49 protein-coding genes and 2 pseudogenes (1 of these 51 only partly in view) are annotated in these 56643 nt (G+C 70.8%); 17 read left to right on the top strand and 34 right to left on the bottom strand.

Annotated elements, in window-relative coordinates; translation table 11 throughout:
• The 3 genes in view from CF165_RS33110 to CF165_RS33100 are tightly spaced (each overlapping or abutting the next) and all read left to right on the top strand, a layout consistent with a single transcriptional unit that may run on beyond the window.
• On the top strand, nt 1-501 hold the final stretch of the coding sequence (locus tag CF165_RS33110) for an acetyl-CoA acetyltransferase (RefSeq protein WP_093951524.1). The gene continues 693 nt to the left of window position 1, outside the view; only the last 501 of its 1194 coding nucleotides appear in the window; the start codon falls outside the window, past its left edge; the stop codon is at nt 499-501.
• Nucleotides 498-1487 carry an LLM class F420-dependent oxidoreductase gene (locus tag CF165_RS33105; RefSeq protein ID WP_093951523.1) on the top strand — a complete coding sequence of 330 codons (990 nt, stop codon included), beginning with the start codon at nt 498-500 and terminating at the stop codon, nt 1485-1487. The genes CF165_RS33110 and CF165_RS33105 overlap by 4 nt, the downstream gene beginning before the upstream one ends.
• Nucleotides 1484-2002 (top strand): pyridoxamine 5'-phosphate oxidase family protein, encoded by a 519-nt coding sequence (locus CF165_RS33100; protein ID WP_093951698.1) that lies wholly within the window; start codon nt 1484-1486, stop codon nt 2000-2002. Before CF165_RS33105 ends, CF165_RS33100 begins: the two co-directional genes overlap by 4 nt.
• Here CF165_RS33100 and CF165_RS33095 read toward each other — a convergent pair.
• The gene (locus CF165_RS33095; RefSeq protein WP_093951522.1) at nt 1992-2837 is read right to left on the bottom strand and encodes an SGNH/GDSL hydrolase family protein; all 846 of its coding nucleotides are present in this window, start codon (nt 2835-2837) and stop codon (nt 1992-1994) included. The two genes, CF165_RS33100 and CF165_RS33095, sit on opposite strands and share 11 nt — an antisense overlap.
• Nucleotides 2838-2948: 111 nt before the next feature.
• On the opposite strand from CF165_RS33095, the gene CF165_RS33090 reads away from it, so the two are divergent.
• Complete coding sequence (locus tag CF165_RS33090) at nt 2949-4190, top strand: PucR family transcriptional regulator (protein WP_093951521.1); 1242 nt, start codon at nt 2949-2951, stop codon at nt 4188-4190.
• Here the strand turns inward: CF165_RS33090 and CF165_RS33085 are convergent.
• Together CF165_RS33085 and CF165_RS33080 are read right to left on the bottom strand one after the other, a co-directional pair.
• On the bottom strand, nt 4176-4577 hold the full coding sequence (locus tag CF165_RS33085) for a hypothetical protein (protein ID WP_093951520.1): 402 nt from the start codon (nt 4575-4577) through the stop codon (nt 4176-4178). The genes CF165_RS33090 and CF165_RS33085 overlap by 15 nt on opposite strands.
• A gap of 81 nt (nt 4578-4658) precedes the next feature.
• Nucleotides 4659-5531, bottom strand: coding sequence for an alpha/beta fold hydrolase (locus CF165_RS33080; RefSeq protein ID WP_093951519.1), 873 nt, complete (start codon nt 5529-5531; stop codon nt 4659-4661).
• 67 nt (nt 5532-5598) lie between these two features.
• Here CF165_RS33080 and CF165_RS33075 point away from each other — a divergent pair, with 67 nt between their 5' ends.
• The gene (locus CF165_RS33075) at nt 5599-6330 is read left to right on the top strand and encodes a TetR family transcriptional regulator (RefSeq protein WP_093951518.1); all 732 of its coding nucleotides are present in this window, start codon (nt 5599-5601) and stop codon (nt 6328-6330) included.
• Between the two features lie 118 nt (nt 6331-6448).
• On the opposite strand, the gene CF165_RS33070 is transcribed toward CF165_RS33075, so the two are convergent.
• From CF165_RS33070 to CF165_RS33025, 10 genes are all read right to left on the bottom strand, one after another.
• Nucleotides 6449-7114, bottom strand: a complete 666-nt coding sequence (locus tag CF165_RS33070; protein WP_093951517.1) for a TetR/AcrR family transcriptional regulator — start codon at nt 7112-7114, stop codon at nt 6449-6451.
• Between the two features lie 80 nt (nt 7115-7194).
• Nucleotides 7195-8886, bottom strand: coding sequence for a flavin monoamine oxidase family protein (locus tag CF165_RS33065; protein ID WP_093951516.1), 1692 nt, complete (start codon nt 8884-8886; stop codon nt 7195-7197).
• Nucleotides 8883-9638, bottom strand: coding sequence for a carbon-nitrogen hydrolase family protein (locus CF165_RS33060; protein ID WP_093951515.1), 756 nt, complete (start codon nt 9636-9638; stop codon nt 8883-8885). Before CF165_RS33060 ends, CF165_RS33065 begins: the two co-directional genes overlap by 4 nt.
• Nucleotides 9635-11026, bottom strand: coding sequence for an amino acid permease (locus CF165_RS33055; RefSeq protein ID WP_093951514.1), 1392 nt, complete (start codon nt 11024-11026; stop codon nt 9635-9637). Before CF165_RS33055 ends, CF165_RS33060 begins: the two co-directional genes overlap by 4 nt.
• A gap of 182 nt (nt 11027-11208) precedes the next feature.
• Nucleotides 11209-12498: a sensor histidine kinase gene (locus CF165_RS33050; protein ID WP_093951513.1), complete on the bottom strand. Its 1290-nt coding sequence runs from the start codon at nt 12496-12498 to the stop codon at nt 11209-11211.
• Nucleotides 12499-12500: 2 nt separating this feature from the next.
• Complete coding sequence (locus CF165_RS33045; RefSeq protein WP_093951512.1) at nt 12501-13211, bottom strand: response regulator transcription factor; 711 nt, start codon at nt 13209-13211, stop codon at nt 12501-12503.
• A gap of 47 nt (nt 13212-13258) precedes the next feature.
• Nucleotides 13259-13924: an IclR family transcriptional regulator gene (locus CF165_RS33040; protein ID WP_093951511.1), complete on the bottom strand. Its 666-nt coding sequence runs from the start codon at nt 13922-13924 to the stop codon at nt 13259-13261.
• A 51-nt stretch (nt 13925-13975) separates the two neighbouring features.
• Entirely contained in the window at nt 13976-14788 is an 813-nt protein-coding gene (locus tag CF165_RS33035) for a sugar phosphate isomerase/epimerase family protein (RefSeq protein ID WP_093951510.1), read from the bottom strand.
• The gene (locus CF165_RS33030; protein ID WP_093951509.1) at nt 14788-15921 is read right to left on the bottom strand and encodes a DUF993 family protein; all 1134 of its coding nucleotides are present in this window, start codon (nt 15919-15921) and stop codon (nt 14788-14790) included. The genes CF165_RS33035 and CF165_RS33030 overlap by 1 nt, the downstream gene beginning before the upstream one ends.
• Nucleotides 15922-16000: 79 nt before the next feature.
• Nucleotides 16001-17041 (bottom strand): LacI family DNA-binding transcriptional regulator, encoded by a 1041-nt coding sequence (locus CF165_RS33025; RefSeq protein WP_093951508.1) that lies wholly within the window; start codon nt 17039-17041, stop codon nt 16001-16003.
• Between the two features lie 214 nt (nt 17042-17255).
• Between CF165_RS33025 and CF165_RS33020 the strand changes: the two genes are divergently transcribed.
• From CF165_RS33020 to lpdA, 3 genes are all read left to right on the top strand, one after another.
• Nucleotides 17256-17660, top strand: a complete 405-nt coding sequence (locus tag CF165_RS33020) for a nitroreductase family deazaflavin-dependent oxidoreductase (protein WP_093951507.1) — start codon at nt 17256-17258, stop codon at nt 17658-17660.
• Nucleotides 17661-17751: 91 nt separating this feature from the next.
• A complete protein-coding gene (locus CF165_RS33015) occupies nt 17752-18516 on the top strand; it encodes a lysophospholipid acyltransferase family protein (protein WP_093951506.1) in 765 nt (254 codons plus the stop codon).
• 390 nt (nt 18517-18906) lie between these two features.
• Nucleotides 18907-20298, top strand: coding sequence for a dihydrolipoyl dehydrogenase (gene lpdA, locus CF165_RS33010; RefSeq protein ID WP_093951505.1), 1392 nt, complete (start codon nt 18907-18909; stop codon nt 20296-20298).
• Here lpdA and CF165_RS33005 read toward each other — a convergent pair.
• On the bottom strand, nt 20288-20740 hold the full coding sequence (locus CF165_RS33005) for a GNAT family N-acetyltransferase (RefSeq protein WP_093951504.1): 453 nt from the start codon (nt 20738-20740) through the stop codon (nt 20288-20290). The genes lpdA and CF165_RS33005 overlap by 11 nt on opposite strands.
• A gap of 101 nt (nt 20741-20841) precedes the next feature.
• Complete coding sequence (locus CF165_RS33000; RefSeq protein WP_093951503.1) at nt 20842-22152, bottom strand: HNH endonuclease signature motif containing protein; 1311 nt, start codon at nt 22150-22152, stop codon at nt 20842-20844.
• A 95-nt stretch (nt 22153-22247) separates the two neighbouring features.
• On the opposite strand from CF165_RS33000, the gene CF165_RS32995 reads away from it, so the two are divergent.
• From CF165_RS32995 to CF165_RS32985, 3 genes are all read left to right on the top strand, one after another.
• Nucleotides 22248-22820 (top strand): nucleotidyltransferase family protein, encoded by a 573-nt coding sequence (locus tag CF165_RS32995; protein ID WP_093951502.1) that lies wholly within the window; start codon nt 22248-22250, stop codon nt 22818-22820.
• Nucleotides 22821-22881: 61 nt separating this feature from the next.
• Nucleotides 22882-23784, top strand: coding sequence for an NADP-dependent oxidoreductase (locus CF165_RS32990; RefSeq protein ID WP_093951501.1), 903 nt, complete (start codon nt 22882-22884; stop codon nt 23782-23784).
• 136 nt (nt 23785-23920) lie between these two features.
• On the top strand, nt 23921-25825 hold the full coding sequence (locus CF165_RS32985; protein WP_093951500.1) for a S8 family peptidase: 1905 nt from the start codon (nt 23921-23923) through the stop codon (nt 25823-25825).
• 46 nt (nt 25826-25871) lie between these two features.
• On the opposite strand, the gene CF165_RS32980 is transcribed toward CF165_RS32985, so the two are convergent.
• The gene (locus tag CF165_RS32980; RefSeq protein ID WP_240521912.1) at nt 25872-26504 is read right to left on the bottom strand and encodes a class I SAM-dependent methyltransferase; all 633 of its coding nucleotides are present in this window, start codon (nt 26502-26504) and stop codon (nt 25872-25874) included.
• On the opposite strand from CF165_RS32980, the gene CF165_RS32975 reads away from it, so the two are divergent.
• Nucleotides 26503-27267: an SDR family oxidoreductase gene (locus CF165_RS32975; protein ID WP_205661037.1), complete on the top strand. Its 765-nt coding sequence runs from the start codon at nt 26503-26505 to the stop codon at nt 27265-27267. The genes CF165_RS32980 and CF165_RS32975 overlap by 2 nt on opposite strands.
• Here the strand turns inward: CF165_RS32975 and CF165_RS32970 are convergent.
• A pseudogene (locus CF165_RS32970) lies at nt 27264-28282 on the bottom strand (SDR family oxidoreductase). The gene CF165_RS32975 and the pseudogene CF165_RS32970 overlap by 4 nt on opposite strands.
• A 71-nt stretch (nt 28283-28353) precedes the next feature.
• Here CF165_RS32970 and CF165_RS32965 point away from each other — a divergent pair.
• On the top strand, nt 28354-29232 hold the full coding sequence (locus CF165_RS32965; protein WP_093951497.1) for a LysR family transcriptional regulator: 879 nt from the start codon (nt 28354-28356) through the stop codon (nt 29230-29232).
• On the opposite strand, the gene CF165_RS32960 is transcribed toward CF165_RS32965, so the two are convergent.
• Together CF165_RS32960 and CF165_RS32955 are read right to left on the bottom strand one after the other, a co-directional pair.
• Entirely contained in the window at nt 29229-29810 is a 582-nt protein-coding gene (locus CF165_RS32960; RefSeq protein ID WP_093951496.1) for a nucleotidyltransferase domain-containing protein, read from the bottom strand. The genes CF165_RS32965 and CF165_RS32960 overlap by 4 nt on opposite strands.
• Nucleotides 29807-31251, bottom strand: a pseudogene (locus CF165_RS32955) (peptide ABC transporter substrate-binding protein). Before CF165_RS32955 ends, CF165_RS32960 begins: the two are co-directional and overlap by 4 nt.
• Nucleotides 31252-31354: 103 nt before the next feature.
• Between CF165_RS32955 and CF165_RS32950 the strand changes: the two are divergent.
• On the top strand, nt 31355-32689 hold the full coding sequence (locus tag CF165_RS32950) for an LVIVD repeat-containing protein (RefSeq protein WP_093951495.1): 1335 nt from the start codon (nt 31355-31357) through the stop codon (nt 32687-32689).
• A 60-nt stretch (nt 32690-32749) separates the two neighbouring features.
• Here CF165_RS32950 and CF165_RS32945 read toward each other — a convergent pair whose 3' ends face one another.
• The 8 genes from CF165_RS32945 to CF165_RS32905 all read right to left on the bottom strand — a co-directional run bounded on the left by CF165_RS32945 (nt 32750) and on the right by CF165_RS32905 (nt 44526).
• Entirely contained in the window at nt 32750-34327 is a 1578-nt protein-coding gene (locus tag CF165_RS32945; protein WP_093951494.1) for a glycoside hydrolase family 13 protein, read from the bottom strand.
• 31 nt (nt 34328-34358) lie between these two features.
• Nucleotides 34359-35228, bottom strand: coding sequence for a carbohydrate ABC transporter permease (locus CF165_RS32940; RefSeq protein ID WP_093951493.1), 870 nt, complete (start codon nt 35226-35228; stop codon nt 34359-34361).
• Nucleotides 35225-36199 carry a carbohydrate ABC transporter permease gene (locus CF165_RS32935; RefSeq protein WP_093951492.1) on the bottom strand — a complete coding sequence of 325 codons (975 nt, stop codon included), beginning with the start codon at nt 36197-36199 and terminating at the stop codon, nt 35225-35227. Before CF165_RS32935 ends, CF165_RS32940 begins: the two co-directional genes overlap by 4 nt.
• Nucleotides 36177-37553, bottom strand: a complete 1377-nt coding sequence (locus CF165_RS32930) for an ABC transporter substrate-binding protein (protein WP_093951491.1) — start codon at nt 37551-37553, stop codon at nt 36177-36179. The genes CF165_RS32935 and CF165_RS32930 overlap by 23 nt, the downstream gene beginning before the upstream one ends.
• A 339-nt stretch (nt 37554-37892) precedes the next feature.
• Nucleotides 37893-38900: a LacI family DNA-binding transcriptional regulator gene (locus tag CF165_RS32925; RefSeq protein ID WP_093951490.1), complete on the bottom strand. Its 1008-nt coding sequence runs from the start codon at nt 38898-38900 to the stop codon at nt 37893-37895.
• 1188 nt (nt 38901-40088) lie between these two features.
• Nucleotides 40089-41555, bottom strand: a complete 1467-nt coding sequence (locus CF165_RS32915; RefSeq protein ID WP_093951488.1) for a sensor histidine kinase — start codon at nt 41553-41555, stop codon at nt 40089-40091.
• On the bottom strand, nt 41552-42226 hold the full coding sequence (locus CF165_RS32910; protein WP_093951487.1) for a winged helix-turn-helix domain-containing protein: 675 nt from the start codon (nt 42224-42226) through the stop codon (nt 41552-41554). Before CF165_RS32910 ends, CF165_RS32915 begins: the two co-directional genes overlap by 4 nt.
• Before the next feature lie 101 nt (nt 42227-42327).
• The gene (locus CF165_RS32905) at nt 42328-44526 is read right to left on the bottom strand and encodes a discoidin domain-containing protein (RefSeq protein ID WP_093951486.1); all 2199 of its coding nucleotides are present in this window, start codon (nt 44524-44526) and stop codon (nt 42328-42330) included.
• A gap of 172 nt (nt 44527-44698) precedes the next feature.
• Here CF165_RS32905 and CF165_RS32900 point away from each other — a divergent pair, with 172 nt between their 5' ends.
• Together CF165_RS32900 and CF165_RS32895 are read left to right on the top strand one after the other, a co-directional pair.
• Nucleotides 44699-45481 carry a class I SAM-dependent methyltransferase gene (locus CF165_RS32900; protein ID WP_093951485.1) on the top strand — a complete coding sequence of 261 codons (783 nt, stop codon included), beginning with the start codon at nt 44699-44701 and terminating at the stop codon, nt 45479-45481.
• Nucleotides 45478-46398 (top strand): alpha/beta hydrolase, encoded by a 921-nt coding sequence (locus CF165_RS32895; protein ID WP_093951484.1) that lies wholly within the window; start codon nt 45478-45480, stop codon nt 46396-46398. Before CF165_RS32900 ends, CF165_RS32895 begins: the two co-directional genes overlap by 4 nt.
• Here CF165_RS32895 and CF165_RS32890 read toward each other — a convergent pair.
• The 5 genes from CF165_RS32890 to CF165_RS32870 form a co-directional block, all read right to left on the bottom strand.
• Nucleotides 46387-48126: a choline/carnitine O-acyltransferase gene (locus tag CF165_RS32890; protein ID WP_167441629.1), complete on the bottom strand. Its 1740-nt coding sequence runs from the start codon at nt 48124-48126 to the stop codon at nt 46387-46389. The genes CF165_RS32895 and CF165_RS32890 overlap by 12 nt on opposite strands.
• Nucleotides 48123-48947 carry a class I SAM-dependent methyltransferase gene (locus tag CF165_RS32885; RefSeq protein WP_093951482.1) on the bottom strand — a complete coding sequence of 275 codons (825 nt, stop codon included), beginning with the start codon at nt 48945-48947 and terminating at the stop codon, nt 48123-48125. Before CF165_RS32885 ends, CF165_RS32890 begins: the two co-directional genes overlap by 4 nt.
• A gap of 16 nt (nt 48948-48963) precedes the next feature.
• Nucleotides 48964-49818 carry a HalD/BesD family halogenase gene (locus CF165_RS32880; RefSeq protein ID WP_093951481.1) on the bottom strand — a complete coding sequence of 285 codons (855 nt, stop codon included), beginning with the start codon at nt 49816-49818 and terminating at the stop codon, nt 48964-48966.
• A gap of 90 nt (nt 49819-49908) precedes the next feature.
• Nucleotides 49909-50439, bottom strand: coding sequence for a DUF4232 domain-containing protein (locus CF165_RS32875; RefSeq protein WP_205661036.1), 531 nt, complete (start codon nt 50437-50439; stop codon nt 49909-49911).
• 44 nt (nt 50440-50483) lie between these two features.
• Nucleotides 50484-53081: a bifunctional FO biosynthesis protein CofGH gene (locus CF165_RS32870; RefSeq protein WP_167441628.1), complete on the bottom strand. Its 2598-nt coding sequence runs from the start codon at nt 53079-53081 to the stop codon at nt 50484-50486.
• Nucleotides 53082-53234: 153 nt separating this feature from the next.
• Between CF165_RS32870 and CF165_RS32865 the strand changes: the two genes are divergently transcribed.
• Nucleotides 53235-54800, top strand: coding sequence for an IS1634 family transposase (locus CF165_RS32865; RefSeq protein ID WP_093951479.1), 1566 nt, complete (start codon nt 53235-53237; stop codon nt 54798-54800).
• On the opposite strand, the gene CF165_RS32860 is transcribed toward CF165_RS32865, so the two are convergent.
• Nucleotides 54785-55546, bottom strand: a complete 762-nt coding sequence (locus CF165_RS32860) for an SDR family oxidoreductase (RefSeq protein WP_093951478.1) — start codon at nt 55544-55546, stop codon at nt 54785-54787. The genes CF165_RS32865 and CF165_RS32860 overlap by 16 nt on opposite strands.
• The gene (locus CF165_RS32855) at nt 55543-56340 is read right to left on the bottom strand and encodes an alpha/beta fold hydrolase (RefSeq protein WP_093951477.1); all 798 of its coding nucleotides are present in this window, start codon (nt 56338-56340) and stop codon (nt 55543-55545) included. The genes CF165_RS32860 and CF165_RS32855 overlap by 4 nt, the downstream gene beginning before the upstream one ends.
• Between the last annotated feature and the right edge of the window lie 303 nt (nt 56341-56643).

Here is a 56643-nt window from a genome sequence, read left to right as displayed (position 1 = left end):
CCCGCGTTCGCCGAACGGCTCGGCGGCGGGTTCCCGCGCATCGCGGGCTTCGGGCACCGCACCGCGCACATCGGCCTCGCGCCGAAGATCGCTTCCGGCGGCGAGTACCTGTTCCCGCACCTGCGCGGCGCCGTCGTCGACGCCTACCGGCGAGCCGGCGTGCCCGGCCCCGACGCGCTCGACGTCGTCGAACTGCACGACTGCTTCACCATCACCGGCCTGGTCGCGCTGGAGCACCTCGGCGCGGCACCACCCGGCGACGGCGGCCGGTTCATCGACGGCGGCGGCCTCGACGCGGCCGGGATCAACCCGGGCGGCGGCCTGATCGGCCTCGGTCACCCGGTCGGCGCGACCGGTGTCCGCATGCTGCGCGACGCGGCCCGGCAGGTCTCGGGCACGGCCGGCGAAACGCAGGTCGGCGGCGCGCGGACGGCGTTGACGTTGAACGTCGGCGGCTCGTTCACCACAGTGGTCACCATGATCGTGCAGGCCGCCGCATGAAGCTTTCGGTGTCGCTGGGCCTCTGGCAGGACCGCCCGCCGGAGGAGGCGCTGGAAACCGCCCGCGCCGCCGAGGCCGCCGGGTACCCGGAGCTGTGGATCGGCGAGATGGCGACGTGGGACGCCTTCGCGCTCGGCACGGCGATCGGCGCGGCGACCTCGCGGATTTCCCTCACCTTCGGCCCGCTGGCGGTGACCGTGCGGGACCCGGCGACGATCGCCATGGGCGTCGCGTCGGTGGCGGCGCTGACGGGCCGGTCGACCGGGGTCGCTTTGGGGACGTCCAGCGACATCGTGGTGCGGGCCTGGCACGGCCGTTCGCGGGACCGGGCGGTCACGGCGCTGGCGGAGTCCGCGATCGCGGTCCGGCAGCTTCTCGGCGGCGAGAAGTCCACTGTGGACGGCAAGGTCGCCGGCTCGACCGGTTACCGGTTGCGGCTGGCCGCCCCGAAGTCGCCTTTGACGATCGCCGCCTTCGGCCCGCGCGCCCTCGACGTCGCCGCGCGGCACGCCGACCGGATGGTCGTCAACCTGGTCAGTCCGGCGGCCGCGGCGACGCTGGTCCGTGGACTGCGCGAAGCCGCTTCGCGCATTGACAGCACGCCGCCGCCGGTCGCTGCCTGGGTGGTCGGTGCGGCCGATCCGGGCCCCGCCGAGGTCGAACAGCTTCGCCGCGGCGTCGTCGGCTACCTCGCAGCGCCCGGCTACGCCGACATGTTCCGCGCCGAAGGCTTCGGCGCCCTCGTCGACTTCGCGCGCACCCGCCCGCACCCGCGCGAACTCCTGGCCGCGGTGCCGGTCGAGGCCATCGCCGCGGTCGGGTTGCTCGGGTCCCGCGCCGAGATCGCCGTGAAGGCCGCCGAGTACGCCGCGGCGGGCATCGACGAGCTGGCGATCGTCCCGGCCACGAGCGACGACGACCCCGGCGGCGCGAAAACTCTCGCGGCGTGTCGATCCGCCGCCGTCCCGTTCGACGCGTGGGCATGACTGAAGCCACCGAAACCAAGAACCTCGACCGGTCCGGCCTCGCGACGATGCCGTGGAGCAGGGCGCGCGACCTCCTCGCCACCCAGACGCCGCACGAGAACCTGACGTTCTTCGTCGGGACCGTCCGTCCCGACGGGCGGCCGCACGCCGCGGGCGTCGGAGCCATCTGGGTGGACGACACCCTGTATTTCGTGAGCGGGCCGGGCACGCGCCGGGCCCGCAACCTGGCGGCGAACCCGGCGTGCACCGTGTCGGTGCGGCTGCGCGGCCTCGACGTCACGATGGAAGGCGAGGCCCGCCGCGTCACCGATGCCGCGACCCTGGAGCGAGTCGCGGCCGTCTACGGCGAGGGCGGCTGGCCCGCGACGGTGATGGACGAGGGGTTCACCGCCCCGTTCATGGCACCGACCGCCGGGCCGGCGCCCTGGCACCTGTACCGGCTCGCGCTGCACCACGCCATCGGCGTCGCCACCGCCGAACCCTACGGCGCCAGCCGCTGGGACTTCACCCGCTGACCGAAGAGGCGACCAAGCCGCCGATGGCGGCCATGCCGTCGGCGTTCGGGTGCAGCGGCGCCGCGACCGACGTCGGGATCAGGCTCTCGAACCACTTCACACCGGGCGCCTTGCAGACGTCGTGCCCGATCGAAGCCGTCCGCACGTCGACGTAGTGAGCGTTGTGCGCGGCGGCCTGACGGGCCAGTGCCGCGTTCGTCTTGTCGATGCTGCCCTGGATGTAGTTCGCGTCGCGCGGGGTGAGCGGCGCGATCGGCCAGCACCCGTTGTGCCGCAGGTACGTCCCGTACCCGGCGACGTGGACGTCGGCGTTCGGCGCGTGCGCGTGGATCGCGTCCAGCAGCGCGCCCCACACCGGCTCGAACGCGGCGATCTTCTCGGCCAGCTGGTCGTGGCCGCCGGCGGTGAACCGGTCGACGCAGTCCGGAACGATCCCGGGAAGCAGGTTGATGCAGCTCGTCGCCGCACCGACCAGGCCGACGTCGTTGCCGCCGATCGTCAACGTCACGATCCGGGTCTGCGCGCTCAGCGCGTCCAGCTGCGGCGGCACCGGGCCGGCCGACGTCTGCTGCGGCGCGGTCATGTCCGCGGTCGTCGCGCCGGAGCACGTGACGTCTTCGAGCGGCACGCCGAGCTCCTTCGCGGCGACGTGCGGGTAGTCGAGCAGCGACCGGAGGCAGCCGGGAGAGGAGAGGTCCGGTGGCGGGATCAGCGGCCCGGCCGCCGCCGAATCGCCCAGCGCCACGTACTCCCCGCCCGTCCCCGCCGTCGCCGTGCCCGCCGTCGCGCTCGCCAGCGCGGTGACCATGATCGCGATGACCGCCGTCGTTCTCACTCGCACGCCGTCCTCCTTGACGTTGTGCCGATGATTGGCTTCCGTGACACCATCGGCACGCAGCGTGGCCGGATTGACTGGGAATCCGTGCAGAGAACGGGGGGATCGGTTGTGACGGAGCACAAGCGTGGCGGGGACCTCGCCCTCGGCGGACAGCGCGTGCACGAGCGGCTCACCCGGGAGGAGCCCGAACTCGTCTCCCGGGTTCTCACGCGCATCCAGGCCGAGGTCGCCGATTACCGGCGACTGCCGGTGGAGGAGCTGGCCGGCGACATCGCGGGCATCGCCCGGCAGGTGGTTCGGGCGTTCGCGCGGAGCCTGCGCGAGGACCGCGAGCTCAACGCCGCCGAGCTGCGGCAGATCGGCGCGTCCGCGGTCCGCCGCGCCGAGGAGGGCTTCCCGCTGGAGGCCGTGCTGACCGCGTACCACGTCGGCGCGCGGGAGATCTTCGCCGTCGGCTCTGCTTCGGCGAGCAGCGCGGACGTCGCCGATCTTCTCGAAGTCGCGGACCGGGTGCTCGCGTTCGCCGGCACCGTCACCGGCGCGGTCACCCGCGGCTACCTCGAGGAGCTGCGCACGAAGGTCGGCCAGGAGCACACTGCGCGCCGGACGCTGCTGTCGGTGCTCGTCGACGGCGGCCCGGTCGACGTCGTCGCCCGCAGCGCCGGGATCGCCCTGCCGGCGCGGTACCTCGTCCTGAGCGTCGAGCTCGGGCCGCACGCCGACGAGGAGTCCCCGGACGTGGACACCGGAATCGCCGTCCGCCGCAAGCTCCGCCGCTTCCTCGCGGCGTTCGAACGGTGCTGCGGCGACGGTGTGCTCGCGTCGCTCGACGGCCCCGGCGGGCTCGTCCTGCTGCCCTTGGCCGGGCGATGGGCCGACGTCGCCGAATGGCGGCAACTGCTGCACACGGCCGGCCAGGCGGCCGGCGTGGCCGTGCTCGCCGCGGCGGACACCGCGGCGCCGGAGGAGGTCCGCGAGGTGGCCGCGCAGACCGCGGACGTCCTGGACGTGCTCCGCTGGTTCGGCCGCGAACCGGGCCTCTACCGCCTCGACGACGTCCTGGTCGAGTACCAGCTGACCCGCCCGGGCGCGGCCCGTGACCGGCTCGCGGCATTGCTCGCTCCGCTCGACGCGCACCCCGAACTCGTCGAGACCCTGGCGACCTACCTGGTCCTCGACACGAATCGCCGCCGAACGGCAACGCGGCTGCACGTCCACCCGAACACGGTCGACTACCGCCTCCGCCGGGTCCGCGACCTGACCGGCGTCGACCCGCTCCACCCGGCGGGCCTGCCCCGCGTCATCGCGGCCCTCGCGGCCCGGCGGGCTTCGGGGTCACGCCGGGCTTGACTGGTGGGACCGCGAGAGGTCTCGGGCTCGCACTTCCGCGGGTCGGCGAGGCGCGGGCACCCGAACCGGCCACGGCGTCCGGGCGATCAGCCCGGCGAGTGTCCCCGCCGCCAGCGCGGCCGTCAGGACCACCGCAGCGAGCGCCGAAGCCGCGTCGAATGCCAGCTCGCCGAAGCGGCCGAGCACGAACCCGGTGTGCAGCCCCCAGGCGACCACGGTGATCCCGGCCGCGGCGGCGAACGAGGTTTCGAAGGCGGCCGCCAGCACGACCGCGCCCAGCGTGACCAGCGCGTACCACGGATGACCCGTCGCGCCGGCCAGGTCCGCCACGATCACCGCCGCGATCGCGGCCACACACCCGTACGGGAACCCGAACCCAGCTGTCATGTCCTCAGTGCAGTTTCGACGGCGTCGAAGGCCATGATCCAGGACACTTTCCCTACGCGGGGACTGCCGGATCTTTACGTCTTATTTACTCCGGGCGGTCACGCGGCTGATCGCGTCGGCGAGCTCCGGCCAGACCGCGCGGGGCAGGTTGTGCCCCATGCCCGGGATGACGACCAGCTCCGCGTCCGGGATCGCCTCCGCCGTCGCCTTGCCGCCGCTGACGTCGATCAGCGGATCGGCGTCGCCGTGCACGACCAGCGCCGGCAGCCGCACCGAACGCAGCCCCGCGGTGCGGTCGCCGGAGGCCACCACCGCCGCGGCGTGGCGCAGCGTGCCCACCGGGTGGCGTGCGCGGTCGTAGTGCAGAGCCGCCTTGGCCAGCAGGAAGGCTTCGTCGTCGGGGTAGCCGGGGGAGCCGAGCCGCCGGTAACCCTCGACGCTGTCGGCGATGGCCTGTTCACGGGTGTTCGCCGGCGGCCGCGACAGCAGCGCCAGCGCCCACGGCTCGGCCCGGCCGACCGCCGGGTCGCCGGTGGTCGACATGATCGACGTGAGGCTCAGCAGCCGGTCGGGGTGGTCGATGGCCAGCTGCTGCACGATCATCCCGCCCATCGACGCGCCCACGACGTGCGCGCGCCCGATGCCGAGCGCGTCGAACAGCCCGACCGCGTCGTCGGCCATGTCCGAAAGCCGGTACGGCGCGGTCGTCAGGTCGCCGCCGGCGATCGCCGCCAGGTCCGGCGCGGGCAGGTGGTCGAGCCAGCTGGAGAGCCCGACGTCCCGGTTGTCGTAGCGCACGACGAAGAACCCGCGGCCGGCGAGCAGCTCGCAGAAGCCGTCCTCCCAGGTGATCATCTGGGCGCCGAGGCCCATCACCATGACCAGCGCCGGGTTCGCCGGGTCGCCGAAGGTGTCGTACTCGAACTCGAGACCGTTGGCCTGTGCACGTGCCATACCCCGATCCTGCCGTACTCGCGCGGTGCTGGCACCGGTACGGCCGGTGCGGTTACCGTTACGCCCCATGCCGACCTCATCCTCGGGCACGGGACAGCGCCCCCGGTCGCGCGCCGCGGCGGGACTGCCTGCCCTCACGGCCGACTGCATCATCGGCGCGGCCACGGAGCTGACCGGCCAGCGCGGCCTCGACAACTGGACGCTGCGGGAGCTCGCCCGCGCGGTCGAGGCGTACCCGGCGGTGATCTACCACCACGTCGGCGACCGGGACGCGGTGGTGAACGCCGTCGTCGACCGGGTGGTCGGCCTCCTGGAGCTGCCCGACGAACGGCTGCCGTGGCAGGAGTGGTTCACCGAGCTGCTGGCCGGGCTGCGGGCGCTGCTGCGCGCCTACCCGGGCTGTGCGCGCCGGCTCGCGCTGTTCGGCCCGTCCGTCCAAGCAGCCACCCGCAGCATCGACGCGGGCATCGGCGTCCTGCTGAAGGCGGGGTTCGGCCGCGAAAGCGTGCTGGCGTACAACCTGCTGCTGATGACCGCTTGCCAGTTCGTGGCGATGGAGGACGACCGCGACGGCGCGCTCGCCCTGCGCATCGACAACACCGAGGCGTACGCGACCTACCGGGAGCGCGACGACCTGCCGGGAATGGCGGAGCTGGGTGAGGCGATGCACGACCTGATGGGTGACCCCGAACTCGCGTCGGGCTATTACGCGCAGCTCTACGACTACGCTGTCCGGCGGTGTCTCGACGGCCTCGCGCACCGGCTGGACGAACTTCGCGAATCGGACGAGGCGAGCTGACAGTGACTTGACAGTGCTACCGCGTACGGTGGGGGTAGGTCGGTGGTTCGTCCATCGACCCGGAGCTCCCGGCGCCCTCCTCCCCCTCGTGGCGCCGGGGGCTTCGGTCTTTCTGGGGCTATTCGAGGCCGCCGTGCCGCGGCGCCGGCGGTGCGGTCCGCGGCGGCTGCGCCTGGATGGCCGGGAAGATTTCGCCGACCAGTGTCACCAGCGACTTCGACAGCAGCAGGTGCACCTGGGCGCGCGTCAGTGACCGGCGCACGAGCCATTCCCGGCCCGCCGACTTCACCATTCCGCCGAACGCGCGCACGAGCGCGTTGAGCTCGGGCCCGTGGTCGCTCTCCCGGGACAGCCCGACGGCTTCCAGCACGCGGTCGGCGGATTCGCGGTCGGCTTCTTCGAGGATGCGCTCCACCTCGAGGTCCCGGCCGATCCCCTCGGGCGCGATCGCGGCCAGCCACATCCGCTCCTGGCTGGTGACCATGTCCAGGAACCACTCGATGGCGACGTCGGCCCGCAGGTCCAGCGGCCCGTCCGGGAGGATTTCGACGGCCAGCCGCGGCACGGTCAGCGCCCGGCGGATGATTTCGAGGTACAGCTCGCGTTTCGTGCCGAAGTAGTGGTTGATCAGCCCGCGCGCGACGCCCGCCGCCGCGGCGATGTCCGAAGTGGACACTTCGGAGTAGGGACGTTCACCGAACAGCCGCGCCGCACAAGCGTAGATCTGTTCCTTTCGCTCGTCCGGTTCCAGTCTTCGCCATCTCGGCGCCGGCTCGGTGTTCATCGCCCCATCGTCGCATGGCCGGTTGGCCCGGGCAGCTCAATCAGCACGATGTCGGAAGCGGTACCACGATCGGGGCACGGTCAGTCCGGGAGAGTGATCGGCGCGATGTCCGCGAAGCCGTCACCGGGCCCCGGATTCGCCGGATCGGTCTCACCGCCGAAATGGCGCAGCACGCCCCAAACGGCGTTGAGCGCGGTCTGGACCGCGCCCTCGGCCCAGCCCGCCGTCCACGAGATGTCGTCACCCGCCAGGAAGAGACCGCGGTAGCGCGCCGGGAGCTCGTCCTGGACGAAGTGCGTGAACAGCCGGTGCTGGTAGCGGTAGTGTCCCGGCAGGTTGGCCTTGAACGCGCCCATGAAGTGCGGTTCCGCCTCCCACGACACGGTCACCGGGTCGCCGATGATGTGCCGCCGGACGTCGACGCCGGGGTAGATCTCCCGCAGCGACTGCAGCATCACCTCGACGCGCTCGCTCACCGGCAGCGGCAGCCACTTCAGCGAGTCGTCGGCCCACGTGTAGGACAGGCAGATCACCGCGGGCTTCGCGGGGTCGTCGCCGAGCAGGTAGGTGCCGCGCGGCATCCGGTCGGTGAGCGTCATGCTCATCGTGTCGCGGCCGGTCGCCGGGTCGCGGTCCAGCCAGAACGGCCGGTCGACCGGCACGAACACCTTCGACGACGCCATGTAGTGCGTGCGCTCGATCGCCGTCCAGTGGTCGATCGGGAACAGCGCTTCGTCGCATTCGATCTGCGAGAGCAGCATCCAGCTCTGCGCGGTGAACACGGCGGCGGGGAACGTCTTGATGTGGCCGTCGACGTCGGTCACGGTGATGTTGCCGGGCGCGGTCCGGTGCAGTCGCGCGACGCCGGGGTGCGGCCGGCCGCCGTGCAGCGTGCTCAGGCTCGTCCCCGCCGGCCAAAAAGCGATTTCGTCCGGAGCGTGTTCCCACAGCCGCCGTGGCAGCTGCCCGCTGCCGCCGACGATGCTGCGGTGCTCGTCGTCGGCGCCCGTGTAGACCACGCGCAGGATCTCGAGGATGGAGTTCGGGAAGTCGGTGTCCCAGCCGCCCGTGCCGAAGCCGACCTGGCCGAAGATCTCGCGGTGGCGGAAGGAGGCGAACGCGGGGGAGCCGCAGAGGAAGCCGTAGAACGTCTGGTTGTCCAGCCGCGGGACGAGCTCGTTCCACAGCCGCTTGATCGTCTTCGCGTCACGGTCGCGGATCGCCGTCTGCATCTCGGCGAAACAGGCCTGCTCGGCGAGCGTCCGGTCCCAGGCCGCGGCCACCTCGCCGAAGACAGCGGGCAGCTCTTCCGGCGTCCGCGCGTAGTGGCTTTGCCCCTTCAGGTCCACGACGGTGCTCGGCGTCCCGGGCGCCAACGGGTTCGGAAACGGCGTGGTCTCGAGCCCGGCCTTGTCGATGTAGTGGTACAGCGCGGTCGACGCGGGCGGGAAGCGCATGGCGCCCATTTCGGCGACGACGTCGTCCGGGCAGCCGGGGAACCGCACCGTGCGCAGCCTGCCGCCGATCTCGGCGATCTCGTACACCACCGGCCGCAGGCCCAGCTTCATCAGCTCGTACGCGGCGACGATGCCGGAGAGGCCGCCGCCGATCACGGCGACCTCGGTGCCGTGCCGGCCGGCGGGCACCGAGCCCAGCCCGGCGGGGTGGGCGAGGTAGTCGTCGTAGGCGAACGGGAAGTCGGGGCCGAACATCGTGATCGGGCGGCCCGCCGGTTCGTCGTGGTGGATCGCGGTCGGGACGGCGGCGGTCATGCGGTGATTCCTCGGTACAGGTTGGGCCGTCGATCGGCCAGGTGGGTGTTTTCCGCCCGCGACGCGACGAGCGCGTCACGGGTGACGTCGGCGGCGATCACCCCGGGGCCGGCCCCGGCGCGGGCGAGCACCTCGCCGGTGGGCGCCACGACGCAGGACCGCCCGCAGTAGGTGAGTTCCCGCTCGGTGTCGCAGCGGTTGGCGTAGGCGACGAACAGCTGGCTTTCGTAGGCCCGCGCGGGCACGAGCGTGTCGGCGACCAGCTCGTACGGGCTCATCAGCGCGGTCGGCACGACCAGCAGCTCAGTGCCGGCGAGCGCGTGCGCGCGGACCAGCTCCGGGAATTCGACGTCGTAGCAGATCAGCAGGCCGATCCGGACGCCGCCGACGTCGGCCTGCACCACCGCCTCGTCGCCAGGGGTGAACCAGGCTTTGTCGAGGTCGCCGAACAGGTGCGTCTTGCGGTAGTTCGCCTGCCGCCGCCCGGCCGCGTCGACGAGCTGGACGCTGTTGTAGACGTGCCCGCCGTCGCTCTCCGGGTAGCCGTACGCCAGCGCGACGCCGGTTTCCTTCGCCAGCGCGGACAGCCGGGCGGCGGCGGCGCCGCCGGCCGGTTCGGCGAGTTCGTGCGTGCGTTCCCCGATGTGGTAGCCGGTGGTGATCATCTCGGCGGTGACGACCAGGTCGGCGCCGGACTCCCGGACCACGTCCGGGAGGTCCGCGAACGGCCCCTGGTGGACTGCGACCCTCATGCCAGCCTCGACTTCCGGACGCCGTAGCCGAAGTAGATCAGCAGGCCCACCGTCATCCAGGCGCCGAAGACCACCCAGGTGGCGCCGTCGAGGCTGAGCATCATGTACGCGCAGCACAGCACGCCCAGGATCGGCGTGACCGGCGAGAGCGGCACGCGGAACGAGCGCGGCCGGTCGGGCTGGCGCCGCCGCAGCAGCAGGACGGCGACGTTGACCAGCCCGAACGCGAACAGCGTCCCGATGCTGGTGGCGTCCGCGAGCTTCCCCAGGGAGATGAACGCGGCCAGAATGGCGACGAAGCCCGAGACCACGAGGGTGTTGATCCGCGGCGAGCCCGACTTGGCATCCACTTTGGACAGAGACGCCGGCACCAGGCCGTCGCGGGACATCGCGAACAGGATGCGGGTCTGTCCGTACAAAACGGTCAGCACGACGCTGGAGATCGCGACGATCGCGCCGACGGCGAGCAGCCCGGCCCAAAACGGGTTGTCCGACACGACGGCCAGCACGTGCGACAACGCCGCCTCCTGGCCGTCGAACTCCTGCCACGGCAGCGCGCCGACGGCGGCCACGGCGACCAGGCAGTACAGCACGGTGACGATGCCGAGGGAGAGCAGGATCGCGCGTGGCAGGTCGCGCTGCGGGTTCTTCGCCTCCTCGCCGGCGGTCGACGCCGCGTCGAACCCGATGTAGGAGAAGAACAGCTTGGCCCCGCCCGCGCTCATCCCGGCCAGCCCGAGCGGCAGGAACGGCGTGAAGTTGCGGGCCTTGACCGCGCTGAACGCGATCGCGCAGAACAACACCAGCGTGCCGATCTTGACCACGACCATGACCGCGTTGGCCCGCGCGCTCTCCTTCGCGCCGGAGAGCAGCAGGAGCATCGCGAGAACGACGACGAGGATGGCGGGCACGTTGACGACACCGCCCGAGCCCGGCGGCTGGCTCAGCGCGTCCGGGATCGCGAACCCGAAGGCCAGCCGCAGCAGCTCGTTGAGGTACTGGCCCCAGCCGACGGCCACCGACGCCACCGAGACGCCGTATTCGAGGACCAGGCACCAGCCACACACCCAGGCGACCAGCTCACCGAGCGTGGCGTAGGCGTAGGAGTACGAGGAGCCGGACAACGGGATCATGCCGGCGAGCTCGGCGTAGGACAGTGCCGAGAACAACGCGGTGATCCCGGCGAGCACGAACGAGAGCACGACCGCCGGGCCGGCCACCGGGACGGCTTCGCCGAGCACGACGAAGATCCCGCTGCCCAGCGTCGCGCCGATGCTCAGCATGGTGAGCTGCCCGAGACCGAGCGACCGCCTCAACGTGCCATGATCACCTTCGGCGACCAGATCGGCGACCGGTTTCCGCCGCACCGTCGCGGCTCGCAGATTCATGCCGACGACGGTATCGGCCGTCCTGGGCGCGCAAAACAGGAGAACGTTGCGCGCACAGATGAATCACAGGTGGTTCATTGCACAAGGGGATCGAATCGTGGCGAATCGTTCCACTCGTATCACCCGTGATGCCCCTCCAATCACGGGTGAGGCCTCCTCGATCACCGTTGATGCCCGGTTCGTCACACCGGACTGTCGGCGGGCAGCAGCAGCGTGAACGTCGGCGGGTCCGGCCGGCTCAGCCGCAGCCGCCCGCCTTCGGCTTCGGCGAGGCTGCGGGCCAGCGGCAGGCCGATCCCGTGGCCGGTGGGCGCGGTCGCGAACGGGTCGGTCTCGCCGAGGTCGGGGCCCTCGTCGGCGACGTCGATGGCGAGCGCGTCGCCGGCGTCCCGGGCCACCACCGTGACGGTGCCCTGCCCGTGCGTCGCCGCGTTGTCCAGCAGCACTCCGAGCACCTGCCGGACCGCCGCGGCCGCCGCATGCGCCGGCGGCGGGTCCTGCCGGATGATCCGGATCGCCCGCCCACGCGGTTCGAGCAGGGCATTGCCGGCCTGCCGTACCTCGTCGAGCAGGGCTTCGAGGTCGAGTGCGGCGCGCGGTGCCCGGCGTTCCCGTCCGAGCGTCAGGAGGTCCTCGATGGTGCGTTCCAGCCGGTCGGCGGACGCGATGCCGGCGCGGATCGCCGCGTACGGGTCCGCCGCCGGTGTCTCCAGAGCGGCTTCGAGCTGCAGGCGCAGCCCGGTCAGCGGCGTGCGCAGCTGGTGCGACGCCTCCGCCGAAAACGCGCGCTCCCGCTCCAGCGTCTCGCCGATCCGGGCGGCGGTGGCGTCCAGTGTCTCGCCGACCTGGTCGATCTCGGGAATGCCCGCACGCGGCGACCGGGCGGTGAAGTCGCCGTCGCCGAGCCGTTCGGCCGCGGCGGCGAGCTCCTCCAATGGCCGGACGAGCCGGGTGGTGAACCGGCGGGCCAGCAGCCAGCTCGCCCCGGTCGTCACGATCGCGAGCCCGGCCATGCCGAGCCAGGTCAGTATGATCCGCTGCCGCAGCTGAGACAGCGGCAGCGCGGCGCGGACTACGCCAGTCACCCGAGGGCCGTTGACCACCGGCACCGCCAGCGCTATTTCGTCGCCTTCGCGGCCGATGACGACGTCCACCGTGGCCTTTGCCGCCTGCCGCTCGACCGCGCCGCCGACGGCGGGCCCGCGCCCGGCGAGCAGGCGCCCGTCCGGGGCGTAGATCCCGACCTCGCCCTCGGCTTCGTCGTCGTCCTCGTCGAGCGCGGGCACGGTCGGCCGCCGCCCGGCAGTCAGGTCTTCCGACACGGCGAGGGCGGCGGCGTCCGCGGCTCGCTCCAGGTCGCCTTTCGCGTCGTCGTGGTAGTACTGCCACACCGCGATGCCCAGCGGCAGCGCGAACAGTACGGTGGCGACGAGTGCGGCCAGCACCGTCAGCGACGTGATCCGGCGGCGCACGGCTACCCTTCGGCCACGGACCGGGCCGGGTCCTCCAGCCGGTAGCCGTGCCCGCGCAGGGTGGCGATCCGCGGCACCTCGGCGTCGGGCCCGGCCGCCGACGCGAGCTTGCGGCGCACCGCCGCGATGTGCACGTCCAGCGTCTTCGTCGAGCCGTACCAGTGCGCGTCCCAGACCTCGGACATCAGCGTCTCGCGGCTGACGGCGACCCCGGGCTGTTCGGCGAGCCGGGCCAGCAGGTCGAACTCCTTGGCGCGCAGCACCACCTCGCGCCCGTGCAAGGTGGCGCGCCGGCCGGCGATGTCGACGATCAGCCCCCCGACGGTCACCGGCGGCCGGGCCCCGGCCGGTGCGCCGCGGCGCAGGTGCGCCCGCACCCGCGCCAGCAGCTCGCCCAGCCGGATCGGCTTGGTGAGGTAGTCGTCGGCCCCGGCGTCGAGGCCGACGACGACGTCCATCTCCTCCTGCCGCGCGGTGAGGATGACCAGCACCGCGGAGGGCGACGCGGCCCGCAGGCGGCGGCAGACCTCGACGCCGTCCAAGTCGGGCAGGCCGAGATCGAGCAGGATGAGGTCGAACTCGCCCGCTTCGGCAGCCTGCAGGGCGGTCCGCCCGTCGCGTCGCCAGCACACCTGGTAACCGTGCAGTCGCAGGGTCGATTCGAGCACGCTGCCGATAGCCGCGTCGTCTTCCACCACCAGCAGGTTCGGCATGCCGGGCAGCCTAACCAACGATGCGGCGGAAGCCGTGGCGTTGTGGTCTATTCCGCCCGGGTACCGAGGCCGATCCGCGATATCCGCCGCGAAGCGTGGACGACGGCCGCGCTTAACGCAGCGACTTCGGCGCTGCCGAACCGGCTGCTGGGACCCGTGATCGCCAGCGCCGCCAGCACCCGGCCGTCGCCGTCGCGCACCGGCGCGGCGACACTCGACGCGCCCGCCTCCGGCTCACCGTGGCAGACCGCGGCATCTTCGGCCTCGCCGGCCAGGACCTGCCCGGCGGCCCCGCACTCGAGCGGCAGCTCGTCACCCACGTGGCCCACGTGCCGGATGGCCTGCGGACCTTCCTCCTGGGCCACGCAGACCAGCACGCTGGTGCTGCGCACGTAGAGGTTCGCCGTCTCCCGGCACTCCCGCGCCAGGTCGCGCAGCACTTGCCGGACCGGCTCGGGCAGCTGCCACGCCGTGTTCGCCAGCTGCGCCCAGCGGAGCATCCCGGGCCCGACGGTGATCCGCCCGTCCGGGCGCGTCCAGAGCAGGCCGCGTTGTTCACAAGTGGCGACGAGCCGCAACAGCGTCGTCTTCGCCAGGCCGCTCGCCGCGGTGAGGTCCTTCACCGCCCAGGTCCGGGAGCGTTCCGTGAAGAGAGCGAGCAGGTCGAAGGTGCGCAGCACGCTGCGGACCGCTCCCTCGTCGTCCGCGTGCATCGAGCGACCCCCGTCCGCGTGATGGATCCAGCGTATCGGCGGACGGACGGCTCAGGCCACGTGTCGCTCGAACGCCGCAACGGTCTCGGCGAGCACTTCCGCGCCCGGCCGCGCCCACAGCCCGGCGTTGAACACCTCGACCTCGATCGGGCCCGTGTAGCCCGCGGCCTCGACGCAGGCACGCAGGTGGCGGTGGTCGATCGGGCCGTCGCCCGGCAGCGCGCGGCCCAGCAGCGGGTCGGGCAGCGGCACCAGCACGTCGCACACGTGGAACCCGGCGATCCGGCCGGCGGCCGCGGCGATCGACTCCTCGATCCGCGGGTCCCACCAGACGTGGAACTCGTCCACGATCACGCCGACCTGCTCGGCGGGGTGCTCCCGGGCGACCGCCAGTGCTTGATCCACAGTGGACAGCACCGAGCGGTCCGCGCACTGCATCGGGTGCAGCGGCTCCAGGCCGAGCCGTACCCCGCGCTCCCCGGCGTACGGCGCGAGCTCACCCACGGCGTCCGCGACCCGCTGCCGGGACGCGGCCAGGTCGTTGCCCGCGATCCCCCCGACGACCAGCACGAGGACGTCGGCGCCGAGCGCGGCGGCCTCGTCGATCGCCTCCCGGGTCTGGGCCACACCGTCCACAGGAGACCCCTCCGGCGTCACGCCGGTGAAGAACCCACCGCGGCACAACGACGAAACCCGCACACCGTGCTCCTTCAGCACCCGCGCGGCTTCGTCGACGCCGGTTTCGGCCACCTTGTCACGCCACAGCCCGATCCAGCCGACGCCCGCCGCCGCGCAGCCGGCCACCGCTTCGGGCAGCGACCAGGCCTTGGTGGTGATCTGGTTGAGGCTCAGCCTGGGGTCCATCACGCCACCCCCGCGGCCTGCAGCAGCGGCCGCATCCGGGCCACGGCCAGATCGGGGTCGGCGAGCACACCGGCCTCGTCGGCGAGCCGCAGCAGCGTCGCGAGGTGGGTGATCGTGCGCGCGGACTCCTGGCCGGCGATCATCCGGAAGTGCTCCTGGTGGCCGTTGAGGTAAGCGAGGAAGACGACGCCGGTCTTGTAGTGCCGGGTCGGCGCGCGGAAGATCTCGCGGGAGAGCGGCACGGTGGGGTCGAGCAGTGCGCCGAACCCGGCGCGGTCGCCTTCGTCGAGGCGAGCGAGCGCGGCCGCGGCGACCGGCGCGATGGGGTCGAAGATCCCGAGCAAGGCCTCACTGTGGCCTTCGCCGTCCCCGGCGATGAGTTCGGGATAGTTGAAGTCGTCGCCGGTGTAGCAGGCGACGCCGTCGGGAAGCGCCCGCCGGAATTCGGTCTCGATCTCGGCGTCCAGCACTGAGACCTTCACCCCGGCGATCGTGCCGGCGTGCTCGGCGCAGAGCGCGGCCAGTTCGCGAGCCGCGGCCCGCACGTCGCCGTGGCCCCAATAGCCGGCCAGCGCCGGGTCGAACTGCTCGCCCAGCCAGTGCAGCAGGACCGGCCCGCTCGCCTCGGAGAGCAGCTTCCCGTACGCCGCGTGGTAGTCGTCGGGGCCGGTCGCCGCCGCGGCCAGCGCCCGGCTGGCCATGACGACCGGGATCGCGCCCGCACGCGACACCAGGTCCAGCTGCTCGCGCCAGGCGTCCACAATGGAGGTGACAGTCGCCGGGCCGGCGGGCAGCTGGTCGGTGCCGACCCCGGCGCACCAGCGCCGCCCGGCGGCGACGGCACCGGTGCGCGTCACCAGCTCCTGCGTCGTCGCCCAGTCGAGGCCCATGCCGCGTTGCGCGGTGTCCATCGCCTCCGCGACGCCCAGCCCGCACGACCAGAGGTGCTCGCGGAAGGCCAGCGTCGTGTTCCAGTCCACGGCGTAGGGCTCGTCGGCCAGCGCGTCCGCGACGACGTGCGCGGCGGCGTAGACGATCCGCGACGCCGGTGGCGTCTTCGGTGGCTCCGGGAGCGGCGGCCCGGACGGCGACCAGTTCAGGAGCCCCCCGCCGGGAACCGGGAGCACGAGCATCGGGACCTCCGAGACGTCAGAAAGCGCTTTCTCAATCCACGGTAGGGCCTGTGCCGGAGCACGACAAGGCCCGTCCGGGTCAGCGCTTGGGGCGTGCGGTGCTTTCGCGCAGGACGACCTCGCCGGACAGCCGGACCGTCCGCGGCCGGGTGCCCGTGGACCCCTTGATCGCCATGTCCATCGCCCGTTCGCCCAGTTCCTCCAGCGGCAGCCGCACGGTGGTCAGGGCCGGGGCCAGGTCGCGGACCACCGGGATATCGTCGAAGCCGGCCACGGAGATGTCGCCGGGCACGGACACGCCTTCCTCCCGCAACGCCGTCAGCGCGCCGATCGCCATCACGTCGGTGACGGCGAAGAGACAGGTCGGCAGCTTGCGCTTGCGGCCGGCGAGTAGCCGCTTCGTGGCTTCGTACCCCCCGTCGCGGCTGAACGCGGCCTCGAAGACGTCGTCTTCGCGCAATTCGATCCCCTGCGCCGCGAGCTCATCGGAGAAGCCGGCCAGCCGGTCGATCACGGTGCTCAACCGCCGCGGCCCGGCCAGGACGGCGAACCGCTTGTGCCCGAGGCCGACCAGCGCCTTCGCCAGTTCCGCGGCACCACCCTTGTTGTCCGGCTGGACGGTGTCGATCTTGAGCCCGCGATGGCGGCTGACGGCCGCGACCTGACCGCCGCCGCGGCGGTAGGGCTCCAGTTCGGCGGCCATCGCCCGCTCCCACGCCCGGTCTTCGAACGCCGAGCCGATCAGCAGGATGGCCGCGGCCCGCTGCGCGCGCAGCGTCGATACGTAGGCGACTTCGCGATCCGGGTCGCGGAACGTGCCGGCCAGCATCACGAGCAGCCCGTTGTCGGTGGCCACCCGCATCACGCCACCGGCGATCGCGGCGAAGTACGGGTCGCTGACGTCGTGGCAGATCACGCCGACCGTGCGGTGGGTGCCGCCGGCGAGGGCCTGCGCATGGGCGTTCGGGGCGTAGGCCAGCTCGGCCGCGGCGGCGGAGACCCGCTCCCGCAGATCGGCGCGGACGGACGCGGTGCCGTTGAGCACCCGCGACGCCGTCGCGAGCGAGACGTTCGCGCTGCGTGCCACATCTTCCAGTGTCACGTGCGGCCGGGCCTTCATGGCTCCTCCAAGATCGGTCTCGGGCGTTCGCGTGTGCTCGGTCGGTGCAATCTACTGGGAGTCGAACGCGGACGGAGAAACCGCTACTCGGCGAACGTACCCCGATCGAGTGAAAAGCGGCCGGGGAAGATCCACGGCGGTGTGGGTGTTCCTGTCCAGGGGAACCGTCAAGTGGTGAGCTAGCCACACCAGAGGATCGCGAAAGGAACCACACATGCTGTTCGGTGACGAGCACGTCCGCCGCTACGAGGAGACCGACGGCGAGGTCGGCCACGACTGGCAGGAAGGCGTCCCGACCCTGGTGCTGACCACGAAGGGCCGCAAGACCGGGCAGGAGCGCAAGTTCGCCCTGATCTACCAGGAAGTCGACGGGAACCCGGTGATCGTGGCCTCGAAGGGCGGCGCGCCGAGCCACCCCGGCTGGTACTTCAACCTCGTCGAGCACCCCGAGGTCGGGGTCCAGATCAAGGCCGACAAGTTCAAGGCACGCGCCCGCACCAGCTCCGGTGAGGAGCGCGCCAAGCTGTGGGAGAAGCTCGCCGCGGTCTGGCCGGACTACAACGAGTACGCCAAGAAGACCGACCGCGAAATCCCCGTGGTGGTGCTCGAGCGCCTGTGACCTTCCCGCGGTGAACTTTTTGCTGTGATCTGCGCCGCGTTCGGCGCGCGCCGGGACCCGACCGGCCGGTCGTGGACTACGAATGACAGTCATGACCGACCGCTGGACCGCCCTGGACACCGAAGGTGAGCTGCTCACCCGACGCCAGATGATCGCCTACGGCCGGCGCTTCGCCCGCGCCGGCCGGGGCGCTTGGTACAGCCTCGCGATCGAGGTGGTCTGGCAGTTCCTCGTCCAGACGACCCGCTTCCGCGTGCGGGGCTCGCGGCACATCCCCCGGTCAGGCGGGGTGCTGGTGGCGTCGAACCACCTGTCGTTCGCCGACCCGACGACGCTGACAGCGTTCTGCCTCGCCGCCGGCCGCGTACCGCGCTACCTGGCGAAGGCCTCGCTCTGGAAGCTGCCCGTGGTCGGCGCGGTGATGCGCTCCGGGCGGCACATCCCGGTCTACCGTGGCGCGGCGACGGCTGCGGAGGCCTACCGCGACCTGGTCGCCGCCGTGCGGGCAGGCGAGTGCGTCGCGATCTTCCCGGAAGGCACGTTCTCGAACGACCCCGGTGGCTGGCCGATGCGCGGCAAGACCGGCGTGGTCCGGGCCGCGCTGGAGACCGGGGCCCCGGTGGTCCCGGTGGCCAACTGGGGAACCCACCACCTGCTGCCGGTCACGACGTGGCTGCCGCGCGGGGTGCCTCGAAAGACGGTGGACCTGGTCGCGGGGCCGCCGGTCGACCTTTCGGACCTCGTCGGCCGGGAGCTGACCCGCGCGGTGCTGGAAGAGGCGACGGCCCGGATCATGGCGGCGGTGACGTCGCTGCTGGCCTCGGTCCGCGGGGAGCAGCCGCCGATCGCCGCCTGAGCCGCCGGGCGGGTTCCGGAAGCGGAGGACATCTGCCGTCCGCGACCTTCCGGGGATGCTCACGAGCGATTCCGTACGGTGGCGACTGCGGCGGTGTGGACTACCAGGCGACGACGACCGCGGAATACGAGGCCGGCGGTCCGTACGGTCGGCCGCAGGCTGGGGATGGCCGTTGCCGCCCTGTGGCAGTGTCCGGCACCGAACTGCCCGTCGAACCCGCAGCGGTCGGGACTTCGCGGTGCCCGACTTGCGGACCCGCATGCTGGATGGCGGCCACGTCTTGCCCGAAGAGCGTGACGAGGAGGTGACCGCGACACTGCGCGGCCACCTCGGCGGTCGAGCGAGCACCGTCACTCCGCTCGGCGATGCGGAAAGGGGTAGTTTCGGCTCATGAGTGCACAACACTTTGATGTCGTCGTGCTGGGGGCCGGGGTGGGCGGCTACGTCGCGGCGATCCGCGCGTCCCAGCTGCGGCTCAGCGCCGCGGTTGTCGAGGAGAAGTACTGGGGTGGCGTCTGCCTGAACGTCGGGTGCATCCCGTCGAAGGCGCTGCTGCGCAACGCCGAACTGGCGCACGTGGTGACGCAGGAGGCGAAGGCGTTCGGCATCTCGTCCGACAGCCCGATCCGCGTCGACTACACGGCCGCCTACGAGCGGAGCCGGAAGGTCGCCGACGGGCGCGTCAAGGGCGTGCACTTCCTCATGAAGAAGAACAAGATCACCGAGTTCGACGGGCACGGCACCTTCGTCGACGACCACACCCTCGAGGTCAACGGCTCGCAGGTGACGTTCGACCACTGCATCATCGCGACGGGTGCGACCACGCGGCTGCTGCCCGGGACGTCGCGCAGCTCCCGCGTGGTGACCTACGAGGAGCAGATCCTTTCGAGCGAGCTGCCGTCGAGCATCGTCATTGCCGGCGCGGGCGCGATCGGCGTCGAGTTCGCGTATGTGCTTCACAACTACGGCGTCGACGTCACGATCGTCGAGTTCCTCGACCGGATGGTGCCGCTGGAGGACGCCGAGGTGTCGGCGGAGCTGGCGCGCCGGTACCGCAAGCTCGGCATCAAGGTGCTGACGTCGACCCGCGTCGAGTCGATCGACGACTCGGGCACGTCGGTGCGCGTCACTGTGTCTTCGGAGAAGAACGGTGAGCAGGTCCTCGAGGCGGACAAAGTCCTGCAGGCGATCGGCTTCCAACCGCGGGTGGAGGGCTACGGCCTGGAGAAGACGGGCGTCGCGCTCACTGATCGAGGAGCGATCGCCGTCGATGGCCGAGGCCGCACGAACGTCTCGCATATTTTCGCGATCGGCGACGTGACGGCGAAGCTGATGTTGGCGCACGCATCCGAGTCGATGGGTGTGGTGGCTGCGGAGACGATCGCGGGCGCGGACACGATGGAACTCGACTTCCCGATGATCCCGCGCGCGACGTACTGCCAGCCCCAGATCGCGAGCTTCGGCTGGACGGAGGAGCAGGCTCGTGAGAAGGGGTTCGACGTCCAGGTGGCGAAGTTCCCGTTCACGGCCAACGGCAAGGCCCAGGGCCTCGGCGACGCGGGTGGCTTCGTCAAGCTGATCAGCGACGCGAAATACGGCGAGCTGATCGGCGGCCACCTCATCGGGCCGGACGTCACGGAGCTGCTGCCGGAGCTGACGCTGGCCCAGCAGTGGGATCTGACGGTGCACGAAGTGGCGCGGAACGTCCATGCTCACCCGACACTGGGTGAAGCGGTGAAGGAAGCGATCCACGGTCTCGCGGGCCACATGATCAACATGTAGGGACGTCGAAGCGGAGCTCCGGCCGCTCCCAGCGGACCTTCGGAGGGTTCGGTGGGATCGTGCCGGTGCGCCGTGCGCCCATGCGGATGTAAAACGGCGACGCAGGCGGGTGGGAGACGACGCGGACGCTTTTGATCTCGCGTTCTCGGGCCTCGGCAAGCATGTGCGTTATCAGGCGCGCGCCGATGCCAAGCCCCTGCGCGTCGTCCGCGACGAAGAGGATGTCGAGTTCCGGCGGCTCTGTCAGCAGCGCGTAGAAGCCGAGGAGTTCGTCGCCCGTCATGGCGGTGAAGGTCGGGTTCCTTTCGATGTACTCGGGCGTGACCGCGTAGCCGTCCAAGATGGACGCGTATTCGCCTTGGTAGGCCGAAGAGGCATGCATCAGGGCGGTCAGGACGTCGGCCTGCGCTGGGTTGGCGCGGGAGATTTCGATCTTGTCCATGGCGCCGAGCCTACGGCGGAGTACCGACAGTTTCGGTTCGTTGCCGATCGAACGGCCGGGGCAGCGTCGCGATACGCCCAGTCAGAGTCATGAGACCAGGTCTAAGCCGCGTCGTTCTGGGGCGGGTGCGAGGTACGCGGGTGAGCACTGTTCTGTGGCGTGCGCGGAGCGTGCAACGGCGGTGCGGTCGAGCGGTGGATGAGGCCGGCCGGAGTGGTGATCGTCAGGGTGCCGTCCTCGGCCAGGGCGTAGTGCCACCCCGGTTCGTCCTTCAGGTGGTGGTCGCAGCTGCAGAACGCGGCCAGTGACGCTGTGCTTGTGGGGCCGCCGTGGTGCCAGTCGGTGACGTGGTCGATCTCGCACGCCTGCGCCGGGCGGGCGCAGCCGGGGCGGCGGCATTCGCGGTCGCGGACCCGGACGAACTCCGCCATGGCCGCTGTGGGGCGATAACGAGTACGGCCGAGGTCGTGGACCTGGCCAGTCAGGGGGTCGGTGATGATCCGGCGCAGAATCGTGTCCGGGCCGGCGAGGAGTTCGCGGGCGAGGGCTGCGGAAATGGTCCCGTGGCCAGCGAGTTCCGCCGGGTTCTCGTTCAGGCCCAGGTAGGTGGCCAGGTCCAGGTACAGAAATCCCTCCATGCGCGGGGGAGTGCCGCCGACTTCCGCGCTCAGCAGCAGGTCCAGTGCGACGTCGGCGCGCAGCTGGTCCAGTGTGCGGGGCTCGTCGCTCGTCTTCAGCGCCTTGGCCATCCCGTTGACCCGGGCATACGCCGCGGCGGCCTTCTCGGCCGGCGCGTGGTCGAGGGACAGCGTCGCCGTGCCCGAATCCTGATGGATCAATGTCAGGCAACGCGCCGCGCGCCGTTCGCGTGTTCGTCGTTCGGCGCCCTCCGGATCCGCCATCTTCGCCGCATACGTCGCTGCTTTCCGGACTTCCGTGGAATTCTTGCCCGCCAAGCGCAACGCGAGACTCGCATCGGCGCCCCGCGCAGCATCGTCGGTGAGCCATGCTGTCGCGTTGGTGACCTTCATCGCGCGCGCCAGATCGAGCCGGCCGCGTTCCATGAGCCCGAAGGTGTCGGGCAGGCGGCTGGTCAGTGCCTCGGCTGTCGCGATCATCGCGCCCGCGTGACGTGTCGTGACGGAGAGAGCGAGGGAGAGCTCCGCCTCGGTGCTGCGCGGATTCCCGCGTCTTCGGCTCAGTGTGGCCGCGGCGCGTACCTGGAGCGCTTCGAGCCGTGCGATTTCGGATGCGGCGGCCTGCATGACGCGGACGATGCCGTTGTCGGTCAGGTGCTCGATCTGCTTCGAACGAAGGCGGAACGCTCGGTCTTCGCGCCTGAGGTAGTGCACGATGGCCTTGCGGACTTCGTTGTCGGTGATGTTCTGGACAGGTGCTTCGGTTGTGGTCATGGTGGCGACGTTAGGGACAGGCACCGACAGAAAAGGGGGCTACGGCGGCAAAATTGGCCACTCGATCGGGTGAAGATCTGCGGTAGGGTCGAGTCATGGCTGACCTCGGGCGGCTCCGGAACATGTTGCAGCACAACGAAGTCCTCGTCGAAGTGCTCGATCGCGCAAGACAGCTCGAACTCCCGCGGTGGTATCTCACGGCGGGCTGCGTCGTGCAGACCGTGTGGAACGTGCTGACCGGGCGCGAGGCGACGCAGGGAATCAAGGACTACGACCTCTTCTACCACGATGCGCAAAACCTGGGCTGGGAAGCCGAAGACCGGGTGATCCGCATGGTCGGCGCCGCGTGCGAAGATCTCCCGGCCGAGGTGGAAGTGCGCAACGAAGCCCGAGTGCACCTCTGGTACGAAGGAAAGTTCGGCGTTCCCTGCCGTCCTTTCCTTACCACGGAGCAAGCCATCGACGCCTTCCCGGCGATCTGTTCGTGCGTCGGCGTCCGGATCGAACGCGACGGGAGCTGGCACTTCCACGCGCCACACGGTTGTGATGACCTCTTCGCGTTGGTCGTCCGGCCGAACCCGGTGCTCGCCCCGCGGGAAGTCTACGAACGCAAAGCAGCCCGATGGCAAAGCCAATGGCCCGAGCTGAAAGTGCGGCCGTGGGCTTGACCTCCAGTGAGCTGGAAGTTCCAGGATGGGGGTGGAGCAAGCGACAACCTGGAGGGAACCGATGAAAGCCGCTGCGTTCACCGAGTTCGGCGGGCCGGACGTACTCCGCGTTCTCGAGTTGCCGGAGCCGCATGCCGGACCAGGGCAGGTGCGGGTGCGGGTGAAGGCCGCCGGGGTACAGCCCTACGACGCCGCCGTTCGCGCCGGGTGGGAGCCGCCGGGTCTGAACCTGGGCTGGCCGCGGGTTCCCGGCAACGAATTCGCCGGCGTCGTCGACGAAGGCGGCGAGGACATCGAGGTAGGCACCGAAGTGCTGGGCTTCACCGCTGTGCAGGCCGCCGCCGAGTACGTCATCGTGCCCGCTACCGACGTGACGCCGAAGCCGCCCGAAATGCCTTGGGAGGTCGCCGGCGGATTCACGGCCGGCACGCAGACCGCGTCGATCGCGCTGGAAACGCTGCACCTGCAGGAAGGCGAGACGCTGCTCGTCCACGGCGCCGCCGGGTCGGTGGGCACCGCAGCGGTCCAGCTCGCGCAACTCCAGGGCGCCAAGGTGGTCGGCACCGCGAGCGAAGCGAACCAGGGCTACCTGCTGGAGCTGGGCGCGACCCCCGTTGTCTACGGCGAAGGACTGAAGGAGCGCATCGAGGCCGCCGCGCCACAGGGGATCGACGTCGTGCTTGACGGCGCGGGTGGTCCCGCACTTGACATCTCACTCGAACTGGTGAAGGACCGGCGCCGGATCCTCACTCTCGTCGATCACGACCGGGCTGCGGAGCTCGGCGTGCTGGTCTCGAAGTCCGGACGCTCCGCGGCGCGGCTCGCCGAATTGGCCGCGCTTTACGCCAAGGGTGACTTGCGGTTCCACGTGCGCCGCGTCTATCCGTACACCGAGGCAGCGGCCGCCCATCGGGAGGTCGAGACGGGACACGGCCGGGGAAAAATCGTTCTCACGTTTTCCTGACCGTTCCAGTATGTGGACCTGCGGGTGTTCCCGACTTTGGTCGGTGGACCGGTGAGCGGGCACTCCTTAGATTCTCCCCATTACGCCCGATCGGGTGTCATTCGGTCGAGCGGCCGAGTATTACAGGGAGACATCGATGGTGAGATTCAGCCGGGTCGCCGCGCACGCGGTTCCGCTGACGGTCGGCGCCCTGCTGCTGACGACGGGGGTCTCGGCGGCGCAGCCGTCCACCGTGGACGCGGCGACCGCGCGCACCGAGGCGGGTATCAGCGCGCTGCAGAGCATCAAGAAGAGCCTGAGCCCCGCGGAGCGCAAGCAATCGAGCCAGTTGGTCGTCGAGAAGCGGTTGCGGGCCGACCGGTCCCTCGCCGCGAAGCTGCCCGACTACCGCTCCGGCGTCGGTGTCAGCGCCGCCGGCACCGTCGCCGTCGACATCGCCGCTCACGGCAAGGCCGTCGCGAGCGCCGTCCGGGCGGCGGGCGGCATCGTCCGCTACACCTCGGCGGACGGGGCCGTCCGCGCCGACCTGGCGCTGTCCGCGCTGGACGCGATCGCCGGCCGGGCCGACGTCGCCGAGGTGAAGCCCGCGGCCCAGGCCACGACCTGGAGCGAGCCGGGCAACCGGGACCTGCGCCAGGCCCTCGCCACGCAGGCCGCGGCCGCGACCCAGGTCTCCGAAGGCGACAAGGCGCACGGCGCCGACACCGCCCGCACGACGTATGGCGTCAGCGGCTCCGGCGTGAAGGTCTGCGTGCTTTCCGACGGCGTCGACTCGCTGGCGAAATCCCAGGGCGCCGGCGAACTGCCCGCGGTCGACGTCCTGTCCGGCCAGAAGGGCAGTGGCGACGAGGGCACCGCGATGCTCGAGATCATCCACGACCTCGCGCCGAACGCGACGCTCGGCTTCGCGACGGCGTTCACCAGCGAGGCCAGTTTCGCCGCGAACATCCGCGCGCTGCGCAGCACCGGCAAATGCCAGATCATCGTCGACGACGTCTCCTACTTCGACGAATCGCCGTTCCAGGACACCCAGGTCGCGCAGGCGGTCAACGACGTCACCGCGGCAGGCGCGCTGTACTTCTCTTCGGCCGGCAACTCGGGCAACGCGACCGACGGCACCAGCGGCTACTACGAAGGCGACTTCCGCGCCTCCTCGACGAAGATCAGCGGTGTCACCGGAACCCCGCACGACTTCGACCCGAGCAGCACCACGCAGAACTTCGACGCGCTCTCGGCGGGCTCGCTCGGCAAGCCGGTGACGCTGTTCTGGTCCGACCCGTGGGGCAAGTCCGCCAACGACTACGACCTGTTCATCCTGAACTCCTCGGGCAGCGTCGTGGCCTCCAGCGAGAACGGCCAGTCCGGCGCGCAGAACCCGTACGAGATCGCGAATGTGCCCACCACCGGCTCCGGCTACAAGGTCGCGGTGGTCAAGTACAGCGGCGCCGACCGGTTCATCGCCTTGAACGTCATTCGCGGCCGGTTCGTGGCCTCGGGTTCGCTCAAGGCGTTCAGCACCAACGGCGTCACGAACGGCCACTCGGCCGCGGCGAACGCGTTCAGCGTCGCGGCGGCTCCGGCGGCGGCCGCGTTCAGCCGTCCGCTGGAGACCGGTGACCCGGCGAACCCGGCCGGCCCGTACCCCGGCCTGTTCACCGCGTCGAGCAAGTGGGAGCGGTTCTCCTCCGACGGCAAGCGGCGCCTGTTCTACAACGCCGACGGCACCGCGATCACCCCCGGCAACGTGTCCTCGACCGGCGGCACGGTTCGCAACAAGCCGGACATCACCGCGGCCGACGGCGTCGCGACCTCGGTGACCGGCTTCCAGCCGTTCTTCGGGACGTCGGCGGCGGCCCCGCACGCGGCGGCGATCGCGGCGCTGCTGCTTTCGGGCCGGCCGACGGCGACCCCGGCCCAGATCCGCACGGCCTTGGTGTCTTCGTCGATCGACCTGGGCACCCCCGGGTTCGACACGGTGACCGGTAACGGCGTGATCATGGCGGGCCCGGCGCTGGCCGCGCTGGGTGTGCAGCCGAAGTAAGTCTCCCGTCCGAAACGGGGGTCCGGTTCGCCGGGCCCCCGTTTCGTCATTGTGGTCCGCTGATCAGCAGGTGGAAGCCGAGGCCGCTGTGGCTGAACTGCTCGTGCCGGGTCACCGGGAGGCCCGCGGTGCCCAGCGCGGTCTTCACCTCGTCCACGGGACGGATGCGGAAGCCGTTGCCGGTCAGCATCTTCGACCGGCCCATCAGGTCCGGATCGCCGATGCCCAGCACGAACCGGCCGCCGGGTGCGAGCACGCGGGCGACCTCCGAGAAGGCGGCTCCGAGATCGTCGACGAAGTAGATCGTGTTCGTCGAGACGATCGCCTCGACCGCATCGTCGTCGAGCGTCAACGCCGTCATCGAGCCTTCGTGCAGGCGCAGCCGGCCCGCGGCGATCTCGTCGCCGAACCCGCTGAGTGCCCGGGCGAGCATGGCCGCCGAGATGTCCACGCCGTGGACCGCGGCCGCCTGGCGAAGCATCAGCTCAAGCCCCAGCCCGCCGCCGAAACCGATGTCCAATGCCGTTTCGGTACCGGACAGCTCCAGCGCCGCGACCGCCTTCACGACCGCCGCCCGGTTCCGGCGGTTGAGCATCGCGCCGACGACGCGGCCCCGCAGGCCGCTAGGGTGGCCGAGTTGCCGGGCCAGCCCGGCTTGGAAACTTTCGCGAAGCCCCATGACGGCAGTCTGGCACCGAGGAGGCGCAGTGGCGAAGACCGCGGTGGTCACCGGAGCGGGATCGGGGATCGGCCGGGCCGTGGCGCGAGCCCTGCTCGACGACGGCTACCAAGTCGCCTTGGCCGGACGCCGCGCCGAGGCGCTGGCCGAGACCGCAGCCGGGGCCGAGGGTGCGCTGGTGGTTCCCACCGACGTCTCCGACGAAGACTCCGTCGGCGCGCTCTTCGAGGCCGTCCGTGCGAACTGGGGAGGGCTTGACCTGCTGGTCAACAACGCCGGGATCTCCGCGGGCGGGACCGTCGCCGACTTGTCCGTCGAGGACTGGAAACGCACCGTCGACGTCAATCTGACCGGGATGTTCCTCTGCGCCCGGCAGGCCGTGCGGCTCATGAAGGACCAGGACCCGCGCGGCGGCCGGATCGTCAACAACGGCTCGATCTCCGCGCACGTGCCACGGCCGGCGAGCGTCGCCTACACCGCGACGAAGCACGCTGTCACCGGGCTGACGCGGTCGATCTCGCTGGACGGCCGGGCCTGGAACGTCGCCTGCGGGCAGATCGACATCGGCAACGCCGCCACCGAGATGACCGAACGGATGGCCGCCGGCATCCCACAGGCCGACGGCCGGGTCGTCGCCGAGCCGACGTTCGACGTGCGGCACGCGGCCGACGCCGTGCTCTACATGGCCGGGCTGCCGCTCGACGCCAACGTCCAGTTCCTCACCATCACCGCGACGACCATGCCGTTCATCGGCCGCGGCTAGGGGATCACCCGCGCCTTGCGGAACTCGTCGAACAGCCGGAAGAACATCTGCTCGGTCTCGACATAGGTGTGAAAACCCGCCCGTCGTGACTTCGACGTGTCGGCGAACATGTCGTAGTCCCAGCCGAACACGAAATCGCCGAACGCCCACGATGCCGACACGTCGGCATAGGACGCCGAAAGACCGTATTTCGAAGCCATCGATGTCCAGAGCGGTCCTTTGTCGGCCATGACTTCGGCCAGGGACATCCGCAGCGGCGGCGCGGCCTCGAGGCCGAAGTACGCCGCCAGTTTCGGCCAGAGCTCGCTCCAGCGGAACAGGTCGCCGTTCGCGATGTTGAACGCGCCCCGGTGCCCGGTCGCCCACACCGTCGCCTCGGCCAGGAGCCCCGAGTCGGTCACCTCCAGCAGGCTGCCGTACGCGCCGGGTTTGCCGGGGAACCGCAGTGGCAGCCCGAGTTCCTTCGAGATCGACGCGTACACCGCGATCACCAGCGCGAGGTTCATCGGGTTGCCCAGCGCGGTCCCGCCGACCACCGACGGCCGGATCGCCGACCACGTCCACGACCCCTGCCGCCGTTCCAGGAACGCCTGCTGATCGACGTTGAACTCGGGCGGCATGTGCCCCGCGTCGGTCTCGCGGGCCGGGGTCTTGAACGGGCCGAGGTGCGCGCCGTAGACCTTGTAGCCCTGCATCAGGCTGACGTGCTCCAGCCCGGGTGCTGCCGCTTCGACCGCGTCGACGAGGTTGGTCAGCATCGCCAGGTTCGGCGGGACGAGTTCCGCCCACGTCGGTTTGTCCTGGTAGGCGGCGTAGAACACGTGGGTCGTGCCGGGCAGGGAGCCGGCTTTCGCGCGGGTGTCGGCGGGGTCGAGCAGGTCGACGGCCACCGTTCCCGGTCCGCCGCGGCGGGAAGGCCGACGACGTCCCAGCCACGGTCCGCTCGCAGGTGCTCGACCAGGTTCTTGCCGATGATTCCGTGGGCCCCGGCGACCAGGGCGATCTTGCGCCTCATGACCTCAAGGCTGCTCATGCGGCTGTGATGAGTCCAAGGCTTACTTGTCACCAAGTCGATAAGCTGAGTTCATGGCAAGTCTGCGGCAGCTCGAATACCTGGTCACGGTGGTCGACACCGGGTCGTTCACCCGCGCCGCCGAACAGCTGCACGTGACGCAGCCGGCGCTGTCACACCAGATGCGGGCGCTGGAGCGCAGCCTCGGCGGGCCGCTGCTGGACCGGCTGCCCCGGGCCGTCCGGCTCACCCCGATGGGCCGGGCGATGCTGCCGCACGCGCGGGCCGCGCTGGCCGACGCCGAACGCGCGCGCTGCGCGGCCCGGCTCGCGTCCGGGGCGACGGCGGGCGAGCTGCAGGTGGCGACGGTGTACTCGCTGACCCTCGGCGTGCTGCCGCCCGCGCTGCGCGTGTGGCGGCGTGACCGGCCGGAGGTCGATGTCCGGCTCGTCGAATTCCGGCACGCCGACGAGTTGCGGGAGGCGATGACCGCGGGAGAAGCCGATGTCGCGCTCGGTCCGCGGCCCACCGGCTGGGAGGGGCCGGTGCGGGAACTGGGGGTCGAGGACTTCGTCGTCGTGCTGCCCGCTGACGGTGCTTCGGAGGACGACTCCACCGGCGTGGTCGACCTGAGCACGCTCGCCGATTGCGCGTGGGTGCACTACGCCCCGGGCAACGGCCTTGCGGAACTCGTGGACGAGACGTGCGCCGCGGCGGGGTTCCGGCCGCGTGCGGCGGTCCGCACCGAGCAGACGGCCGCGGCGCCGATCCTCGCCGCGGCGGGTCTCGGTCCGGCGCTCGTCCCGGCGAACGTCCTGCCGGCGGGGTTCGGCGGCCGCGTCCTGCGCCCGGTCGTGCCGGTCCGCCGGACGCTGGTGGCCTACACGCGCGCCGAGCCCGACCCGCTGACCAAGGCGTTCATCGAAACCCTCGTCGAGCACGCCACCGTCTAGAGGCGATCAAGCCACGGATGCCGCCCGTAAGTGGTTTCGAGAGCCTTCGCCAGCCAGCGCCGTTGACTGTCGTCGAGGACCGGGAGGGCCGCGGCGAAGTCTTGCTCGTCTTTGGGCCGGGTTCCCCAGGCTTTGGCGAGCAACTGCACCTCGAGAGCCAGGTAGGGGACACCTTCCGGCGAGACCGCGCCCAGGTCGGCGATGGCGCGCCGCACGGCGCCGTTCCGGCGCGCGACCCACTCGTCGCCTTGCGCCTCGTCGAGCATGACCTGGATTCGCCACGGCGCAGTCACCGACGGGCGGCACCACACATCGTCGATGCCGATCGGCAGGATTTCGCCGCGCTGCCAGGGGCGCAACGTGCCGGGTGGATCGGCCGCCCACCAATCCCACGATGACAGCGCCTCCTGGACCGCCGACTGATCACGCCGGAGCAGGAGGACGTCGACATCGCCGTGCTCGCGGAACGCGTGGCCCACGGCCAGTTCGATCGCGTGGCCACCCGCGATCCACCACGGCGCCTGCACCCGCGAGAACAATGCGGTCACCTCGGACAGGGGGGCGGGATCCCAGGTCATGACACCCCGATTCCGGACAGCACCGGGCCGGCGAAGGGCGTCGTCGTGACATCGTGGACGCGCGGTGACCAGACGGCGTGGCCGTGTCCCGACCAGAGCGGGGCCACCGGCAGGTCGCGCAGCAGCTGGTTTTCCGCCAGCCGGTACAGCTCGCCCGCCTCGTCCGCGGTCGCCGCGGCATCGGCGAGGGCGAGGTTCTGGCGGAAGACGTCGTCGGTGTATCCCGACTCCGAAGCCAGCTCCGACAGCAGCTCGTACGGGCTCGCCGTGGCGAGCTTGACGTCGAGCGTGACCGGCCCGTCCAGCGGCCCGATGCTGGGTTTCGCCTGCGCGGTCACGGATACGTCCAGGGCCTTGTGCAGGCCGACCACGAGCGTCCGCGTCCACGCCTCGGCGCCGGGTCCGAAGTAGACGGTCGCGCCGCCGGGAAAGGCCGCCTGGCGCAGCAGGGCCTTGCCGGCCGCCGCGTCGAAGCTGCACGGGCGGCAGGTGCCGGACCGCTCGCCGGGCGCGTCCGCCGGTGGCAGCAACGCCTTGGCCGGGTCGACTTGGTGCGCGAGCGGGCCGGCTTCAAGCGCCGCGCGGTCGACGCCGAGCGCGAAGCCGTGGCGGACGGTCGCATCCGCGAACTGCGGGTTCGTCACCGGGAACGCCAGATAGCCGGCTCGCGGCAACGGCCAGGTCGCGTGGCGGTCGCCGAAGTCGCCGTGCATGGCTTCGTGCTTTTCGCCGGGGACCTCCGTCGCGAGGTCGAGCGTGGCCGCCTTCACCGCGTCGTACTGGGCCGCCGGCTCGCCCACCCGCAGTTCGATCTCCGCGGCCTTGCCCTGGCCGGTTCGCTTGAGGTTGCCGCCGGAGCCGGGCTTCCACGGTCCTTCGAGGCGGTAGGGACCGTTGCCGACGGGGCTCTTCGCGAAGCTGTCCCAGTCGCGGGAAGCGAGCACCGACGCGGGCAGCGGTACCAGGCCCGGCGCCGAGAGCAGCGCCGGCACCTGGCCGGACGGCCGGTCGAGCGTCAGTGCGATCGTGTCCGGGGCCGGCGCCGTGATTTCGCGGGCACGCAGCAGTTTCGTGAGTACCGGCGAGGACACCCACCGGGAGTCCGCGATCACCTTCCAGGTGTCCACGTAGGACTGTGCGGTGACCGGGGTGCCGTCGTGGAACAGGCGGGCCGCAGCTTGACCGTCCAGTGCACCCGGTCGGCGCTCGTGATCGACTCGGCGGCCCGCGGTGTCACCTTCCCGGATGCCGCGTCGTAGTCGGCGAGCGGGGTCCACAGGGCGCCGGTCACCAGCCGGCCCGCCTGGTCGGCGAGGTCGGCGGGCAGCAGCGTCGCGGGCTCCCGGATGCCGACGGACAGCACACCGGGGCGGGCCGGATCAGGGTCGGAGCAGCCCGTGACGGCGAGAGCCAGGACGGCGAGCAGGGCGAGCAGGCGCATGCGCCAGTCCTACCAGTCGGATGGCAACGAAAGACGGTTGTGTCCGGTTGATCTCCGTCGTACCGTCGATTGGTCACGCTCGTAGCGTTCTGGGAGGTTCCGCGTGCGCACCTGGTTGCGGTCGTGCTTCGCCGCCGTCACCGTCAGCGCCACGCTGGTCGCGACCGGATTGCCGGCCGCCGCCTGTGGCGAGGACGACAAGCCCGCGACCCCGGCCGCCCGCACCGCGGGTGACCCCGGCGCGATCAAGAACGTCAAAGCCGTCGGCAATCTGCCCGACGCCGCCGGCGCCATCTCGATCAACTTCCTCGACTACGGCCGCCGCGACGTGATGGTCGTGTCCGGCGAGTTCGGGCTGAAGGTGTACGACCTGACGAGGAACCCGGCGGCGCCGAAGCTGGTCGGGCAGGTGAGCCTGCCGGGGCTGTGGGAGACCGAGGACACCGAGGTCGACCCGGTCCGCAAGCTCGTGTTCCTCTCGCGGGACCCGCGCGCGTTCGGGGGCACCACCCACACCGGCGAGTCCGGTATCTACGTCGTCGACGTCGCCAAACCCGAAGCCCCGGCGATCCTGAGCTACACCAAGGTGCCCGCCGGCCACACCACCAGCTGCGTCGACGGGTGCCGCTACCTGTGGACGGGCGGCCCGGCGAAGGCCGACGACCAGCCTGCCGACTGGGGCGGGCGGCCGATCTGGGTCACCGACGTGCGCGACCCGAAGCACCCGAAGGTGAACCCGCAGCCGATCGAGCTGGCCCGCAACGACGGCAAGACCGACTACGTGCACGACGTGCAGGTGGACGGCAACGGCGTGGCCTGGGTGTCCGGACGCGGCGGCGTGCGCGGCTACTGGACGAACGGCGTGCACCGCGACCCGCTGACGGGCAAGATCCGCCGTGCGACCGCGCATGAACCGGTGCCCTACGCCGGTGGCGGCATCTCCGAGACCGCGGCGCCGTCGCGGTTCATGCACAACAGCTTCCACCCGGCCGGCCACCGCGTCGGAGACGGCGCCTGGCGCAACCGGGACCTCATCTACGCGACGGAGGAGAACTTCGTCGACGGCTGCGCGGGCGACGGCGTCCTGACGATCTCGTCGCTCGAAGGCTCGTACAACGGCGAAGGCTGGCGCTCGACGCCGGACAAGCCGTTCCGGCTCCGCAGCGTCGGCACCTGGAGCGTCAACGGCCAGGAAGGCAGCGACCCGGCCTCCGACGACTGTTCTGCGCACTACTTCGACGTCCGCGGCACCATCCTGGTGCAGTCGTTCTACGCGCAGGGCACACGGTTCCTGGACGTCAGCGACCCGACGAACCCGCGGCAGATCGCGTACTACCGCCCCGGTGACGCGAGCGCGTGGGCGCCGTACTGGCACGGCAAGTACGTCTACGTCGCCGACAACGCCCGCGGTGTGGACATCCTGCAGCTGACGAAGTAACCAAGTCCGTGAATGGCCCATTGAGGGGCTTCAAGTCCCTCAACGGGCCGTTCACGGCTTTCAGGATCGCAGCCAGACCGCGGTGTCGGTCGGGAGTTCGGTGGTCACCGGGCCGCTGGCCAGCAGGACTTCTCCGTCCGGGAGCGGGATCGGTGTGGTCGAGAAGTTCAGCACGAACGTGAATCCCGGCTCGCGGCGGAACGCCAGCACGCCGTCGGCCGGCGAAAGCCATTCGAGCTCGTCGGCAGGGAGTTCGCGCCGCAGGCGCAAGCCTTCCCGGTACAGCGACAGCATCGACGCCGGATCGGCGGCTTCCGCCTCGGCCGTGTAGCCCGCCCACTCGACCGGCTGGGGGAGCCACGTGCCACCCGGGCCGAAGCCGAACGGCGGGGCGTCGCCGGACCACGGGATCGGCACCCGGCAGCCGTCGCGGCCGGGGTCGGCGCCGTGCGTGCGTGCCCACACCGGGTCCTGCCGCAGGTCGTCGGGGATGTCCAGGACCTCCCAGAGCCCCAGCTCCTCGCCTTGGTAGACGTACAGCCCGCCGGGCAGCGCCAGCGTCAGCAGCGCCGCCGCCCGCGCCCGCCTGGTGCCCAGCTCCCGGTCCACGGGCAGCTCGTGCAAGCGGTCGGCGAAGGAGAAGCCGGTGTCGCGTGGGCGGCCATAGCGCGTGACGTGGCGCGTGACGTCGTGGTTCGAGAGCACCCACGCCGCCGGCGCGCCGACCTCGTCGTGCGCTCGCAACGTGCGGGTGATGACGTCCCGGAAACGCGCGGCGTCCCACGGACAGACCAGGAAGTCGAAGTTGAACGCCGAGTGCAGCTCGTCGCGGCGCAGGTAGCGAGCCGCCCGTGACATGTCCGGCAGCCACATCTCGCCGACCAGCACCCGCTCACCCGCGTAGCTGTCGGCGATCTTGCGCCACGACCGGTAGATCTCGTGCAAGCCCTCCTGGTCGGAAAACGGCGACTCGTCGCCGTCGTCGACGTCGGGTAGCCGCGGGTCCTTGACCAGCCCGTCGGCGACGTCGATGCGGAAGCCGTCGACTCCGCGGTCGAACCAGAACCGCAGCACGTCCTCGAACTCCGTGCGGATCTCCGGGTTGTCCCAGTTGAAGTCGGGCTGGCGCGAGCTGTAGAGGTGCAGGTACCACTCGCCGTCCGGCACGCGGGTCCACGCCGACCCGCCGAAGCGTGACTTCCAGTTGTTCGGCGGTTCACTGCCGTCCGGGCCGCGGCCGGGACGGAACCAGAACCGCTGCCGCTCCGGCGAACCCGGACCCGCGTCCAGGGCGGCTTGGAACCAGCGGTGCTCGTCGGAGCAGTGGTTGGGCACGATGTCGATGATCACGCGGATGCCCCGGGCGTGGGCCTCGGCGATCAGGGCCTCCGCCTCGGCGAGGGTGCCGAACAGCGGCTCGATGTCGCGGAAGTCGGCGACGTCGTAGCCGCCGTCGTCCATCGGCGACGGGTACCACGGGGTGAACCAGATCGCGTCGATCCCCAGGTCGGCCAGGTGGTCGAGCCGGGCACGGACGCCGGCGAGGTCGCCGACGCCGTCGCCGTTGCCGTCCGCGAAGCTGCGGATGTACACCTGGTAGATCGCCGCGCTTCGCCACCAGCCGGTCTTGTCGGTCACGAAAGAGCCCCTCCTGGTCGTTGTGAATGCCTCAGCCCTTGACGCTGCCGGCGGTCAGCCCGGCGAGGATCTGCCGCTGGAAGGCGAGGAACAGCGCCACCATCGGCAGGCTGGCCAGCACCATCCCGGCGACGAGCACGTTGAGCGGCATGTCGATCGCCACCCGTTGCAGCATCACCGAGAGCGTCTGCTTGCCGGTGTCCGGGAACACCAGCAGCGGCCAGATGAAGTCCTTCCACGCGGTGACCACCGCGAGGATCGACACGACGGCCAGGATCGGCCGCGAGATCGGGAGGATGATCCGCCAGAGCGTGCGCACCGGCCCGGCGCCGTCGATGCGCGCCGCTTCGACGAGCTCGTCCGGGATCTGGTCGAAGAACCGCTTCAGCAGGTAGATGTTGAACGCGTTCGCCGCCGCCGGCAGCCACACCGCGGTGGGCGAGTTGATCAGGTTGAGGTGGAGCAGCGGCAGGTCCGTCACCGTGACATACGTCGGGACCAGCAGCGCCGTGGCGGGCAGCATGAGCGTGGCCAGCATCAGCCCGAGCACGACGTTGCCGAATTTCGGCCGCAGCTTCGACAGCGCGAACGCGGCCGGGACGTCGATGGCCAGCTGCGCCAGCCAGGCGCCGCCGGCGACGACGAGCGTGTTGAGGAAGTACTTGCCCAGGCTCAGCTGGTCCCACGCGTCGGCGAACGTTTCGGGGTGCCACTCGTGCGGGACGAGCGTCGCCGGCGTCTGCGCCAGCTCCTGCGGGGACTTCATCGCCCCGGTCACCGCCCAGTAGAGCGGGAAGAGGAAGGCCAGCACGAACAGCACCAACGTGCAGGCGAAGACGACGCCGTAGACGACCGTGCCGCGGGGGCTGCGCAACGCGCTCGGGGAGACGAGTGTCCTCATGACTGGTCCGCCTTCCGCGTCAACCGGACGTACCACGCCGAGAACACGCCGAGCGCCACGAACAGCAAGAGGCTCATCGCGCTCGCCGAGCCGAAGTCGTTGTAGACGAAGGCGTAGCGGTAGAGCAGCAGGAGCACGGTGACCGTCGAGTCGTCCGGTCCGCCGCCCGTCATCACGTACGGCTCGGTGAACACCTGCATGGTCGCGACGATCTGCAGCAGGAGGAGCACCAGCAGGACGAACCGGGTCTGCGGGAACGTCACGTGCCGCAGCCGCTTCCACAGCCCGGCGCCGTCGAGCTCCGCGGCTTCGTACAGTTCGCCGGGAATCGTGCCGAGCGCGGCCAGGTAGATCAGGGTGGTGCTGCCCATGTTGGCCCACGTCGAGACGAACACCAGCGACAGCATCGCCGTGCCGCTCGAGTCGAGCCACCGGCCGCCGGGCAGGCCGGCCGCGCCGAGTACCGAGTTGAACAGGCCAGGACCGGGGTCGTAGAACCACTTCCACATCAGCGCCGTGACGACCGGTGGCAGCATCACCGGCAGGTAGACGGCGAGCCGGAAGAACGCCTTCGCGTGGCGCAGCTCGTTCAGCAGCACGGCCGTGAGGAACGGGACGGCGAACCCGAAGACCAGCGCGAGGCCGGTGAACAGCAGTGTGTTGCGCCAGGCGACCCCGAACAGCGGATCTTCGAACAGCTTCGCGAAGTTGCCGAAACCGACCCAGGTCGGCGCGTTGACGAAGTCGACCTGCTGGAAGCTCAGCAGCACGCCGCGCACGATCGGGTACCACGAGAACAGCGCGAACACCACGAGCGCGGCGCAGAGCAGGCCGTACGCGGTGAGGTTGTCCTTGAGCTTGCGGCGCAGCCTGGTCCGGCGTCGTTCTTCTTGCGTCGCACCCGGGCGCCTGGCCCGCGACGGTCTTGCCGCGGGCCAGGCGAGCAGGCTACTTGACCTGGGCGAGGACATTGTTGACCTTCGACGCGGCCGACGAAAGCTGCTGGTCGATGTTCGCGTTCTGGTCGGTGAGCACGGCCTGCATCACGCTGTCGAGCGCGGCGTAGATCTGCTGGGCGTTCGGTGGCTCGATGCTGCCCTTTATGTGACTGGTCGTGTCCACGTAGGACTGGAAGTTCTGGGCGGGAACGTTGGCGTACTTGGCTTTCAACGTCAGCTGCTGGTCGCGCACCGCGCCCTGCCAGATGTCCGGGGTCGGTTCGGCGGGCAGGCCGACCGGCTGCTTGCCGTCGACGTACTGCCGGATGTGCTTTTCGAAGCGATCCGGGTTCAGGTACTTCCACTGGATCCACTCGAGGCCGGCCTTGATCTTTTCCGGCGACGCCTTCGGGTTGATCATGTAGCCCTCGCCGCCGAGCAGGGTGCCCTGGCCGCCGGGCATGCCCGCGATGCCGTAGTCCTCGTACTTGCCGTTGAACTGCTTGACCAGCACCGGGATGTTGTCCGGAGCCGCCATGTACATGCCGAGCCGGCCGGCGCCCATCATCCGCTGGACGTCCTGGGCTTCGAGCAGCTGCTTGGCGCCCATGGAGTTGTCGGACCAGCGCATGTCATGCAGGTACTGGAGGGCCTTCTTGCCCTTGTCGTTGTCGAAGTCGGCGACCCACTTGTCGCCGTCCTTGCGGGCGATGTCACCGCCCATCGAGTAGAGCCAGCCGGTCAGGTGCCAGCCGCCCTGGTTGTTCTTGCTGTAGTCGGCGTACCCGACGATGTCGTTGCCCAGCGCGGAGATCTTCTTCGCGGCTTCGCGGACTTCGTCCCAGGTCCGCGGTGGCTTGTTCGGGTCGAGCCCCGCTTGCTGGAACAACGGGCGGCTGTAGAGCAGGCCCATCGTGTAGTTCATCGTCGGCAGCCCGTAGAGCTTGCCGCCGGCGTCGCGGAAGTTGTCGAGCAGTTCCGGTTTGAGGTCGCCGACGTGCGGGACGCTCTTCGCGGCTTCGGTGATGTCGGCGGCCTGGTGCCGCGCGATGATCTGCGCGGGGTCGGTGAAGTAGACGTAGTAGACGTCTTCGAGCTGGCCGCCGGCGAGCTTGGCGGAGAACGTCTTGGGGTCCATGAACCCTTCGTGCGGGTCGATGTCGATGTTCGGGTGCGCCGCCTCGAACTCCTTGACGTCGGCGTCGAACACGCTGCGCTCGAACGGCTGGCTGGTCGGCGGCTGGCCGGTGACCGTGATCTTCACTTTGCCGCCGGTCTGAGCGGCGTTGTCACCGTCGCCGCAGGCGGCCACCCCCAAGGCGAGGCCACCTGCGGCGAGCAGGCACAACGTCCGGCGGGAGACGGTTCGGGACCAGGGACTGCTCATCTCAAGCCTCATCTCAGGGTCGCGACGGCTGTCACGTGATTGCGGTCACTCTAAAGTGTGAGACTGGATTGACGCAATAAGACGACTGGACCGTGCAAACTACGAACAGGTGGTGGTTGTCCACAGGGCGGCGGCGATGTGGACAACCCAGCCCCTCGCACGGCTTTTCCGGCTTTTCGTCGGGTGGGCCCGATACGCTGGATGCGGGGCCGGTCCCCCGGAGAGGGTGGGGGCTGCTTTCCGCGCGGGAGCGCTGCTTTCCGACGGAGTGTCGTGACCCTGGGGCAGGCATGCGAAAGGGCGCGACGGCCGGAACCGTCGCGCCCCTGGGGTTGAGTGCTAAGCCGTGCGGCGGGCGGTGGAACCGCGGACCACCAGTTCCGGCGCGAAGAGCAGCTCCTCGGCTGCCACTTCGCCGCCGTTGATCCGCTTGACCAGCAGTTCCACCACCGCACGGCCCATCGCCTCTATGGGCTGGCGGGTCGTCGTCAGGGGCGGGTCGGTGCAGTTCATCAGGGCCGAGTCGTCGTAGCCGACCACCGAGATGTCCTCGGGGACCGACAGTCCCTGTCGCCGCGCGGCGCGGATCGCGCCCAAGGCCAGCAGATCGCTTGCGCACAGCACCGCTGTCGCGCCGCGGGGGTACAGCCGGGCCGCTGCCGCGTGGCCGCCTTCGATCGAGAACATCCCGTGCTCGACCAGCTCGTCCAGCACCGGCAGTCCCAGCTTCGCCGCGTACGCCTGGAATGCTTCGAGCTTGCGCCGGGACGGCACGTGATCGGATGGTCCGAGCACCAGGCCGATCTTCTCGTGCCCGAGCGAGCTCAGGTGCCCGACGACCTGCTCGACGGCGACCGCGTCGTCGCACGAGACCTGCGGCAGCCCGAGGTGGTCGACCGCGGCGTTGATCAGCACCGTGGGCAGCCGCCGCTCCACGAGGTGGTGGTAGTGCGAGTGGATCGCGTCCGCCTGCGCGTACAGCCCGCCGGCGAACACCACGCCCGATACCTGCTGCTGCAGGAGCAGTTCGACGTACTCGGCCTCGGACACCCCGCCCGCCGTCCGCGTGCAGAGCACCGGCGTGAACCCCTGCTGGGCGAGCGCGTTGCCCATGATCTCGGCCAGTGCGGGGAAGATCGGGTTCTGCAGCTCCGGCAGCACCAGCCCGACCAGCCGGGCCCGGTCGCCGCGCAGCTGGGTGGGCCGTTCGTAGCCCATCACGTCCAGTGCGGTGAGCACGGCGGCCCGGGTGCTGGCGGACACCCCGGACCGGCCGTTGAGCACGCGGCTGACCGTGGCTTCGCTGACCCCGACCTGGCGGGCGACTTCGGCAAGGCGACGCGTCATGCGTGAAACTTTACAGCAAGCAGGCGAAAAAGCAGGACGATGGACGGCGTGCCGAACCGGCGCCGAACTGTGGATCAACGGTCGCGCGACGCGCACATCCCGTTCCTAGCTTGGCCCTCGGGAACACGATCCGAGGGGGACGATGACCAGCACACTCGACCGCGCCACCGCCCGGGCCACGGGATCCCGTGGCCTCACGGCGCTCGCCGCACTCGCTCTGCTGCTCGCTGCCTACCGGGGGTTCCGGATGCCGGGCGACTGGGTCGCGACGCTCGAAGCCGTGTCGGTGACCGACGGCTTTCACCGCCGGTTCCTCGTGGGGACCCTGCTGCACCCGCTTGCCGTGGTCACCGGCTACGCGTACTGGGTCTTCGCGGTCGCGGCGTTCGCCGTCCTCGGGGCACTGCTGACGGTGCTGGGCCTCGCGTTCTTCCGTGCCCGGTACTCCGGCCACCGGTTCCTGGTCGTCGGCTGGCTGCTGCTGCCGACCGGCGGGTTCTTCTTCCACGACGTCGGCTACTTCGAACAGGTGCTGTACCTCCTGCTGTTCGCCGCTTTGTGGCTACTGCCGCGACGGCCCGCGGTGGCGGCCGGGCTGATGACCGCCGCGGTGCTCGTGCACGAGATCGCGGCGCTCACCGTCCTCCCGGTGTTCGCGGTCGTGCTGGTGCGGCGGTTTCCCTGGCAACGTGCAGCGGTGCTGCTCGCGGCACCGGTGACGGCGGAGCTCACCGTGCTCGCGATGCCGGCGTCGAACGCCGGCGCGGCCGACCGGCTGTGGACCGCGATGGCCGGCGCCGGCTTCGCCCCGCGAGCCGATGCGCTGGCGCTGTTCGAGCGCACCCAGAGCGAAAGCTGGCGGCTGTACTCCGTCACCGAGGTCCTGGTGTTGCTGGCGCCGATCCTCGTCGTGGTGGTGACGGGCTTCCTGACACAGCGGCCGGACGTGCTCGGTGCCGCGGCCGTTGCGGCGCCAGCGTTGCTCGCCTTCGGTGGCTGGGACTGGGCGCGCTGGGGGTTCCTGCTGGTCACGAACTTCGCGCTGCTGCTGTGGCTCGGTCCGGTCCGGGACTTCCGGCCGTGGCCACTGATCGGCGCCGCGGTGCTGCTCGCGCACCTGCCGCTGCCCTACTTCGACGGTCAGCACCCGCGCGACCTGAGCTGGCGGCAGCTCACCGCGTTCGCCGATCAGGCGTTCTCGACACCGGCGGACCGGGGGAGCCGCACGGTGAACACGGCACCGTCGTCGTTGTGCGCCGCCAGTGATCCGCCGTGCACGAGCACGTTCTCCCGGGCGATCGCCAATCCGAGCCCACTGCCCTCCGTCGCCTGACGCGCGTGGTCGCCGCGGGTGAACCGGTCGAACAGGACCGGCAGCAGGTCCGCCGGCACCCCGGGCCCGGCGTCGGCGACGCGCACCACGACGTCGTCGCCGGTGCCGTCGAGCGTGACCGCGACCGGCGCGGCGCCGTGCCGGACGGCGTTGCTCAGCAGGTTCGCCACCACGGTGTGCACTCGCCGCGGATCGGCGATGACCGTGACGTCGCCGGCCGTGGTCACGGCGGCCTCGACGCCGGTGACTTCGGCGGCGTCCGCGACCAGGTCGGCGAGGTCTACGGGAGCCACCCGCAGGTCGGCCTTCCCGGCGTCGAACCGGGCGATCTCGAGGAGGTCTTCGACGAGCTTCGCCAGCCGGCGGGCCTGAGTGCCGAGGATCTCGGCGGCGCGGGTGCGGGTGGCGGGTTCGGCGTGGTCGAGGCTGTCGACGGTGGCGATCATCGAGGCGAGCGGCGTCCGCAGGTCGTGGGCGACATCGGCGACGAACCGCCGCTGCTGGCGGTCCTTCGCGTGCAGTTCTTCGATGGACTCGCCGAGCCGCGCGGCCATCGTGTTGAACGACTCGGCGAGCGCGGCGACCTCGTCCCGGCCCTTGACCGGGACGCGGGTGCCGAGCGCGCCCGCGCCCAGCTCGTCGGCCGCGGCGGACAGCTCCTTGATCGGACGGCGGATCCGGCGGCCGATCAAGAACGCGACGCCGACCCCCAGCACGCTCACCCCGAGCGCGATGAGCGCCAGGTTCCGGCGCAGCGCGCCGAGGTCGGTTTCCAGCACGCCGAGATCGAAGAGTTCGACGAGGTAGTAGTCGGCGCGGCCGAAGTAGCGGCTCACGACCAGCGCCGGGCGGCCGGTCGCCGGATCCGTGGTGACCGCGGTGTTCTGCCAGACCGACCCGGAAGGGTGGGAAAGAACCGCCGCTTCGACCGGCCGCAGCACCTCCTCCGGGGTCTCGGTGGAGACCATCGCGGGTGGCCCCAGGTAAACGATCCGGTGTCCGTCGAGCTCCAGGGGCGCGCGGGCGATCGTGGTGAACGGCTTGCCGGGCGGTTTGGTCACGAGCAGCCAGCCGACGGGCTGCAACCTGAGCTCGTAAAGGATCACATCGGCCACCTGATCGGGCCGGGCCCGGTCGACTTTCTTCTGCACCTCGAGGTTGTCGCTGATCATCTTGGACTCGACGGCGATGGTGAACGCCTGCACCGCGTCCCCGGATTGCACCTGGTACGCGAAAAAGGCCATGACCGCCGTCGCCGTCGTGGTCACGCCGACGATCGCCGCGACGATCCGCGTCCGCAGGCTGACGGCCGGGAGCCTCACTTCGTCACCAGGCGGTAGCCGAGGCCGCGGACCGTGCGCAGCAGCACCGGGTTCGCCGGGTCGTCCTCGACCTTGGCCCGCAGCCGCGCGACCGCCGCGTCGACGATCCGCGAGTCGCCGACGTAGCCGTAGTCCCAGACCCGCTTGAGCAGCACCTGCCGGCTCAGCACCTGGTTCGGGTGCTCGGCGAACTCGACGAGCAGCCGGATCTCCGTGGCGGTCAGGGCGAGCTCCTCGCCCCCGCGGGTGACGCTCATCGCGGCGGCGTCGATCTCCAGCTCACCCACGCGCAGCAGGCCGGCTTCCGGCACGGCGGGGTGCGCGCGGCGGCCGATCGCCTTGATCCGAGCGTCGAGCACGCGGGGTTCCGCCGGTTTGACGACGTAGTCATCGGCGCCGCATTCGAGCCCGGCGACGACGTCGATCGGGTCGCCGCGCGCGGTCAGCAGCACGATCGGCAGCCGGCTGCGGGCGCGGATGCGGCGGCAGACCTCGAAGCCGTCGATGCCGGGCAGCATGACGTCGAGGAGGACGAACTCGGCGTCGCCGAGCGCGGTCAGCGCGTGCTCGCCGGTGGGGGCGTGGACGACGTCGTGGCCGAGGGCGCGCAACGCCAGCGAAAGGGCTTCGGCCAGTGCCTCGTCGTCCTCGACGAGCAGCAGACGCGGCACTGGTCCTCCCCGGGGATGATCTCCCGGCGAGATTAGTGCAGGGCCCGGCGGCCCGGCGGTTCTCGTGCGGAACCGTCGAGCCGCCGTGCCGTTTCGTCACACTAGGCGGCCGCCACCTCGAACTCGGACGCCTGGCCGGCGGGCCAGCCGGTGTTGCCGCTGAACGTCAACCGCACGAAACGCTGGGACGTCGCCGCGAACGACACCGACGCGGTATTGCCGGACGCGGGGTCGAACGCGTAGCCGCGCGAACCCACCAGCGTCGTGTACGAGCCGCCGTCGGTGCTGCCGGAGATCGTCACCGTCTGGGTGCGCGTGCCCCAGGCCGGCGACGGCGGCAGGCGCAGCGTCACCTTGTTGATCGACGAAGCCGTGCCGAGGTCCACGGTCAGCGTCTGCGGGAAGGCGTTGTTCGTGCTCTCCCAGTAGGAGTTCGCGTCCCCGTCGACCGCGTTCGACGGCGGGAAACCACCCTGCGAACCCGACGCGCTGATCGCCTTGCCCCGCGCGAGGTTGGTGCCCGGTTGCGGCGGCTGCGGCGGACCGGAGTTCGGCGGGGGCCAGGTCGAGCAGTCGTTCCAGGTGCCGGTCCAGCCGCTGTTGCCGGACCCGCTGAACGTCATGCGCGGGATCGACGCCGGGTAGGGGCAGTTGTACGTCCCGGTTACGCCGACGCCGGACGCCGTCAGGTTGCTGATCGACACCGACCCCTGCGTCTGCGCCTGCGCGACGAACGTGCCGGCGCCCTGCACCGAGACGCCGTCGATGGTGACGCCCTGGATCGGCTTGCCGGCGCCGTTGCCGTCGATGAACTGGATCGCCTCGTACGGGCTCTGGATCGCGGTGAACCCGGTGACCCGGATCGTCACGCCGGTGATCGCCTGGTCGCGTGCGTCGAACCACAACGCGCCGACGCCGAACTGCCAGTTCGGGTCGAGCGCTCCGGCCCGCAGCGCGGTGTTGCCGGACAGTGTGATCGTGCCGCCCAGCGGGACCGAGTTGAACCGGTTCCCGACGACGTAACCGCCGCCGAGCGCGTTGGTGTCCTGCACCAGGTTGCCGCTCACGGTGTTGTCCGAGCCGCCGTACAGCGCGATGCCGTTGGCCAGGTTCGGCTGGACGACGGTGTTGTTCGCGATGGTGTTGCCCGAGTCGGCCTGCCCGTTGGACCACAGCGCGAGCCCGTCGTCGCCGTTGTTGCGCAGGTAGTTGTTGCGCAGTGCCGAGTTCGTGACCGCGCCGTCGAAGTTCACGCCGTCGGCCTGCGTGTCGAGGATGCGGTTGTTCTCGATGGTGACGTTCGACGACGCGCCGTTCATCAGCCACAGGCCGCACTTGGTGTCCTGGATCCACAGGCCCGAGACGACCGAGCCGGTCCCGAGGACGCCGTGGAACGCGTTGTCGGGGCTGCCGTCGTTCCGCTCGGTGACGTCTCCGAACACGGCGAAGTCGTACAGCCTGATGTTCCCGGACGCGCTGCCGTTGTTGAAGATGTTGTTGCCGTGCAGCACGGTGTACCACGGGCCGGCGCCGCGCACGGTCGTCTGGTCGATCTGCAGGGCCGAGCCGATCTCGAAGCGCCCGGACGGCACCCAGACCTCACGTCCCTGCGAGCGCGCCGCCGACAGCGCGGTGCGGAACGCCTGCGAGTCGTCGGAGCCGTCGTCCGCCGTGGCGCCGTAGTCAGTGACCGAGAGCGCGTTCGCCGGTTTCGTGCCCGCGCCGCCGACCTGCTCGAAGTCGGCGAGGTCGAGGGTCGCCTGGCCGACGTCACCCGAGTCGGCCTGCACGCGCACCTTCGCGCCCGGCGCGAGGTTCTGCCCCAGCAGCAACCTCGCGTCGTCGAAGAAGTGGTGGGTCTTCGCGCCCGGGATCCAGCCGGTGTCCACATAGGAATAGCGCGACGTCACCGAGAGCCCGTTGCCCAGCCTGGCCCCGTTGACGTATACCGAAAGCCGGCCCGAGGAACCGTCCGGGACGTTGTAGTGGACGTTGATCGCGTTCGCCGCCGCGGGCAGCGTGAACTCGACGTACTGGCCGGTCCCGATCCGGACCGCCTGCCGCCCGGAGGCTTCCGAAGCCAGGCTCGCCTGGGTGTAGTCGGGGCCGACGGCCGAGCCGTTCGTCGCCGAACACTCGGCTTCGACCGTCCGGAACGGCACGCTCGCGCCGCCGGACGCCGTTGCCGGGCAGGTCGCCGCCGCGGCGGGCGTCGTCGCGCCGGTGACCAGCACGGTCAGCCCGGACGCGGCGAGCGCCGCGGCCAGCAATGCCGCGCGGCGCCGGGGAGTAGGGGACATCGTCGTCACCTTTCTCGCGGGGATCGGGAGGTGCAGGACGTCGACGTGATCGGGATCATACGAATATCGAACAAGAATCCGCAATAGTTTGACTGACTTACGCAAATTTGCGACAGATTCTGACGGTCGCGTGGTTCATCCGACGTCCGGTCCGACTTGCTACGTTGTCGCCATGAGCCAGCGACGGGCCGACGGCAGCGCAGGGGACGCGGACTACGGCGCGATCGGCGGGGTGTACACCGACTACCGCAAGCCGGATCCGCGGATCGGCCAGTACATCATCGACGCGCTGGGCGACGCGCGAACCGTGCTCAACGTCGGCGCGGGCGCCGGTGCGTACGAGCCGGCCGACCGCGAGGTGACCGCGGTCGAGCCTTCCGCGTCGATGCGCGCGCAGCGGCCGGCGGGCCTGCCGCCGGCGATCGACGCCGTCGCCGAAAAACTTCCGTTCCCGGACCGGGCCTTCGAAGGCGCGATGAGCACGTTCAGCGTCCACCAGTGGAACGACCTGTGGACGGGGCTGCGGGAGCTGCGGCGTGTCACGCGCGGCCCGATCGCGATCCTGACCTGCGACCCGGAGCGGCTGCGCCGGTTCTGGCTGCTCGACTACGCGCCTGAAGTGATCGAGACCGAGGCCGGCCGCTATCCGTCGATCGACGACATCGCCGACGGGCTCGGCGGCCACACGTCCGTCGTCGGCGTGCCGATCCCGATCGACTGCACGGACGGGTTCAACGAGGCGTACTACGCGCGTCCCGAACGCCTCCTGGATCCGGGCGCGCGGCTGTCGTGCTCGGCGTGGAGCTTCGTCGACGACCGCGTGCACCACCGCTTCGCCGCCGAACTGCAGCACGATCTCGACGACGGCACGTGGGACCGCCGCTACGGCGCGCTGCGCGAGCAGGCGACCTTCGACGGTTCGCTGGTCCTCGTCGTTTCCGATCCCACGGCGTGACCCCGCCGCCGTTCGATCCGGAGCTGGCGGCGGCCGTCGAGGAGCTGCGCGCCGGACGTCCGCCGTTGACGACGCTCGCCGACATCCCCGCGCGCCGCGCGGTGGTCGCCGCGGACGAGCGGACCGTCGGCGAGCTGGCCGCGGCGCATCCGGGGTTCGCCTTCCGCGAGGAATACGCCGGTGACGTGCCGCTGCTGGTCGTCACCCCGCGGGGCCGGGCTTCGGCAGGCGTCCTCTACCACGTGCACGGCGGCGGCCTGATCGTCGGCAGCCATCGCGGCGCGGACGTGCCCGTCCTGCTGGACTGGGCCGGGGACCTGGACCTCACCGTCGTCTCGCCGGGCTACCGGCTCGCGCCGGATCACCCGTACCCGGCGGCGGTCGAGGACTGCTACGCCGGTCTCCTGTGGACGGTCGAGCACCTGGGCCGCTGCCCGGTGATCGGCGGGGTCAGCGCGGGTGGTGGCCTCGCCGCGGCGACGACCCTGCTGGCGCGCGACCGCGGCGGCCCCGACCTCGCGGGCCAGCTGCTGATCTGCCCGATGCTCGACGACCGCAGCGACTCGGCGTCCGCCGCCGACCTCGACGGCCGGGGCCTGTGGGACCGCACGGCGAACAACGTCGGCTGGACGGCGTACCTCGGCGATCGCCGCGACGTCCCGGCCTACGCGGCTCCGGCGCGCGCCGAAGACCTTTCCGGCCTGCCGCCCGCCTTCCTGGACGTCGGCACGGCCGAGACGTTCCGCGACGAGGTCGTCGTCTACGCGAGCCGGATCTGGCAGGCCGGCGGCGCAGCCGAGCTGCACGTGTGGCCGGGCGGGTTCCACGGGTTCGATGCCCTGGTGCCCGGCGCGGCGATCAGCCGGGCGGCGCGGGCCGCCCGGCTGGCCTGGCTGCGGCGCCTGCTAAGCCAGTAGGTCCTGCAGTTCGCGCACCGCGCGGGCGAGTTCGTCGGCGAAGCGGTACATCTCCGCCGAGACGTGCTTCGGCGTGCTCAGGTAGATGTTCCAGCGGTCCGGCAGCAGCACGTACGCGATGCCGATGCACTGCGGGCTGGTGGAGCCGAACCCGAAGTACTGGATGTTGACTGACGGCGCCGAGCTGGTGCTCAGGTAGTCGTCCCGCATCTTCAGCCAGCCCGGCGAGGTGTACAGGGCCGGCGTTCCGGCGTCGCCACGGCGTTTTCCGATCAGCTGCAGCTCCCACAGGTGCTGCTCCGGCGCGTCACCGGCCTGGCATTCCTTCGCGCGGGTGACGTGCTTCGCCGCGGCGGCACGGAACGCTTCGCGCTTTTCTTCCGCGGAGGCGTCGGAGGTCATGACGTCGGCGAAGCGCACGACCTCGGGCGTGACGACCCGCATGGCCTCGGTCCGGCCGTTCTGGAACTGCCGGGTGGCGATCGATTCGTACGTCGCGCCGGTCAGGCCCTTCGCACGGCGATGCGCGAGCTGGTACGACATCTGCGCGAAGGCGTCCGGGGACATCCCCAGCTCCTTCGCCCGGTTCGCACCGAAGTCGAACGACACGGTCTGCGTCGCCGTCGCGTCCGCGTAGGCCTTGAAGGCTTCTCGGGCGGCGCGCGCGTCTTCGCGGAGTGCGTCGGTCAGCGTGAACTCGACGATCTCGTAGCCGGGGACGCCGTCAGCCGGTTCGCGGTCCTCGCGCGCCCCGCTCAGCAGCGCGTCGGTGAAGCCGAGGATCGTCGTGCCGTCGAGTTCGCAGTGCTCGACGTTGATCCCCGCGGTGCCGTCTTCGAACACGATCAGCGACACCGCCTTGTCGTACCAGCGGTTGTCGGCGTACAGCAGGCGGTCACCCGCTTCCAGGGCGTCCGCCGGCGTGAAGTCGTCCAGGCACAGGCAGAACAACGCGGTCTCGATGGTTTCCAACGCGGCGGCGTTGCCCGCTTCGAGAAGCGCGGCCCGCGAAGCGGCCCACTCCGCGCGGGCCTTCGTGGTGAAGGCTCCGGCCGGGACGTCGGTGACGTGGTCGTCCTTGAGGATCGCGCGCAGCGCGTCGGCCAGCTGCGCCGGCGAGTGCGGGCGGCCGTCTTCGGCGAGGACGTCCATGCGGAAAGGCGTGCCCTTCGAGAACACGACGATGTGCCGCTCGGGCGACGGGAACTGCGTGCGCGCGGTGTCGAGCACCTCGCCGGGAATCCGCGTCGCCGAGAACAGGTACTTGTGCTGCACCATCGACTGCGGCGTGCCGCGCAGCAGCACCGGCGGCACGAGTTCGCTGTCGAGCTTCAGCTTGTAGTCCACGGCGGACGCGGTCAGCTCGGCCGCGCGCTCCACCTGGCCCAGCGGGGATTCGCGGAACAGGAAGAAGAAGTTGGCGTTGAGCGCGATCCGGTCGCGGCGGCCGAGGTAGCGGTACGGCCAGAACGTGTCGAGCCAGCTGCGCACGCCCGGCGAGCGGTCGTACTCCTCGAGCGCCGCTTGCAGCCCGTGTGCGGGGCTGTCCGGCGCGAGGAACTCGGCCACCGCCGCTTCGGTCTCCGCCAGTTCCTCCGGCGTCAGCAGCGGGCCGCACCACTCGAGGAAGCGCTGACAGCTGTCTTCCAGCGTGGGGAGCGGGACGCGGGGGAGCCGGTCCTCGTTGCCGAAAGTGCGGGTGGACCATTCCGGACTGCTCACGGTCATCCTTCTTGCTCGGAAGTCTCGAGCCGGGCCGCGAGTTCCGCGGCCGAGCCCTCAGGACGGGAAACATACAACCGGGCGTAGAGCCACCCGTCGGACTCCAGTCCGGTGGGGTCGACCCCGGCCGCGCTCAGGGTGTCCAGGATCTGCGTCTGCTCTTCGGCGGAGGCGAACTGCCGCTGCCGGAAGACGCCTTCGACGCCCGCGGTCTCGTACCCCAGCTCGGCGAGGCTTTCGGCGATCGGCTCGTAGGAGAACATCCGCAGCACGAAGTGCGCCATCCACGGCCGCGAGCCGCGCGCGATCCGGGTGAGGGTCTTCTCGGTGACGTACCCGACGCAGCCGGTGGAGATGACGAGGTCGACGTCGTCCAGGAGCTTCTGCTGGGTGCCGTCCGGGTCGTCGCGTTCGAAGTCGGCGTGGATCGCCTCGTCGAGGAAGCCGGCGGAAAGCGCGTACTCGAGAGCCGGGGCTGAACTGTCGAGGCCGTAGAACCGGGGATTGCCGCTGCGGACGCGCTTCCGGTCCGCCTCGACCAGCGCCGCGTGGTTGAGCGCGCGCACGGCCGGGTCGGTGTAGTGGGCGTAGAGGTCGTCCATCGTCGCTCCGCAGCGCTGCAGGGCCGCGTTGACTCCGTACGAGCAGCCGACGTCGAGCACGGTCGGCCGCTCGGCGTGGTGCTCGGCGATCAGCTTCGCGAAGTACGGCTTCGCCAGCTGCGGGATGTGGTAGCCGACGCGCTTGAGCGTGCCGAAGAACGGACGCGGGTCGGGCGCGGTGTAGATGTGGTCGAACGAGATCTTGCCGGTCGAGTCGAAGGGCACTGGCCAGGCTCCTGATCTAGTCGAGTAGTTCGTCGCCGCGGGCGGTGCGCTCCGCGAGGTGGGCGGGCAGGACACGGCCGAACAGCTGCCGCGTCCGCTCGGCGCTGCCGACGACCCCCGTGCGTTCGCTGTAGGCGAAGATCGCGGAGTGCCGCGCTGTCCCGCCCTCCACGGTACTGACACGGTGCAGTGCGAAGCGTCCCTTGAACAGCTGGAGATCACCGGGCCGCAGGTTCAGGTGCCGGACCAGCCGGGTGTCGCCGGCCAGCACCGCCCGGACGTCGCCGAGGTTCTCGTCCGCCGCGGACCGGATGCCCGGGCAGTACTCGAACGTCCCGCCGTCCTCCGCGGCCTGCGTCAGCATGCTGACGGTGTGGGTGTTCGTGTCGAAGTGCCACGGGTGCGCGCGGCCGGGCGCGATCACGTTGAGCGTCAGCCCGGACAGCGGGTCGGCGAGTTCGTGCAGCTCCGGCAGGCCGAAGCAGTCGGCGACGAACCGCTGGAACAACGGGCTCGTGTACAGCCGGCTGATGATCGCCGACGCCGGGATGCGGTCGCGCGCGACGAAGGCATTGCCGCGCTCCATGATCGTCCGGCCCGGGTGGTCGTCGGGCAGCGGCTGGTCGATCGCGGTGTTGTAGGCGTTGACCTTTTCGATCTTCGTGTACGCGTGCGGTTCGAGCGCGGCGCATTCCTCCCGCAGCACGTCGTGCAGTTCGGGGCGGATGAAGTCGGCGAGGACGCTGCAGCCGACGTCGGCGAGTTCCGTGCGCGTGCGGTCGACCGCCTCCCGCCAGGCGGGACTGCCCGGGGCGGTGAGCGGGTACCGGTCGGTGTCGACCATTTCCAGCGGCGCTAGGGAGGTGCTCATCGTCGAGGTCCCTTCCGGCGGGTGAAGGAACAGAGTTAGCACAGACCGCCGCTGGTCAACCGTCGGTTTGTGAGCGGTGACACAAAGTGGTCACATGCGGATTTTGGTGGCCCACGAGCTGACCGTGACGGTGCCCGTGGTGCCCACATCGGTCTCGATGGGCTGTTTTTGCGCCGGCTCGCCCGGGGCGGGCACCACGGAAATGGCGGCGCCGGTTTGCTTGTCACCGCTCGTCACCGTGGCCGACCACGACAGCACGGCCAGGGCTTTCTCGCCCGGTTGGAGGGTGAGGTTCTGCGGCCCGAAGTCGCCTGCGAAGTAGGACGTCCCGTGTTTGACTTCGATGTCCATCGGGGTGCCGTCGTCCGCGAGGACCTTCAGGTCGGGGTAGTCGGTGACCTTCCGCGGCGTCGTGTCCCGGTTGGTCAGGGTCAGGACGCTGGCGCGGTGGCCGAGGGCCAGTTCGACCTGGCCGACCGAAAGCGACAGTCCGGTCGACGGCGGCGGAGCGTACGTCGGGCTCGGCGGAGTTGGCGTCGGTGTCGGAGCGGGCGGTGGCGGCGTACCGCAACCGGCGAGAAGCGCGACGAAGAGAAGCGGTGCGAAGCGAGAAACCCCCATGCGCCGGAGGGTAGCGGGCGCCGGTCACCCGGCGCCCGCCCACCTCACGGCGTGAGCAGCGGCAGGAGCGGCTTGCGCACCTGCGTCGCGACGCCGTCCGAAGCCTCGGCGGCGGCGATCCGCTCCGGCGACGGCCGTCCGTAGCCCGTCGTGCGCTGGACCAGCGGGCGGCCCAGCGGCTCGACCATCGCACGCATGTCGCTGATCGTCTTGTACGACCCGTGCGACGCGCCGGCCATCCGGCTGATCGTCTCCTCCATCAGCGTGCCGCCGATGTCGTTGACGCCACCCTGCAGCACCGCGCGGCTGCCTTCGGTGCCGAGCTTCACCCAGGAGCTCTGGATGTTGTCGATCATCCCGTGCAGCAGCAGCCGGGCCAGCGCGTGCACCGCCCGGTTCTCGTTCTGCGTCGCGCCCGGGCGGGCCAGGCCGGCCAGGTAGATCGGCGAGCTCTGGTGGATGAACGGCAGCAGCACGAACTCGCTGAACCCGCGCCGCCCGTGCTTCTCGAGGCCTTCGCGCTGCAGCCGCGCGAGCAGCTTGAGGTGGGCGACCCAGTGCGCGGGGGTGTCGACGTGGCCGTACATCATCGTGGACGTCGTCGGCAGCCCGACCTCGTGCGCGGTCGTGACGACCTTGATCCACTCCGACGTCGGCAGCTTGCCCTTGGTGAGCACCCAGCGGACGTCGTCGTCGAGGATCTCCGCCGCCGTGCCCGGCAGCGAGTCGACGCCGGACTCCTTGGCCTTGATGAGCCAGTCGCGAAGCGAGAGGTTGGTCCGCGAAGCGCCGTTCACGACCTCCATCGGGCTGTAGGAGTGCAGGTGGATCTCCGGCTGACGGCGCTTGACCTCGGCCGCGAGGTCGAAGTACGCGGTGCCGGGCAGATCCGGGTGGATGCCGCCCTGCATGCAGATCTCGGTCGCGCCCGCGGCCCACGCTTCGTCGACGCGGTCGCCCACCTGCTCCAGCGAGAGCGTGTACGCGTCGGCGTCGGTGCGACGCTGCGCGAAGGCGCAGAAACGGCAACCCGTGTAGCAGACGTTGGTGAAGTTGATGTTCCGCGTGACGACGAAGGTGACGTCGTCGCCGACCGTCTCGCGACGCAGGTCGTCGGCGATCCGGGTGAAGGCGTCGAGCTCCTTGCCGTCGGCGTGCAGCAGCGCGAGCGCAGCGTCGTCGGACAGGCCCGCGGGGTCCTTCTCCGCGCTGCGCAAGGCTTCCAGGATGTCCGTGTCGAACCTCTGCGGCCCGGTCTTGATCCGGTCGCCGATCTCCTTCCAGTCCCCGTACACGGAGTCGAAGTCGCTGCGGCGGTCCTCGGTGCGGCCGCTGGTGTCGATCTCGGTGTGCAGGTCGGTGCGCCCGGACTCCTGCCAGCCGCCGTCCGGCTCCTGCCACGGGATGCCGACCGGCATCGCGCCATCACGGGCCATCCCGGTGTCGTAGTCGACGAGCGCGGCGACGTGCCGGGTGATCCGTGGGTCCAGCCACGGCTCACCGGCCTTGACGTACTCCGGGTAGATGGTGAGCCGCTCCTTGAGTTCGAACCCGGCCTTTTCGGTGCGGCGGGCGAGCTCGTCGATCTGCGGCCACGCCCGTTCCGGGTTGACGTGGTCGGGGGTCAGCGGCGAGACGCCACCCCAGTCGTCGATGCCGGCGCGGATCATCAGGTCGTACTGGTTGCCGATCAGGTTCGGCGGCGCCTGGATGCGCATCTTCGGGCCGAGCACCAGCCGCGCGACGGCGATGTTCGCGGCGAGCTCTTCGAGGTCGGCGTCCGGCGTCGCGCGCATCTTCGTGTCCGGCTTGGCCCGGAAGTTCTGGACGATGACTTCCTGGATGCCGCCGTAGGTCTTGGCGATCTTGCGGATCTCGAACAGCGCGTCCGCGCGCTCCTCGAACGTCTCACCGATGCCGATCAGAACACCCGTGGTGAACGGGACGCTGCTGCGCCCGGCGTCTTCGAGCACCCGCAGCCGGACGGCGGGGTCCTTGTCGGGTGAGCCGTAGTGCGGGCCGCCCTTCTCGGACCACAGCCGGGTCGCCGTGGTCTCCAGCATCATGCCCATCGACGGCGCGACCGGCTTGAGCCGCTGGAAGTCCTGCCAGGTCAGCACGCCCGGGTTGAGGTGCGGCAGCAGGCCGGTCTCCTCGAGGACTCGGATCGCCATCGCGCGGACATAGGAGAGCGTGTCGTCGTAGCCGTGCGCGTCCAGCCACTCGCGGGCGACCTTCCAGCGGTCCTCGGGCCGGTCGCCGAGCGTGAACAGGGCTTCCTTGCAGCCCATTTCGGCACCCTTGCGGGCGATGTCGAGGACCTCGTCCGGGGACAGGAACGGCGATTCGAGCCGCCCCGGCACGGTGACGAACGTGCAGTAGCCGCAGCGGTCGCGGCACAGGCGGGTCAGCGGGATGAACACCTTGCGGCTGTAGGTGATGATGCCCGCGCGCCCGGCCTCGGTCAGGCCCGCGTCGCGGATGCGCGACGCGTACTCGGACAGCTTGGTGAGGTCGTCACCGCGGGCGTGCAGCAGGACGCTCGCTTCGGCTACGTCGAGTGTCTTCCCGTCACGCGCCCGGGCGAGCGCGCGGCGCATCGCGGAGGCGGTCGGGGTGGTGGCGTCGGGTTCGGGTCCCATTCCGCCCACGCTAGGACCGTCCTCACGCGACCAGCCAGTGTGTGTTCCGCACCTGGCTCACCCTTTCGGGTCGGGTGGTCGTCGCCGCAGGTCAGCGGGTTCGCGTGGTTGTCGATCAGCTCCCCGGCGTGTATTACCTAAAGGGTGGCATCGGTGGTCGGCAAGAAGATCGGCGGACGGACCTACTACTACCTGGCGGAGTCCGCCCGGGTCGACGGAAAGCCGCGGGTGGTGACCCAGCGTTACCTCGGCACGGCCGACGAGATCGCCCGCGCCGTCCCCGGCGGCGAACCCGCGTCGGCTTCGTACCGGACATACGGCGACGTCGCCGCGGTGTGGGCGACGCTTTCGCGCCTGGACTTCGTCCGCCGTGTCGATGACGTCGTGCGATCGAAGCCGGGCCTCGGGCTGCCCCTCGCCGTCGCGGTGCTGCACCGCGCGACCGCGCCCGAGACGCCGATCGGCGAGTGGTGGGCTTCCGGGGCGGCCGCGGATCTCGTCCGGCCCCGGATGGCCACGGTGGCAGGACTGTGGCGGGCCCTCGAACGCCTCACCCCCGAGCGCATCGCGGGGATCGAGGAGACCGTCGCCACCGTAGTCCTGGACATCCTCGACGACCACGCGGCGCTCGCCGTCGACGTCCCGCAGTTCGCTGCGTTCGCGCCGGCCGACTGCACGCTGCCGTCCGCCTGTCAGGGCGTGCTCGCCGGAGCGGGCCTGCGGGTGACCCGCGACGGCGCGATCCCCCTCGAATCGCGGCTGTACCGGCGTGACGACGGCACCTCGCCGACGTTCGCCTCGTTGATGGGCGAACTCCGCCGCACTCAAGAACCCAGCCCGGCCACGCTCGTCTTCCACGCCGGCCAGGCGGCCCAGCTGGACCTGGGCTCGCGAAGCGGTTTCGTCGGGTCGTTGCCGCTGACCGACCACCCCGAGCTGCTGACCCAGCCCGCGTCCGCGCGCAAGCGCGTCGACCCCGAGCGGTTCGCGGGCCTCACCGCGCTGGACACGCACGCGGTCGTCGACGGCGTCCGGCGACGGGTGATCCTCACGCATTCGGCAACGCTGCACGCGGCGCAGTCCCGCGCGTTCGCCGACGAGCTGGCCACGGCGACCCGGGAGCTGGACGGCCTGGCCGCGGCACTGGCCGCGGGCACCCACCGCGGCGACCGCGCCCAGGTGCACGCCGAGATCGGCCGGGTGACGCGGGGACGGCGCGTCGAGCGCGTGCTCACCGCCGTCCTGAGCGGGAACCGGCCCGGCGAGATCCGGCTCGAACGGCGGATCGACGCCGCCGCGGTGGCGCGGCTCGACGACGAGTTCTTCGGCAAGCAGGTGCTGGTCACCGACCGGGACTGGCCGGTCGGTGACGTCGTGACGGCCTACCGGGCCCGCACCCACCTCGAATCGACGTTCCGCTGGCTCACCGGCCCCGCCGTCACCGGGCCGACCCCGCGCTGGGAGTGGACGCGGCAGCGGATCGCCGCGCACGGCCTCGTCTCGGTGCTCGCCGCGACCGTGACGCACCTGATGCGGCGCGAAGCGGACCGGGCGGGGATGAACCTGTCGGTGCGCGAGCTGCTCGACCAGCTGGCCGGCATCGGTGAGCTGGTGCTGCGGTACCCGTCCACCGGCGGGCGGCCACGGACGAAACGCCTGCTGACCGAGCTGGACCCGGCGCAGCAGGCGCTGTTCTCCCTGTTTCAGCCCTCGCGGTAGATCTGCAGCGCCGAGAAGCTCTGGACCACCGGCATCAGCTCGATGACGTTGATGTTGACGTGCTCCGGCTGGGACGCGGCCCAGTAGACGGACTCGGCGACGTCGTCCGCGGTCAGCGGCGTGGTGCCTTCGTAGACCTTGTCCGCCTTGGCCCGGTCGCCGTCGAAGCGGACCTTCGAGAAGTCCGTGCCGCCGACCATGCCCGGCTCGACGTTCGTCACCCGGACGCCGGTGCCGTGCAGGTCGCTGCGCAGGTTGAGGCTGAACTGGTGCACGAACGCCTTGGTCGCGCCGTAGACGTTGCCGCCGGGGTAGGGATAGGTGCCGGCGATCGAACCGAGGTTGATCACGTGACCGCGGCCGCGCTCGACCATGCCCGGCAACAGCGCGCGCGTGACGTGCGCGAGGCCGCGGACGTTGGTCGCGATCATCTCGTCCCAGTCCTGGAGGTCGGCCCGGTGCGCGGGCTCCAGGCCCTTGGCCAGGCCGGCGTTGTTGACCAGGACGTCGACCTCTCGCCAGTTTTCGGCGAGACCGTCGACGGCGGCCCTGACCGCTTCGGGATCGCTGACGTCGAGGGTGACCGGAAGGACGGCGTCGCCCAGCTCGCCGGCCAGCTTCGCCAGCTTGTCGCCGCTGCGGGCGACGGCGATCACGCGGGCGCCCTCGGCGACGAACCGGCGCGCGATGGCGTCACCGAAGCCGGCGCTCGCGCCGGTCACGAACACGGTCTTCTGCGGGGTCATGGCGTGGCTCCGCTGCTCTTGCTCGTCGTCAGGAAGGTGCTGAGTGCCTCGTCGAACTCGGTCTCGCACTCCAGGTTAGGCAGGTGGCCGGAGCCCTCGATCACCACCAGGGTGGAGCCCCTGACCTTGCGGTGGATCAGCTCGGCGTCGGCGACCGGGGTGAACTCGTCTTCACTGCCGACGACCACCAGGGTGGGGACGGCGATGTCGCTCAGCCCCGGCGTGTAGTCGGGGCGTTCGGCGCGTCCCCTGAGCGCGGCCGCGGCACCTTCCTTCGGCGCGTTGCGCATCATCTTCCTGACGTGCGCTTCGACGTCCGGCCTGGTCTCGCGGGTCTGCCTCGAGATCATCTTGGGGAGGAGCTCCTCGGCGTAGCTCTCCATGCCTTCCTCGGTGATGCGGTCCGCGGTGTCGTAGCGCGCCTGCTTGGCGTGGGGGTTGTCGAGGCCCGCGAAGGTGTCGGCCAGGACGAGGGCGGTCACGCGCTCGGGGTGGTCCGCGACGAGTTGCATGACGATCTGGCCGCCCATGGAGAGGCCGCCGAGGACGAACCGGCCCAGCTCCAGGTGGTCGGCCAGGTCGACGAGGTCTCCGGCGAAGACGTCGAGGCCCGTCTTCGTGCCCCGGGCGGGGGACTCGCCGTAGCCGCGGAGGTCGGGGGTCACGACGCGGTAGCCGGTCCTCGCCAGGTGCTCGGCCTGGGGCCGCCACATCGAGCGGTCGAAGGGGTGGCCGTGGACGAGGAGGACCGGGCGCCCGCGCTTCGGGCCGAGGTCGTCGTGGGCGAGTCTCATGCGGCCGACGCTAAGCGGAGCCTTGCCGCGGAGCAATACGGCGCAATGTAGTCGGAGCAATGTTCTTTCGGTGGCGCTCCCGGCCGGTTCGGGGCAGACTGAGGCGCGGACGGGCTCCGTCAAGGGGTCTGACCTGCGCTGATCTTGTTAAGGGACCCCCCTGTTTCGGGCCCTTTCGGGGCATGTAAAGTTCTCCAAGTCGCCAGGGAGACCGGGTGGCCGCCGGGACACGAACCAAGCTCTCGCGGATTGCGATTGAGTGGGTGTCCCACCAAAAACTGCTAGGAATGACTCGCTTTGAGC

It is taken from the genome of Amycolatopsis vastitatis (assembly GCF_002234595.1).
GTDB classification, from domain to species: domain Bacteria; phylum Actinomycetota; class Actinomycetes; order Mycobacteriales; family Pseudonocardiaceae; genus Amycolatopsis; species Amycolatopsis vastitatis.
Note: the sequence above shows the minus strand (reverse complement) of the source record. Positions and strands in the feature narration are given on the sequence as shown.

Bases quoted from the DNA above. Each gene is read 5' to 3' on its own strand.
- CF165_RS33005 (WP_093951504.1), bottom strand. From the start codon at position 20,740: ATGGACAAGATCGAAATCTCCCGCGCCAACCCAGCGCAGGCCGACGTC.
- CF165_RS32940 (WP_093951493.1), bottom strand. From the start codon at position 35,228: ATGAGGACACTCGTCTCCCCGAGCGCGTTGCGCAGCCCCCGCGGCACG.
- CF165_RS32890 (WP_167441629.1), bottom strand. From the start codon at position 48,126: ATGACCGTGAGCAGTCCGGAATGGTCCACCCGCACTTTCGGCAACGAG.
- CF165_RS33000 (WP_093951503.1), bottom strand. From the start codon at position 22,152: ATGACCACAACCGAAGCACCTGTCCAGAACATCACCGACAACGAAGTC.
- CF165_RS32960 (WP_093951496.1), bottom strand. From the start codon at position 29,810: ATGACCTGGGATCCCGCCCCCCTGTCCGAGGTGACCGCATTGTTCTCG.
- CF165_RS32880 (WP_093951481.1), bottom strand. From the start codon at position 49,818: ATGAGCACCTCCCTAGCGCCGCTGGAAATGGTCGACACCGACCGGTAC.
- CF165_RS32985 (WP_093951500.1), top strand. From the start codon at position 23,921: ATGGTGAGATTCAGCCGGGTCGCCGCGCACGCGGTTCCGCTGACGGTC.
- CF165_RS33100 (WP_093951698.1), top strand. From the start codon at position 1,484: ATGACTGAAGCCACCGAAACCAAGAACCTCGACCGGTCCGGCCTCGCG.
- CF165_RS33015 (WP_093951506.1), top strand. From the start codon at position 17,752: ATGACCGACCGCTGGACCGCCCTGGACACCGAAGGTGAGCTGCTCACC.
- CF165_RS33030 (WP_093951509.1), bottom strand. From the start codon at position 15,921: ATGCTCGTGCTCCCGGTTCCCGGCGGGGGGCTCCTGAACTGGTCGCCG.
- CF165_RS32980 (WP_240521912.1), bottom strand. From the start codon at position 26,504: ATGGGGCTTCGCGAAAGTTTCCAAGCCGGGCTGGCCCGGCAACTCGGC.
- CF165_RS32905 (WP_093951486.1), bottom strand. From the start codon at position 44,526: ATGTCCCCTACTCCCCGGCGCCGCGCGGCATTGCTGGCCGCGGCGCTC.
- CF165_RS33055 (WP_093951514.1), bottom strand. From the start codon at position 11,026: ATGAATCTGCGAGCCGCGACGGTGCGGCGGAAACCGGTCGCCGATCTG.
- CF165_RS32855 (WP_093951477.1), bottom strand. From the start codon at position 56,340: ATGAGACTCGCCCACGACGACCTCGGCCCGAAGCGCGGGCGCCCGGTC.
- CF165_RS33035 (WP_093951510.1), bottom strand. From the start codon at position 14,788: ATGGACCCCAGGCTGAGCCTCAACCAGATCACCACCAAGGCCTGGTCG.
- lpdA (WP_093951505.1), top strand. From the start codon at position 18,907: ATGAGTGCACAACACTTTGATGTCGTCGTGCTGGGGGCCGGGGTGGGC.
- CF165_RS33075 (WP_093951518.1), top strand. From the start codon at position 5,599: ATGCCGACCTCATCCTCGGGCACGGGACAGCGCCCCCGGTCGCGCGCC.
- CF165_RS33080 (WP_093951519.1), bottom strand. From the start codon at position 5,531: ATGGCACGTGCACAGGCCAACGGTCTCGAGTTCGAGTACGACACCTTC.
- CF165_RS32925 (WP_093951490.1), bottom strand. From the start codon at position 38,900: ATGACGCGTCGCCTTGCCGAAGTCGCCCGCCAGGTCGGGGTCAGCGAA.
- CF165_RS32900 (WP_093951485.1), top strand. From the start codon at position 44,699: ATGAGCCAGCGACGGGCCGACGGCAGCGCAGGGGACGCGGACTACGGC.
- CF165_RS32990 (WP_093951501.1), top strand. From the start codon at position 22,882: ATGAAAGCCGCTGCGTTCACCGAGTTCGGCGGGCCGGACGTACTCCGC.
- CF165_RS33060 (WP_093951515.1), bottom strand. From the start codon at position 9,638: ATGAGGGTCGCAGTCCACCAGGGGCCGTTCGCGGACCTCCCGGACGTG.
- CF165_RS32965 (WP_093951497.1), top strand. From the start codon at position 28,354: ATGGCAAGTCTGCGGCAGCTCGAATACCTGGTCACGGTGGTCGACACC.
- CF165_RS32995 (WP_093951502.1), top strand. From the start codon at position 22,248: ATGGCTGACCTCGGGCGGCTCCGGAACATGTTGCAGCACAACGAAGTC.
- CF165_RS33025 (WP_093951508.1), bottom strand. From the start codon at position 17,041: ATGAAGGCCCGGCCGCACGTGACACTGGAAGATGTGGCACGCAGCGCG.
- CF165_RS33085 (WP_093951520.1), bottom strand. From the start codon at position 4,577: ATGACAGCTGGGTTCGGGTTCCCGTACGGGTGTGTGGCCGCGATCGCG.
- CF165_RS33040 (WP_093951511.1), bottom strand. From the start codon at position 13,924: ATGCACGCGGACGACGAGGGAGCGGTCCGCAGCGTGCTGCGCACCTTC.
- CF165_RS32930 (WP_093951491.1), bottom strand. From the start codon at position 37,553: ATGAGCAGTCCCTGGTCCCGAACCGTCTCCCGCCGGACGTTGTGCCTG.
- CF165_RS33045 (WP_093951512.1), bottom strand. From the start codon at position 13,211: ATGCCGAACCTGCTGGTGGTGGAAGACGACGCGGCTATCGGCAGCGTG.
- CF165_RS33065 (WP_093951516.1), bottom strand. From the start codon at position 8,886: ATGACCGCCGCCGTCCCGACCGCGATCCACCACGACGAACCGGCGGGC.
- CF165_RS32870 (WP_167441628.1), bottom strand. From the start codon at position 53,081: ATGGGACCCGAACCCGACGCCACCACCCCGACCGCCTCCGCGATGCGC.
- CF165_RS33070 (WP_093951517.1), bottom strand. From the start codon at position 7,114: ATGAACACCGAGCCGGCGCCGAGATGGCGAAGACTGGAACCGGACGAG.
- CF165_RS33105 (WP_093951523.1), top strand. From the start codon at position 498: ATGAAGCTTTCGGTGTCGCTGGGCCTCTGGCAGGACCGCCCGCCGGAG.
- CF165_RS32875 (WP_205661036.1), bottom strand. From the start codon at position 50,439: ATGGGGGTTTCTCGCTTCGCACCGCTTCTCTTCGTCGCGCTTCTCGCC.
- CF165_RS32975 (WP_205661037.1), top strand. From the start codon at position 26,503: ATGACGGCAGTCTGGCACCGAGGAGGCGCAGTGGCGAAGACCGCGGTG.
- CF165_RS32935 (WP_093951492.1), bottom strand. From the start codon at position 36,199: ATGTCCTCGCCCAGGTCAAGTAGCCTGCTCGCCTGGCCCGCGGCAAGA.
- CF165_RS33020 (WP_093951507.1), top strand. From the start codon at position 17,256: ATGCTGTTCGGTGACGAGCACGTCCGCCGCTACGAGGAGACCGACGGC.
- CF165_RS32860 (WP_093951478.1), bottom strand. From the start codon at position 55,546: ATGACCCCGCAGAAGACCGTGTTCGTGACCGGCGCGAGCGCCGGCTTC.